This is a genomic window from uncultured Amnibacterium sp., from assembly GCF_964245895.1.
In the GTDB taxonomy this organism is placed as follows: Bacteria; Actinomycetota; Actinomycetes; order Actinomycetales; family Microbacteriaceae; genus Amnibacterium.
This window is the reverse complement of record NZ_CAXTOQ010000008.1, coordinates 1-46,869: the sequence shown is the minus strand read 5'-3', so window position 1 is coordinate 46,869 and position 46,869 is coordinate 1. Positions and strand designations below refer to the sequence as shown.

Annotated in this window: 48 protein-coding genes and 1 pseudogene; 23 read left to right on the top strand and 26 right to left on the bottom strand. The window is 74.4% G+C overall.

The window, feature by feature from the left end:
- On the bottom strand, positions 1-785 hold a 785-nt coding region (gene cysK, locus ACFE60_RS02580; RefSeq protein WP_375387276.1), incomplete at its 3' end, for a cysteine synthase A.
- 178 nt (positions 786-963) lie between these two features.
- On the opposite strand from cysK, the gene ACFE60_RS02575 reads away from it, so the two are divergent.
- From ACFE60_RS02575 to ACFE60_RS02555, 5 genes are all read left to right on the top strand, one after another.
- A complete protein-coding gene (locus ACFE60_RS02575; protein WP_375387275.1) occupies positions 964-2,013 on the top strand; it encodes an outer membrane lipoprotein carrier protein LolA in 1,050 nt (349 codons plus the stop codon).
- Positions 2,010-2,945, top strand: a complete 936-nt coding sequence (locus tag ACFE60_RS02570) for an ABC transporter ATP-binding protein (protein WP_375387274.1) — start codon at positions 2,010-2,012, stop codon at positions 2,943-2,945. The genes ACFE60_RS02575 and ACFE60_RS02570 overlap by 4 nt, the downstream gene beginning before the upstream one ends.
- Complete coding sequence (locus tag ACFE60_RS02565; RefSeq protein ID WP_375387273.1) at positions 2,932-3,780, top strand: ABC transporter permease; 849 nt, start codon at positions 2,932-2,934, stop codon at positions 3,778-3,780. The genes ACFE60_RS02570 and ACFE60_RS02565 overlap by 14 nt, the downstream gene beginning before the upstream one ends.
- Before the next feature lie 98 nt (positions 3,781-3,878).
- Positions 3,879-4,547 (top strand): endonuclease/exonuclease/phosphatase family protein, encoded by a 669-nt coding sequence (locus tag ACFE60_RS02560; protein ID WP_375387272.1) that lies wholly within the window; start codon positions 3,879-3,881, stop codon positions 4,545-4,547.
- Positions 4,548-4,637: 90 nt separating this feature from the next.
- Positions 4,638-6,110 (top strand): MFS transporter, encoded by a 1,473-nt coding sequence (locus tag ACFE60_RS02555; RefSeq protein ID WP_375387271.1) that lies wholly within the window; start codon positions 4,638-4,640, stop codon positions 6,108-6,110.
- A 20-nt stretch (positions 6,111-6,130) separates the two neighbouring features.
- Here ACFE60_RS02555 and ACFE60_RS02550 read toward each other — a convergent pair whose 3' ends face one another.
- Entirely contained in the window at positions 6,131-6,733 is a 603-nt protein-coding gene (locus ACFE60_RS02550) for a DUF5946 family protein (protein WP_375387270.1), read from the bottom strand.
- Between the two features lie 81 nt (positions 6,734-6,814).
- Here ACFE60_RS02550 and ACFE60_RS02545 point away from each other — a divergent pair, with 81 nt between their 5' ends.
- The 3 genes from ACFE60_RS02545 (at position 6,815) to ACFE60_RS02535 (ending at position 8,946) form a co-directional block, all read left to right on the top strand.
- Entirely contained in the window at positions 6,815-8,146 is a 1,332-nt protein-coding gene (locus ACFE60_RS02545) for a PQQ-dependent sugar dehydrogenase (RefSeq protein ID WP_375387269.1), read from the top strand.
- A gap of 61 nt (positions 8,147-8,207) precedes the next feature.
- Positions 8,208-8,630, top strand: a complete 423-nt coding sequence (locus ACFE60_RS02540) for a VOC family protein (protein WP_375387268.1) — start codon at positions 8,208-8,210, stop codon at positions 8,628-8,630.
- Positions 8,631-8,649: 19 nt separating this feature from the next.
- Positions 8,650-8,946, top strand: a complete 297-nt coding sequence (locus tag ACFE60_RS02535; RefSeq protein ID WP_375387267.1) for a hypothetical protein — start codon at positions 8,650-8,652, stop codon at positions 8,944-8,946.
- A gap of 18 nt (positions 8,947-8,964) precedes the next feature.
- Here ACFE60_RS02535 and ACFE60_RS02530 read toward each other — a convergent pair whose 3' ends face one another.
- The 4 genes from ACFE60_RS02530 to ACFE60_RS02515 form a co-directional block, all read right to left on the bottom strand.
- Positions 8,965-9,519 (bottom strand): hypothetical protein, encoded by a 555-nt coding sequence (locus ACFE60_RS02530; RefSeq protein ID WP_375387266.1) that lies wholly within the window; start codon positions 9,517-9,519, stop codon positions 8,965-8,967.
- Positions 9,520-9,685: 166 nt separating this feature from the next.
- Complete coding sequence (locus tag ACFE60_RS02525; RefSeq protein WP_375387265.1) at positions 9,686-10,138, bottom strand: GbsR/MarR family transcriptional regulator; 453 nt, start codon at positions 10,136-10,138, stop codon at positions 9,686-9,688.
- Positions 10,135-11,724: a polyketide antibiotic transporter gene (locus ACFE60_RS02520; RefSeq protein WP_375387264.1), complete on the bottom strand. Its 1,590-nt coding sequence runs from the start codon at positions 11,722-11,724 to the stop codon at positions 10,135-10,137. The genes ACFE60_RS02525 and ACFE60_RS02520 overlap by 4 nt, the downstream gene beginning before the upstream one ends.
- Positions 11,721-12,605, bottom strand: a complete 885-nt coding sequence (locus tag ACFE60_RS02515; RefSeq protein WP_375387263.1) for an ABC transporter ATP-binding protein — start codon at positions 12,603-12,605, stop codon at positions 11,721-11,723. The genes ACFE60_RS02520 and ACFE60_RS02515 overlap by 4 nt, the downstream gene beginning before the upstream one ends.
- A gap of 125 nt (positions 12,606-12,730) precedes the next feature.
- Between ACFE60_RS02515 and ACFE60_RS02510 the strand changes: the two genes are divergently transcribed.
- Positions 12,731-15,268 (top strand): ATP-dependent Clp protease ATP-binding subunit, encoded by a 2,538-nt coding sequence (locus ACFE60_RS02510; protein ID WP_375387262.1) that lies wholly within the window; start codon positions 12,731-12,733, stop codon positions 15,266-15,268.
- Between the two features lie 94 nt (positions 15,269-15,362).
- Here the strand turns inward: ACFE60_RS02510 and ACFE60_RS02505 are convergent, their stop codons facing one another.
- Together ACFE60_RS02505 and ACFE60_RS02500 are read right to left on the bottom strand one after the other, a co-directional pair.
- A complete protein-coding gene (locus ACFE60_RS02505) occupies positions 15,363-16,154 on the bottom strand; it encodes an LLM class flavin-dependent oxidoreductase (protein ID WP_375387261.1) in 792 nt (263 codons plus the stop codon).
- 20 nt (positions 16,155-16,174) lie between these two features.
- On the bottom strand, positions 16,175-18,481 hold the full coding sequence (locus tag ACFE60_RS02500) for a transglycosylase domain-containing protein (protein WP_375387260.1): 2,307 nt from the start codon (positions 18,479-18,481) through the stop codon (positions 16,175-16,177).
- Positions 18,482-18,646: 165 nt separating this feature from the next.
- Between ACFE60_RS02500 and ACFE60_RS02495 the strand changes: the two genes are divergently transcribed.
- Entirely contained in the window at positions 18,647-18,832 is a 186-nt protein-coding gene (locus tag ACFE60_RS02495) for a PspC domain-containing protein (RefSeq protein ID WP_375387259.1), read from the top strand.
- Between the two features lie 60 nt (positions 18,833-18,892).
- On the opposite strand, the gene ACFE60_RS02490 is transcribed toward ACFE60_RS02495, so the two are convergent.
- The 3 genes from ACFE60_RS02490 to ACFE60_RS02480 all read right to left on the bottom strand — a co-directional run bounded on the left by ACFE60_RS02490 (position 18,893) and on the right by ACFE60_RS02480 (position 22,062).
- Positions 18,893-20,188 (bottom strand): NAD(P)/FAD-dependent oxidoreductase, encoded by a 1,296-nt coding sequence (locus ACFE60_RS02490; protein ID WP_375387258.1) that lies wholly within the window; start codon positions 20,186-20,188, stop codon positions 18,893-18,895.
- Positions 20,185-21,288 carry an NAD(P)-binding domain-containing protein gene (locus ACFE60_RS02485; protein WP_375387257.1) on the bottom strand — a complete coding sequence of 368 codons (1,104 nt, stop codon included), beginning with the start codon at positions 21,286-21,288 and terminating at the stop codon, positions 20,185-20,187. The genes ACFE60_RS02490 and ACFE60_RS02485 overlap by 4 nt, the downstream gene beginning before the upstream one ends.
- A 336-nt stretch (positions 21,289-21,624) precedes the next feature.
- Complete coding sequence (locus ACFE60_RS02480; RefSeq protein ID WP_375387256.1) at positions 21,625-22,062, bottom strand: YdeI/OmpD-associated family protein; 438 nt, start codon at positions 22,060-22,062, stop codon at positions 21,625-21,627.
- A 69-nt stretch (positions 22,063-22,131) separates the two neighbouring features.
- Here ACFE60_RS02480 and ACFE60_RS02475 point away from each other — a divergent pair, with 69 nt between their 5' ends.
- Complete coding sequence (locus tag ACFE60_RS02475) at positions 22,132-22,413, top strand: hypothetical protein (protein WP_375387255.1); 282 nt, start codon at positions 22,132-22,134, stop codon at positions 22,411-22,413.
- Positions 22,414-22,420: 7 nt separating this feature from the next.
- Here ACFE60_RS02475 and ACFE60_RS02470 read toward each other — a convergent pair whose 3' ends face one another.
- Positions 22,421-23,554 carry a metallophosphoesterase gene (locus tag ACFE60_RS02470; protein ID WP_375387254.1) on the bottom strand — a complete coding sequence of 378 codons (1,134 nt, stop codon included), beginning with the start codon at positions 23,552-23,554 and terminating at the stop codon, positions 22,421-22,423.
- An 81-nt stretch (positions 23,555-23,635) separates the two neighbouring features.
- On the opposite strand from ACFE60_RS02470, the gene ACFE60_RS02465 reads away from it, so the two are divergent.
- The gene (locus tag ACFE60_RS02465) at positions 23,636-23,770 is read left to right on the top strand and encodes a hypothetical protein (RefSeq protein WP_375387253.1); all 135 of its coding nucleotides are present in this window, start codon (positions 23,636-23,638) and stop codon (positions 23,768-23,770) included.
- A 555-nt stretch (positions 23,771-24,325) separates the two neighbouring features.
- Here the strand turns inward: ACFE60_RS02465 and rlmN are convergent.
- A complete protein-coding gene (gene rlmN, locus ACFE60_RS02460) occupies positions 24,326-25,537 on the bottom strand; it encodes a 23S rRNA (adenine(2503)-C(2))-methyltransferase RlmN (protein WP_375387252.1) in 1,212 nt (403 codons plus the stop codon).
- 56 nt (positions 25,538-25,593) lie between these two features.
- Positions 25,594-26,736, bottom strand: a complete 1,143-nt coding sequence (locus ACFE60_RS02455; protein ID WP_375387277.1) for an MFS transporter — start codon at positions 26,734-26,736, stop codon at positions 25,594-25,596.
- Positions 26,737-26,964: 228 nt separating this feature from the next.
- Here ACFE60_RS02455 and ACFE60_RS02450 point away from each other — a divergent pair, with 228 nt between their 5' ends.
- The 3 genes and pseudogenes from ACFE60_RS02450 (at position 26,965) to ACFE60_RS02440 (ending at position 29,600) form a co-directional block, all read left to right on the top strand.
- Positions 26,965-27,714, top strand: coding sequence for a DarT ssDNA thymidine ADP-ribosyltransferase family protein (locus ACFE60_RS02450; protein WP_375387251.1), 750 nt, complete (start codon positions 26,965-26,967; stop codon positions 27,712-27,714).
- A gap of 130 nt (positions 27,715-27,844) precedes the next feature.
- Positions 27,845-28,310, top strand: a pseudogene (locus ACFE60_RS02445) (RNase H family protein); the annotation flags it as partial.
- Between the two features lie 336 nt (positions 28,311-28,646).
- Complete coding sequence (locus ACFE60_RS02440; RefSeq protein WP_375387250.1) at positions 28,647-29,600, top strand: aldo/keto reductase; 954 nt, start codon at positions 28,647-28,649, stop codon at positions 29,598-29,600.
- 61 nt (positions 29,601-29,661) lie between these two features.
- Here the strand turns inward: ACFE60_RS02440 and ACFE60_RS02435 are convergent, their stop codons facing one another.
- Positions 29,662-30,075, bottom strand: coding sequence for an SIP domain-containing protein (locus ACFE60_RS02435; RefSeq protein ID WP_375387249.1), 414 nt, complete (start codon positions 30,073-30,075; stop codon positions 29,662-29,664).
- Positions 30,076-30,100: 25 nt separating this feature from the next.
- Entirely contained in the window at positions 30,101-30,481 is a 381-nt protein-coding gene (locus ACFE60_RS02430; protein ID WP_375387248.1) for a DUF5997 family protein, read from the bottom strand.
- A 23-nt stretch (positions 30,482-30,504) separates the two neighbouring features.
- Here ACFE60_RS02430 and ACFE60_RS02425 point away from each other — a divergent pair, with 23 nt between their 5' ends.
- Positions 30,505-31,164, top strand: a complete 660-nt coding sequence (locus tag ACFE60_RS02425; RefSeq protein ID WP_375387247.1) for a LysR substrate-binding domain-containing protein — start codon at positions 30,505-30,507, stop codon at positions 31,162-31,164.
- A 4-nt stretch (positions 31,165-31,168) separates the two neighbouring features.
- On the opposite strand, the gene ACFE60_RS02420 is transcribed toward ACFE60_RS02425, so the two are convergent.
- Complete coding sequence (locus ACFE60_RS02420; protein WP_375387246.1) at positions 31,169-31,555, bottom strand: YchJ family protein; 387 nt, start codon at positions 31,553-31,555, stop codon at positions 31,169-31,171.
- A 106-nt stretch (positions 31,556-31,661) separates the two neighbouring features.
- Positions 31,662-33,005: an HNH endonuclease signature motif containing protein gene (locus ACFE60_RS02415; RefSeq protein ID WP_375387245.1), complete on the bottom strand. Its 1,344-nt coding sequence runs from the start codon at positions 33,003-33,005 to the stop codon at positions 31,662-31,664.
- Positions 33,006-33,113: 108 nt separating this feature from the next.
- On the opposite strand from ACFE60_RS02415, the gene ACFE60_RS02410 reads away from it, so the two are divergent.
- The 3 genes from ACFE60_RS02410 (at position 33,114) to ACFE60_RS02400 (ending at position 36,572) form a co-directional block, all read left to right on the top strand.
- On the top strand, positions 33,114-33,596 hold the full coding sequence (locus ACFE60_RS02410) for a class I SAM-dependent methyltransferase (RefSeq protein WP_375387244.1): 483 nt from the start codon (positions 33,114-33,116) through the stop codon (positions 33,594-33,596).
- Positions 33,597-33,669: 73 nt separating this feature from the next.
- A complete protein-coding gene (locus ACFE60_RS02405; RefSeq protein ID WP_375387243.1) occupies positions 33,670-33,861 on the top strand; it encodes a hypothetical protein in 192 nt (63 codons plus the stop codon).
- Between the two features lie 47 nt (positions 33,862-33,908).
- Positions 33,909-36,572 (top strand): phosphoenolpyruvate carboxylase, encoded by a 2,664-nt coding sequence (locus ACFE60_RS02400; RefSeq protein ID WP_375387242.1) that lies wholly within the window; start codon positions 33,909-33,911, stop codon positions 36,570-36,572.
- Between the two features lie 122 nt (positions 36,573-36,694).
- Here the strand turns inward: ACFE60_RS02400 and ACFE60_RS02395 are convergent, their stop codons facing one another.
- On the bottom strand, positions 36,695-37,324 hold the full coding sequence (locus ACFE60_RS02395; RefSeq protein ID WP_375387241.1) for a LysE family translocator: 630 nt from the start codon (positions 37,322-37,324) through the stop codon (positions 36,695-36,697).
- Positions 37,325-37,341: 17 nt separating this feature from the next.
- Entirely contained in the window at positions 37,342-38,586 is a 1,245-nt protein-coding gene (locus ACFE60_RS02390; protein ID WP_375387240.1) for an FAD-binding domain-containing protein, read from the bottom strand.
- A 286-nt stretch (positions 38,587-38,872) separates the two neighbouring features.
- On the opposite strand from ACFE60_RS02390, the gene ACFE60_RS02385 reads away from it, so the two are divergent.
- Complete coding sequence (locus tag ACFE60_RS02385) at positions 38,873-41,383, top strand: DEAD/DEAH box helicase (RefSeq protein ID WP_375387239.1); 2,511 nt, start codon at positions 38,873-38,875, stop codon at positions 41,381-41,383.
- A gap of 3 nt (positions 41,384-41,386) precedes the next feature.
- On the opposite strand, the gene ACFE60_RS02380 is transcribed toward ACFE60_RS02385, so the two are convergent.
- Genes ACFE60_RS02380 through ACFE60_RS02370 form a run of 3 tightly spaced genes read right to left on the bottom strand, consistent with a single transcriptional unit; the run spans position 41,387 to position 43,553 of the window.
- Positions 41,387-42,145: a methyltransferase gene (locus tag ACFE60_RS02380; RefSeq protein ID WP_375387238.1), complete on the bottom strand. Its 759-nt coding sequence runs from the start codon at positions 42,143-42,145 to the stop codon at positions 41,387-41,389.
- 59 nt (positions 42,146-42,204) lie between these two features.
- Positions 42,205-42,867 (bottom strand): DUF1345 domain-containing protein, encoded by a 663-nt coding sequence (locus tag ACFE60_RS02375; protein WP_375387237.1) that lies wholly within the window; start codon positions 42,865-42,867, stop codon positions 42,205-42,207.
- Positions 42,864-43,553: a hypothetical protein gene (locus ACFE60_RS02370; RefSeq protein ID WP_375387236.1), complete on the bottom strand. Its 690-nt coding sequence runs from the start codon at positions 43,551-43,553 to the stop codon at positions 42,864-42,866. The genes ACFE60_RS02375 and ACFE60_RS02370 overlap by 4 nt, the downstream gene beginning before the upstream one ends.
- A 144-nt stretch (positions 43,554-43,697) precedes the next feature.
- On the opposite strand from ACFE60_RS02370, the gene ACFE60_RS02365 reads away from it, so the two are divergent.
- Entirely contained in the window at positions 43,698-44,264 is a 567-nt protein-coding gene (locus tag ACFE60_RS02365) for a dihydrofolate reductase family protein (protein ID WP_375387235.1), read from the top strand.
- Between the two features lie 2 nt (positions 44,265-44,266).
- Complete coding sequence (locus ACFE60_RS02360) at positions 44,267-44,683, top strand: VOC family protein (RefSeq protein ID WP_375387234.1); 417 nt, start codon at positions 44,267-44,269, stop codon at positions 44,681-44,683.
- An 86-nt stretch (positions 44,684-44,769) separates the two neighbouring features.
- Here the strand turns inward: ACFE60_RS02360 and ACFE60_RS02355 are convergent, their stop codons facing one another.
- The gene (locus ACFE60_RS02355; RefSeq protein ID WP_375387233.1) at positions 44,770-44,922 is read right to left on the bottom strand and encodes a hypothetical protein; all 153 of its coding nucleotides are present in this window, start codon (positions 44,920-44,922) and stop codon (positions 44,770-44,772) included.
- Between the two features lie 45 nt (positions 44,923-44,967).
- Positions 44,968-45,981: an AAA family ATPase gene (locus tag ACFE60_RS02350; protein ID WP_375387232.1), complete on the bottom strand. Its 1,014-nt coding sequence runs from the start codon at positions 45,979-45,981 to the stop codon at positions 44,968-44,970.
- A 119-nt stretch (positions 45,982-46,100) separates the two neighbouring features.
- Here ACFE60_RS02350 and ACFE60_RS02345 point away from each other — a divergent pair, with 119 nt between their 5' ends.
- Complete coding sequence (locus ACFE60_RS02345) at positions 46,101-46,517, top strand: DUF6789 family protein (RefSeq protein ID WP_375387231.1); 417 nt, start codon at positions 46,101-46,103, stop codon at positions 46,515-46,517.
- Positions 46,518-46,525: 8 nt separating this feature from the next.
- Here ACFE60_RS02345 and ACFE60_RS02340 read toward each other — a convergent pair.
- Positions 46,526-46,869: hypothetical protein (locus ACFE60_RS02340; protein WP_375387230.1), on the bottom strand; the 344-nt coding region annotated here is incomplete at its 5' end.

Here is a 46,869-nt window from a genome sequence, read left to right as displayed (position 1 = left end):
ATGCCCTCCTCCGTGGCGAGCCGACGCGCGAGATCGACCGACTGCGCGATGTCGACGTCGACGACCTCGTCGATCACGCCGCGGTCGAGGATCGCCGGCACGAAGTTCGGGCCGATGCCCTGGATCTTGTGCGGGCCGGGCGCGCCGCCGTTCAGGATCGGGGACTCCGCGGGCTCGACCGCGACGATCCTGATCTCCGGCTTCCGCTCCTTGAGGTAGCGGCCGGTGCCGGTGATCGTGCCGCCGGTGCCGACGCCGGAGACGAACACGTCGACGGCGCCGTCGGTGTCCTCCCAGACCTCGGGCCCGGTGGTCGCGTAGTGGATGGCGGGGTTCGCCTCGTTCTCGAACTGCTTGGCGAGCACGGCGCCGGGGCGCTCCGCCGCGACCTGCTCGGCGCGCGAGACGGCGCCCTTCATGCCCTCGGACGGCGGGGTGAGGATCAGCTCGGCGCCGTAGGCGCGCAGCAGCTTGCGGCGCTCGATGGACATCGACTCCGGCATCGTCAGCACGACCTTGTAGCCGCGCGCCGCGCCGACGGCGGCCAGGCCGATGCCGGTGTTGCCGCTCGTGCCCTCCACGATCGTGCCGCCGGGCAGCAGCGCGCCCGACCGCTCGGCCGCGTCGACGATCGCGATCGCGAGCCGGTCCTTCACGGAGGAGGAGGGGTTGTAGAACTCGAGCTTCGCGTAGACCGTGGCGTCGATGCCGGCGGTCAGGCGGTTGAGGCGGACGAGCGGCGTGCGGCCGAACGCCTCGGTGATGGATGAGTAGGTGCGTGCCATGACTGCCTTCGACGGTGAGACGGGACGGGACCGAGGCGAAGCCTAGGACGACCCGCCGGGAGCGTCGCGGGGTGTTACGCCGTTCGACACGCCGCAGCCCTCTGCGGACTTTCATCCTGCGGGATGAGATCCCCCGGCCCGCGCACTCCTGCCGACCCGCGGACGTAGCCTCGGGCGCATGCAACGCCGTCTTCTCCGCTGGGTGCCGGCCGTCGTCGCGCCGGTCGTCGTGGCCGGTGCGATCACCGTGCCGCTCGTCGCCGCCGCCGCGCCGCCGGACCTGGCGGCGAAGACCCCGGCGCAGGTCCTGCAGCTGGTCGCGAAGGCGAAGGACGTCGCCGGGTTCAGCGGCACCGTCCGGCAGACCTCGGACCTCGGGCTGCCGTCGATCCCGTCGACCGGTGCGGGCACCGACAGCGACACCGCGTCCGCCCTCGACCTGCTCACCGGCACCCGCACCGCCCGGGTGGAGGTCGCCGGCGACACGAAGGCGCGCATCGCAATCCTCGACGACTCCGCCGAGCGCGACGTGATCGCGAACGGCCGCAGCGTGTGGGTGTGGAGCTCCGACAAGGGCACCGCCCTGCACGTGACCGCCTCCGGCACCGCAGCGGCGCCGGAGCGCGAAGGCGCCCTGCCCACGCCGTCCGAGGCCGCCGAGCAGCTGCTGGCGAAGGTGGACGGCACGACGCGGGTCTCGGTCGACACGTCGCAGCGCGTCGCCGGGCGGGACGCGTACACGCTCGTGCTCACGCCCCGCACGACCGCGACGACCATCGGTTCCGTCCGGATCGCGGTCGACGCGACCACGGGCCTGCCGCTCGACGTGCAGGTCGTCGCGCGGGGCGCCTCCTCCCCCGCGTTCGAGACCGGCTTCACCGCCATCGACTACACGGTGCCCGCCGCCTCCCGGTTCGAGTTCACGCCGCCGTCCGACGCGAAGGTGACCACGAAGACCGTCGCCCCGGGCCGGCACGCGCAGCGCGGCGAGCCGGACGCCGCCGCGCGCCCGGCCGTCTCCGGCTCCGGCTGGGCGTCGGTCGTGACGCTGGGCGCCGACGCGGTGCCGTCCGACCTCGCCTCGAACCCGACGGTCCGCCGCCTCACGACCGAGGTCGCCGACGGCCGCGTGCTGCACTCCTCGCTCGTCAACGTGCTGCTGACCGACGACGGCCGGGTGCTGGCCGGCGCGGTGCCCGTGTCCGGGCTGCAGTCCGCCGCGGGGTGAGCGCCGCCTCCGCGATCGAGACGGAGGGGCTCGGCAAGCGGTTCCGCGGCCACGACGCCGTCCGCGACGTCGACCTCGCGGTCCCGACGGGCAGCGTCTACGGCTTCCTCGGCCCGAACGGGTCGGGCAAGACGACGACCATCCGCATGCTGCTGGGCCTCGTGAACCCGACCGCGGGTCGGGCGGCGCTGCTCGGCGCGCCGATGCCCGACCGCGCCGCCGCGGTGCTGCCGAGGGTCGGCGCGCTGGTGGAGGGGCCCGGGTTCGCCGGGTACCTGTCCGGCGCGGCGAACCTCGCGCGCCTCGACTCCGCCGATCCGCTCGCCGAGCGGCGCACCCGCCGGCGCCGGGTCGCCGACGCCCTCGAGCGGGTCGGGCTGTCCGCCGCGGCGAGCAAGCCCGTGAAGGCGTACTCGCTCGGCATGAAGCAGCGGCTGGGCATCGCGAACGCGCTGCTGCGCCCGCGCGAGCTGCTCGTGCTGGACGAGCCGACGAACGGCCTCGACCCGCAGGGCACGCGCGAGGTCCGCACGCTCGTCCGCAGCCTCGCCGACGAGGGCACCACGGTGTTCGTGTCGAGCCACCTGCTGGCGGAGATCGAGCAGATGTGCACCCACGCGGCCGTCATGCGCTCCGGCCGCCTCGTCGCGCAGGGCACGCTCGACCAGCTGCGCGGCGCCGCAGGGGACGACCGCGTCCACCTCCGCACCCCCGACGACCAGGCCGCGATCGCCGTACTCGCCCGGCTCGGTCTCGAACCGGGCCGCTCGGGGGCGGAGGTCGTCGCGCCGCTCGGCGGCAGGGCCGTGGAGGAGGTCGTCGCCGCGCTCGTCGCGGCCGGCGTGCGGGTGCGCGGCGTCGAGACCGCCAGGGCGAGCCTCGAGGACCGCTTCGTCGCGCTGACCGGGGAGGGCTTCGATGTCGGGTCGTGATCCGGTGCGCACGCGTCCACGCCTCGGCGCCGCGCTGCTGGCCACCGAGCTGACGGTGCTGTTCCGGCGCAAGCGGACCTGGGCGATGCTGCTGGCGCTCGCGGCGGTCCCGCTGCTGATCGGCGTCGCCATCCGGCTGTCGTCCGACGGCGGGTCGGAGCGCGGCCCCTCCTTCCTGACCCAGATCGCAGGCAACGGGGTGTTCCTCGGCGTGGCCGCGCTGGTGCTCGCGATCCCGCTGTTCCTGCCGCTGACGGTCGGGGTCGTCGCCGGCGACACCATCGCCGGGGAGGCGGCGCAGGGCACGCTGCGGTACCTGCTCGTCGCACCGGCGGGCCGGCCCCGCCTGCTCGCCGTCAAGTTCCTCGGCGCGGCCGCGTTCTGCTTCGCCGCGCCGCTCGTCGTCGCGATCGCCGGCTTCGTCGTCGGATCGGTGCTGTTCCCGATCGGTCCCGTCACGCTGCTGTCCGGCGACCAGGTGCCGCTCGCCGACGGGATGCTCCGGCTGCTCGCGATGGCCCTGTACGTGGGAGTCGCGATGCTCGGGCTGACCGCCGTCGGCCTCTTCGTCTCCACCCTGACCGACGTGCCGGTCGGCGCCATGGCGGCGACCGTCGTGCTGGCGGTGACGAGCCAGGTGCTCGACCAGCTGCCGCAGCTCGCCTGGCTGCACCCGTTCCTGCTGTCGGACTCCTGGCTCGGGCTCGTCGACCTGCTGCGGGAGCCGCCGGGGTGGAGCACCTTCGGCGGGAACGCGCTGCTGCAGGTCGCCTACGTCGTCGTGTTCGGCGCGCTCGCCTACGGGCGCTTCACGACCCGGGACGTGCTGGCGTGACCCGCCGGGAGCCGGGAGGGCTCCGAAGCACCTGCGGCGCACGGCGGCGCTAGGTTGATCGCGGGTCCGCGGGGGGCCGGCGGGGAAGGTCGGACACGGTGAAGATCATCAGCTACAACCTCAGGGAGCACACCGCCAGGGGCGAGCTCGAGGCGATGGCGGACCGGCACGACGTCGACGTGCTCGCGCTGCAGGAGTGCGACCACACCGACATGCCGCAGTCGATCGGCCACCTCGAGCTGATCGAGCAGACGCGCACGAACCGGCTGGGCCTGGCGATGTACGCGCGCGCCGACCGGTTCGACATCAAGGCCAAGCAGGTCTTCGCCCTGCGGAAGTCGATGCACGACCGCGTCCTGAAGCCGGCGAACGAGCGGCTGCTGGCCGCCCACCTCCTCGACCGCGAGACGGGGATGGAGGTGCTGGTCGGCGACTTCCACGCCGCCCCGCTCAGCGCGACGAACGCGCTGCGGCGGAAGCAGATCGCGGCGGCGCACGAGGGCATGCGGGCGATGCGGCCCGGCGCCCCGTCGGTGATGGTCGGCGACTTCAACTACCCGTGGTTCGTCCGGGGGCTGGAGCGGCGGCTCGCCGCGACCGGCTACCAGCTGACCCGGATGCCGTCGCCGACGTACGTGAGCCTGCGCTTCAGCGGCTACTTCGACTTCGCGACCTCCAGCGGCTTCGAGATCAGCGACGTCGAGGTGCTGCCGCAGGGCCGCTCCGACCACCTCCCGATCAGCCTGACGGCGCGCATCGCGGCCTGACCGGGCGCCTGCTGTCGCGGCAGCGAACCTGGGTATCCGCTGCGAGAAGCTTGAGCGCTCGTCCAGCGTGCTGGGCTTACGGTGCGGACCATGTCGACGACAGCATCGGCGGAGCGACGGAGCATCCGCAGCCTGATCCCGGCCCGCATGGACCGCCTCCCGTGGACGCGGTTCCACTGGACCGTGGTCGTCGGCCTCGGCGTCTCCTGGATCCTCGACGGGCTCGAGATCCAGCTGGTCTCCGCGAACGGGTACCAGCAGCAGCTGGGGATGGACTCGTTCGAGGTCGGCCTGACCGGCAGCATTTACCTGGTCGGCCAGGTCGTCGGCGCGCTCGTCTTCGGCCGGCTGTCCGACCGCCTCGGCCGGCGGCGCTTCTTCATCCTCACGCTGGCCCTGTACCTGGTCGCGTCGGCCATCGGCGGCCTCGCGTTCGCGCCCTGGTTCCTCTGGATCTTCCGCTTCCTCGCCGGGATGGGGATCGGGGGCGAGTACACCGCGATCAACTCCGCGATCGACGAGATCATCCCGTCCCGCTTCCGCGGCCGGATCGACATCGCGATCAACGGCACCTACTGGGCCGGTGCGGGGCTCGGCGCCGTGGCGAACGTCTTCCTGCTCGCCGACGGCACCGCGCTGACCGAGTCCGGCTGGGGCTGGCGGATCGGGTTCTTCATCGGGCCGGTGCTCGGGCTGCTGATCATCTTCCTGCGGCGCAACATCCCGGAGAGCCCGCGGTGGCAGATCACCCACGGGCGCGAGCAGGAGGCGGAGGCGAACGTCGACCGGATCGAGCAGGAGGTCGCCGCGGAGTCGGGACGCCCCCTCGAGCGGGTGCCGGACGACGAGGCGATCGACATCCCCGTGCACGACCGGGTGCCGTTCCGCGTCGTCTGGTACACGTTCACGCACCTGTACCCGAAGCGGGCGCTGGTGGCCTTCACGATGCTGATCACGCAGTCGTTCCTCTACAACGCGATCTTCTTCAGCTACGCGCTCGTCCTCGTCAACTTCTACGACGTGCCGAAGGGATCGGTCGCCTTCTACTTCCTGCCCTTCGCGCTCGGCAACCTGCTGGGGCCGCTGGTGCTCGGACGCCTGTTCGACACGATCGGCCGCCGCCAGATGATCTTCGCGACCTACGGGATCGCGGCCCTCGTCCTCGGGGTGACCGCCGCGCTGTTCTCCGCGGACATCCTGAGCGCGACCACCCAGAGCGTGCTCTGGACCGCCGCCTTCTTCTTCGCGTCGGCCGGGGCGTCGTCCGCCTACCTCACGGTGAGCGAGACGTTCCCGCTGCAGGTGCGGGGGCAGGCGATCTCCTACGTCTTCGCGGTCGGCCAGCTCGCCGGCGCCGGGGCGAGCGCGCTGTACGGCGCCCTCGTCGGCGACGGCTCCGACCGCGGCCCGCTGACCTTCGGGTACTTCCTCGGCGCCGCGATCATGCTGGTCGGCGGCGTGATGGCCCTCGCCTTCGGCGTCGCCGCCGAGGGCAAGGCGCTCGAGGACATCAGCGACGTCGACTTCATCGACAAGGTCGAGGCGCACCTGTCGAGGTCCTGACGGCGGCGGACGGGCCGCCGCTACGCCTCCAGCAGCCCCAGCAGGCGGTGGATCGCGGCGGCCGGGCCGATCGTGCCGTGGAGCCCCTCGTGGTGGCCGGTCTCCAGGAAGATCGAGCGGAGCATCCCCTCGACGCCGTCGTCGACGCCGGGGGCGCCCTCGAGCCAGGCGGTCCAGACGCTCTCCGACCACTGGCTCGCGGCCCGCGCGTGCCCGCCGTCCGAGTGCTGCCGCACGCCAGCCTCCGCGACGTCGAGCACGGTGAGCCAGCGCCGCGGCGGCGCGGGCGGGTCGAACGCCGGCCAGGCGGGGGTGGGATGCCCCATGCGGCGGTGCACCGCCCGCACGTCCTCGGCGCTGAAGCCGTGCTCGAGCGCGAGCCACAGGCCCGCCAGGCTGTAGGCGACGCGGATCGGCGGGGCGCCGCCGCCGGCGTGCTGCGCGCCGTAGGTGTCGACCGTCAGCTGATGGAAGCGCAGCATCACGGGGTGCTGGAACTCGAAGCCGAGGATCTCGTCCAGCACGGCCTCGCACGCGGGCGTCGCGTGCAGCCGCGCGGGCTCCTCGTGCGCCGCGTCGGGCAGCACGATGCCGCAGCCGGGACACGTGGTGCGGAGGCGCACCCCGCAAGCGTCGCACGTGCCTTCCTCCGCGGATCCTGATCGGCGCGCAGCACCGGCGAGGAGGTCGCTCAGACTGTCGGCATGCACCGACGCACCGCCCTCGGCGTCGCCCTCGCCGCGGCCGCCGCCCTGCTCACCGGGTGCACGTCCTCGACGCCCTCGGCCCCCGCGCCGGCGCCGACCGCCTCCGGACTCGCGAGCACGCGGCTGGCGGTGCCGGAGGCGCTCGCCGACGGCCCCTTCGCGGAGCCGCGGGAGGTGCAGGCGCCGACGGGCTGGACGGTCTCGCTGTGGGCGCGGGTCGACGGCGCCCGGCTGGCGGCGTGGACGCCCGACGGACGGCTGCTGGTCAGCAGGCCCGAGTCCGGCGACGTGCAGCTGCTGACCCCGCGCGCCGACGCCACGGCGCCGCCGCGCATCACGACGCTCGTCGACGGGCTGACCCGCCCGCACGGCCTGGCGTTCGACGGCGACACCCTCTACGTCGCCGAGAGCGGCCGGGTCGACGCCTACGACTACTCCGGCGGCGCCGTGTCGGGGCGCCGGACCCTGGTCGACGGCCTGCCGGACTCCAGCACGCCCGAGCTGCGCGGCGCCTACGGCCACGAGCTGAAGAGCGTCGCGGTCGGGGACGACCACGCGGTGTACGTCTCCGTCGGCAGCACGGGCAACACCTCGGCGGAGGACCGCTCCGCCTCCCCCGAGCGCGCCGCGATCCTGCGGGTGCAGGACGGCCGGACCACCGTGTTCGCGAGCGGCGTGCGGAACGGCACCGGGCTCGCGGTCGCGCCGGACGGCGGGGTGTGGACCGCGGTCAACAACCGGGACCGGATCGCCTACCCCTACGACCGCCCGTTCGGCAGCGGCGGCGGCTTCGCCCTGGGCCAGGTGCTCACCGACTACGTGAACGACCACCCGCTCGAGCCGGTGGCGCGGCTGACCGAGGGGCGCGACCTCGGCTGGCCGTACTGCAACCCGGACCCGGACGTCGAGCCCGGGGTCTCGGGCACCGCCCTCGACTTCAGCGACCGCTCGTTCGTCCGCGACCAGGAGCTGAACGCGGACGGCTCGAAGCTCGACTGCGGCGCCCTGCAGCCCGTCGAGCAGGGGCTGCCCGCGCACTCGGCCCCGCTCGGCATGAGCTTCACGCCCGACCTGCCGCAGCCCTGGGGCGCGGGCGCGCTCGTCGGCGTGCACGGCTCGTGGAACCGGAACCCGCCCCAGGCGCCGTCCGTCCAGTTCCTGCCGTGGCGCGACGGCACGCTGCAGGAGGCGCGCACGCTGCTCGGCGGGTTCCAGGCGGCGGACGGCAGCCGGTGGGGGCGGCCGGTCGCCGCGGTCGCCGGCCCGGACGGCGCGGTCTACGTCACGGACGACGACGCGGGCGCCGTGTACCGGATGGTCCCGGCCTGATCCCCCGCTCGTCCGATGCCGGTGCCAAGGTGGTGGCACCCGGTCCAGCGAAGGAGCTCCCATGACCGCGAACGTCAACCCCTACCTCAACTTCCGCGGGTCGGCCCGCGAGGCGCTGACCTTCTACGGGTCGGTCTTCGGCGGCGAGCCGCGGATCAGCTCGTTCAAGGACTTCGGCATGCCCGTCGGCGAGGGCGAGGAGGACCTCGTCATGCACGGCCAGGTCGATCTCGACGGCGAGCCGCTGCTGATGGGCTCCGACGTGCCGAGCCACATGGGCTACACCGCCGGCGAGAACACCTTCTCCGTGTCGCTGTCCGGCGACGACGAGGGGACGCTGACCGGCTGGTGGACCGCGCTCTCGGCCGGCGCCGACGTCCAGCAGCCTCTGGAGAAGGCGCCGTGGGGCGACAGCTTCGGGATGCTGAAGGACCGCTTCGGAGTCTCCTGGCTGGTCAACATCTCGGGCGGCGCCGCCTCCTGAGTCGGGCAGGATCGATCGGGTGCCCCGCCTGATCGTCCCCCTCCTCACCTCCGCCGGCCTGCTCGGCGGCTTCGGCGTCGCCCGGGCCACCGGCGTCCGGTGGGCGGGCGGCGCCGTGCTCGGCGGGGTCGGCGCGGCGGTGTTCACCGTGGTCCTGCGCCGCGGCGGCGCGGCCAGGGCGACCGCCGTGACGCTCGCCTACCTGGGCGCCTTCGGCGGCTCGCACCCGCTCGCGAAGCGGCTGGGCGCGTGGCCGTCGGTGGTCGCGGTGGCGGCCGCTACAGCGGTCCCTGCCGCGCTCCTCGCCGAGCGGTAGCGGCCGGACCCGTCCGCGCTAGAAGAGGGTCATCGCCGCGAAGTACGCGGCGGTCAGCGCGATCAGGCCGGACAGGACCGAGAAGGTCACCCGGGCGCGCCACCGGCCCGGGAACCCGCCGACCGACTGCGCGACCAGGCCGGTCACGAAGAGCGCGGCGAACACGCCGATGAACGCGCCGGACACGATGAGGGCGGCGGTCGTCGGGTCGCCGGGGCTCTCGAACGTCACGTAGACGAAGAACACGGCCGCGATGTGGACCGGCATCGACAGCAGGGTGAGCACGAAGAACGCGATCACGCCGAGCAGCCGGCGCGGCGCCTGGTTCCGCTTCGGTCGCTGCGCGCTCTGCGGAGGCAGGCGCTGGGGCTGCTGCTGCTGCTGGGGTCGCTGCGGCGACGGGGTCTGCTGGCCGTACGGGTAGCTCGAGCTGCCCGGAGGCAGGGGCTGCTCGTGCGGGAACGGCGACGTCCGCCGCGGTGCCGGGGAGGCACCGTCCGCGTACGGGTAGGTGCTGCTGCTCGGCGGCGCACCCCGGTACATGCGGGGGTCGTGCGATCGGCTGCTGTCCACGTCCCTACGCTCTCATCGACCTGCTCGTGCGGTTCCGCAGGCGCGCCCCGTTGCCGGAACGTGACCTGTGCGGGGGTGATCCTTCCTCGAACGGCGCCCGCCCCGGCGGCGACTGGCCGACCGCGGCGGATCCGATGGTCGCACACGACCCCGACGACGCCCCGGATCAGGCCTCGTCCGCGGGCCGGGAGGCGCGCCACCGCTCCCAGAGCCGCGGCATCTCGCCCTGCAGGAAGCGGAAGAAGTCCGACATCTCCGACAGCCGCTCCCGGGCCGGCCCCGCCTCCACGTCGGCCAGGCCGGCGTCGATCAGCGCCCGGAGCGGGCCGTACCGATCCTGCATGAGCGTGGAGGAGTACCACGGCACGGCGGGCAGCGAGTACGCGTGCCGTCGGGAGCCGGGGACGGTGTCGATGCGGATGAACCCCAGCACGTCGAGGTACTTGATGCCGCCGGAGACCGCCGCTGGGCTGAGCCCCAGCGAGTCCGCGAGCCCTGCGGCGGTCGCCGTGCCGGTCGGCTCGACCATCAGCTGCAGCAGGATCTGCGCCGGCACGCGAGGGAACCCCTCGCGCACCAGCTCGGCCGCGATCGCCCGCGCCAGCGCCTCACCGGTCATGTCAGCTGCCGGCGCCGGATCGCGAGCAGAGCGAGCGCCGCGAGCACGACCGCCGCGGCGCCGACCGCCCAGGTCGGGCCCCAGTCGTCCGTGGGCAGGGCCGGCACGGAGCCGACCGGCGAGAACCGCACGACGTCGTCGGGCAGGTCGAGGACGCCGCCGAACAGACCGATCAGGCCCGCCGCGGAGAGCACGACCCACGACCCGACGGTCGCGAACCTCGGCAGCAGCGCGACGAGCAGGCCGGCGACCGCGGTGAGCGCGAGCGCCGACGGCGCCTGCACGAGGGTCTGCAGGACCCGTTCCCCGACCCGGCCGGCCTGCCCCTGCGCGATCGAGCCGACCGCGACCGCCGCCGCGGCGGCGAGCAGCACGACCAGCACGGTCCCGACGCCGGCGACGCCCCACGAGTCGAGCCACCGCAGCCGGGACAGCGGCGCCGCGAGCAGCACCTCGGCGCGCCCGGCCGCCTCCTCCTCCCGCGCCCGCAGCATCGCCTGCACGCCGGCAGCTGCCGCCAGCAGGCCGACGAGCACGAGGATGCCGGCGGTGAACTGCGTGGCGAGGTCGGCCCGGCTGTGGCCGAGGCTCTCGACCACGCGCCGGATCGGCAGGTCGGTGGAGTCGAACCGCGACGCGGCGGTCACCAGGCTCGGCGTCGCGAGGGCGAGCACGGCGGCGCCGACGGCCCAGGCGATCGCCGACGGCAGCTGCAGCCGCAGCGCGAGCGCCTGCGCGGATCGGACCCGCCCGCGGGCGCTGCCGGTCCGCTCGCGGACGATGCTCGACCCCGGCTCCCGCCGCGCGTGCACGGCGAGGCCGACCGCGATCGTGGTGACCGCGAAGCCCGCGAGCGCGGCGAGGGGCCACGCGGTCGGGCTCGTGAACGGCCGCAGCTGCTCGCCCCAGCCGATCGGGGAGAACGCGCTCGCCGCGGCGGGCCGCAGGGTCAGCGCCGTGCCGTCCGGGGTGCCGAGCGCGTCGCCGACCGCCCGCAGCGCGTAGGCCAGCAGGGCCAGGACGACCGAGACGCCGTTCGCCGCCCTGGACGTCGGCATCGCCTCGCTCGCCAGCAGGCCGACGCCGAAGAACCCGAGCCCGGTGAGCGCGAGCCCCGCCGCGAACAGCACGGCGCCGGAGGCGGGCAGCCCGCCCGCGACCAGGAAGGCTGCGGCGAGGACGCCGAACACCAGGTTCGCGACCAGCGCGAGCGCGAGCGTCGCGGTCGGCGCGGCGAGCCTGCCGACCGGGGCGGCGTCGAGCAGCTCCCGCCGGCCCGCCGCCTCGTCCGCGCGGCCGTGCCGGACGGCGAGGAAGGTGTTCATCAGCGCGACCGCGACCGCGAGCCACGTGTACGACTGGAAGAAGACCGCGGAGCCGAAGGAGCCCCCGTCCACGACGCCGCGGAACGCGAGCAGCACCGGGGTGGCCAGGGCGACCAGCAGCACCTGCCGCCGGGCGTCGGGATCGCCGTACTCGACGTGCGCGGCCTGCACGGTCACGAGCAGCAGCGCCGCCAGGCCCACCACCCAGACCGTGAGCACCACCCGGTCGCGGCGCGCCTGGAGGCGCAGCAGGCGCCTCATCGGACGACCCCGTACTGGCGCAGGAACAGCTCCTCGAGCGATGGCGGCTCGGCGGTGAGCGCGGTGACCTGCGCGGCGGCGAGCGCCGCCAGCACGGCCGGGATGGCCGGGCCGTCGACGTCGAGGACGAGGTGCCCGGTCTCGGCGGTGACGTCGTGCACCCCGTCGAGGCCGGCGAGGCGCTCGGGCGCCAGACCCGTGGCGACGCGGAAGCGGGTGCGGGTCAGCCGGCGCAGGTCGGCGAGCGTGCCGGTCTCGACCGACCGGCCGGCCCGCACGATGGTGACCCGGTCGCACAGCTGCTCGACCTCGTCGAGGATGTGGCTCGACAGCAGGACCGCCGCGCCCTCGTCGCGCACGCGGCGCACCTCCGCGCGGAACACCTCCTCCATCACGGGGTCGAGGCCGGAGGTGGGCTCGTCGAGCACGTAGAGGTCGGCCCGCCGCGCGAACGCCGCGACGAGCGCGACCTTCTGCCGGTTGCCCTTCGAGTAGGCGCGGGCGCGCACGGTCGGGTCGAGCCGGAAGTCGTCGACGAGCCGCGTGCGCAGCGCGGGGTCGGCGCCGCCCCGCAGCCCGGTGAGCAGGTCGACGGTCTCGCCGCCGGAGAGGTTCGGCCACAGCGTCACGTCGCCGGGCACGGAGGCGACGTCGCGGTGGATCGCGACCGCGTCCTTCCACGGGTCCCGACCGAGCACGGTCGCCGTCCCGGTCGCCCGCAGCATGCCGAGCAGCACGCGGATCGTCGTCGACTTGCCCGCGCCGTTCGGCCCGAGGAAGCCGTGCACCTCCCCAGCGGCGACGTCGAGGTCGAGCCCGTCGAGCGCCCGGGTGCGACCGAAGGCCTTGACCAGTCCGACCGCGTGGATGACAGCGTCCATGTCTCCAGTATTCACCGATTCGTGAATGTTGTGAAGGACGGTTCTCGTCGAGCGTGTCGGGAATGCCGCCAGTCCCCCTGCGTTGAGTTGAGTCGAAGGCGCTCAAGTTCCATCAGGAGGATCCTTTGCCCACGAATTTCGGGAACGCAGGCTTCGGCACCGGCGACAACGACTCGTTCGACGAGCTGCTGTCCCGCCTGCTCTCCGGCTCGCGCACGTCGCAGGGCCGCCCCATCGACATCTCCCGCCTGCTCAGCAAGCGGACCCACGAGCTCGTCGCGAGCGCGGTGCGCTTCGCGATCGAGCACGGCCACAGCGAGGTCGACTCGCTGCACCTGCTGCGCGGGCTGGTCCTCACCGAGCAGGGCGAGCGCACGCTGCGCGCTGCCGGCATCGACGTCGACGGCCTCGTGGCCGCGATCGAGGAGCGCATGCCCGCCTCCGGCAGCACGGACGGCACCCCGTCCCTGACCGGCGCAGCGCAGCGCTCGCTGCTCGAGGCGGCGCAGGTCGCGCGGGCCTCCGGCTCCACCTACGTGGACCCCGAGCACCTGTTCTTCGCGTTCGTCGCGAACCAGCAGGGCACCCCGGGCCAGCTGCTCGCGGCGTTCGGCGTCACGCCGGACTCGCTGCAGTCGATAGCGCAGCACGCCGCGGAGGCGCGGGAGGCGGCCGAGTCCGAGACCGGCACCCCGACGCTCGACCGGTACAGCGTCGACCTGACCGCGAAGGCGGCGGCGGGCGACCTGGACCCGGTGATCGGCCGCGCGCTCGAGATCGAGCAGACCGTCGAGATCCTGCTGCGCCGCACCAAGAACAACCCCGTGCTGATCGGCGAGCCCGGCGTCGGCAAGACCGCGATCGTCGACGGCCTCGCCCAGCGCATCGTCGACGGCGACGTGCCGGAGGCGCTGCGCGGCAAGCGCGTCGTCTCCCTCGACCTGCCAGGCATGGTTGCGGGCACCCGCTTCCGCGGCGACTTCGAGGAGCGCATCACGAAGGTCGTCGCCGAGATCGTGGAGCACAAGGACGAGCTGCTCGTCTTCCTCGACGAGTTGCACACCGTCGTCGGGGCGGGCTCCGGCGGCGATGGCGGCATGGACGCGGGCAACGTGCTGAAGCCGCGGCTCGCCCGCGGCGACCTGCACCTGATCGGCGCGACGACGCTGAAGGAGTACCGCCGCATCGAGAAGGACGCCGCGCTCGAGCGCCGCTTCCAGCCGGTGACCGTCGGCGAGCCCTCCGTCGAGGACGCCGTGCGCATCCTCGACGGGCTGCGGCCGCGCTACGAGGAGCACCACGGCGTGCGGTACACGGCGGAGGCGGTCCGCGCGGCCGTCGAGCTGTCGCACCGGTACGTGACCGACCGGTTCCTGCCGGACAAGGCGATCGACCTGATCGACCAGGCCGGCGCCCGCCGCCGGCTGGCGCTCGGCGTCCACGTGGACGTGTCCGCGCTGCAGGCCAAGATCGGCGAGCTGGAGGCGGACAAGAACCACGCCGTCGCCGACGAGCGGTACGAGGAGGCCTCCCGCCTCCGCGACGAGATCGAGGCCGTCGGCGCTCGGATCGCCGCCGCCGCCTCATCCCCGGCGTCCGACGAGGACGCCGTGGTGGACGAAGCGCAGATCGCGGGCGTGATCTCGCGGCTCACCGGCATCCCGGCGGAGCGCCTCACGGAGGCGGACCGATCGCGGCTCGCGCGGCTCGAGTCCGATCTGCACGAGCGCGTCGTCGGTCAGGACGCGGCGGTGTCCGCGATCGCGAAGGCGGTCCGACGCAGCCGCACCGGCATGGGCGACCCGCGTCGCCCGGTCGGCAGCTTCCTGTTCCTCGGCCCGACCGGCGTCGGCAAGACCGAGCTGGCGAAGGCGCTCGCCGCGAGCCTGTTCGGCGACGAGACGGCGATGCACCGGTTCGACATGAGCGAGTTCGGCGAGCGGCACACCGTCTCCCGCCTGGTCGGCGCCCCTCCGGGATACGTCGGCTACGACGAGGCCGGCCAGCTGACCGAGCGCGTCCGCCGGAACCCGTACTCGGTGATCCTGCTCGACGAGATCGAGAAGGCGCACCCGGACGTGTTCAACCTGCTGCTGCAGGTGCTCGACGACGGTCGCCTGACCGACGGCCAGGGGCGCACGGTCGACTTCCGCAACACGGTCGTGATCATGACGTCGAACATCGGCAGCGAGTTCCTCGCCTCCCGCAGCGGCGCCCTCGGCTTCATCGCGCCGAGCGACGACGGGTCGGGCTTCGGCTCGGACAAGGCGCTGCGCGACCGGGTCATGGGCCGGCTGCGCGAGGCGATGCGGCCCGAGTTCCTGAACCGCATCGACGAGGTCGTGCTGTTCCGCAAGCTCGAGCCGCAGCAGATCGGGGCGATCGTGCGCCTGCTGCTGACCGCGACGGCCGCCCGGCTCGCCGCGCGCGGCGTGGCGCTGGACGTGCCGGAGGAGGCGGTCGCCTGGATCGCCGAGCACGGCTACGAGCCGGAGTACGGCGCCCGCCCGCTGCGCCGGCTGATCCAGCGCGAGGTCGAGGACCGCATCGCGGACCTGCTCGTCAAGGCCGACCCGGCCGCCGGCGACACCGTCCGCATCACCGTCGAGGGCGCGGCGCTCGCCGCGTCCCTCGAGGGTGCGGAGGTGCTCGTCGCGGCCTGACCCCCTCTCGCGGATCCGGATGAGATCCGCGACACGCCGTCGCCGGACGTCCGGCGACGGCGTGTCGGCGCGTCCATCCGGATCCGCGAACGGTTCAGGCGAGCAGGGCGGCGGCGCGGTCGACGAAGGCGAGCAGGTCGTCGAGCGAGCCGGTCGGGGTGATCGCCCGCAGCACCAGCTCGTCGACCGCGCCGCGGTAGGCGGCGACGCCCGCCGCGAGGTCCTCGTCGCCGCGCGGCAGCACCGTGTCGAGCGCGTCCACGCCGAGCCGCGCGAAGTGGGCGGCGTAGGCCGGGTAGGAGGCGTACTGGGCGGCCTCCCGCTCCAGCACGGGCCGGGCGGCCTCGTCGACGATCGCGCGGGCGTACAACGAGATCCTCGGTCGCTCGCCCTGCGCCTGCCGGCCCGCCTCCCGCAGCTCGGCGGCCTGCTCGCCCGCGACGTCGGGCGGCAGCCAGCTGAGCAGCACGCCGTCCGCGTGCTCGGCGCCGAGCCGGCGCATGCGGGGCCCGAGCGCGCCGACCACGACCGCAGCCCGGGTCTCCGCGCGCAGGACCGCCACGGCCGCCGCGACCGCGTCGACGGCGCCGGAGCGCAGCTGACCGGATCCGATCCCGAGCGTCAGCCGGGCCTCTCGCACGCCGGTCCGCCGCAGGTCCGCGACGACGCTCTGGGCGGGACGCCGGTCCACCGGGATCACGCCGGCGCCCAGCCGGAGGCGGGTGGTCGCTTCGGCGGCGGCGGCGAGCCCGGTGAGCGAGTCGCCCTGCGTGCTGTCGTTCAGCCAGAGCCCGGCGAACCCGGCCGCCTCGACCCGCGGCGCGAGCGCGCGCACCGCCTCCGGCCCGAGCGCACCCGGGACCCCGATCGACAGCTCAGCGCGCATCGTTCCTCCCGAGGATCGGCCTACTGGCCGTCGTCGCCGCCCTGGTCCCCGCTCTGACCGCCGTTGCCGTTGCCGTCGTCGGGTCCGGAGGTGGGCTGGCCGCCCTTGTCGTCCTTCGGCTTGTCGGTCGGCTTCGGGGGCGCCGCCTTCGGCTGCGCGTCCTGGTGCACGATCGCCTTGCCGCCCGTGACGTACTGGGCCTCGGGGTAGGGCCAGCCAGCGGCCCCGCCGTACTTGTCGTTCATCGTGCGCTGGATCGCCTGCCAGATGCAGTGCCGCATCGCGGAGTACAGCTGTCCCGCGTTGCACCCGTGGGGAGAGCCGACGAAGCGCAGGTTCGTGTGTCCGGTCACGTTGCCGACCCACACGGCCGTGGTGACCTTCGTGGTCGAACCCATCGTCCACGTGTCCTTGGCGTCGTCGGTGGTGCCGGTCTTGCCGAAGATGTAGTGGCCGTCGTAGAAGTTGTCCATCGCCATCGTGCCGTTGCCGATGGTGGGGTTCCGCAGGTCGTACCCGGCGGCGATCATCAGCTGCTTGTCCTGCACCCGGCGGCAGTTCGCCTTCGGGATCGTGACCTTCTTGCCGTCGGAGTCGATCACCCTGTCGATGCCGATCGCGTCGCAGCGCACGCCCTGGTTGGCGATCGTCGAGTACCCCACCGCGTTGTCGAGCGGCGCGACGGTGCCCGCGCCGCCGATCGCCATCGTCGGCTGCAGCTCGATGTGCGGCCGGCCGAAGCCGTCCTTGATGCCCATGGACTCGGAGATCTTCCGCAGCTCGCACAGGTCCTGCTCCTCCGCCAGCGACGCGAACACGCCGTTGATGGACCGCGCGGTGCCCTGCTGCACGGAGAAGTTGCCCTTCTCGTCCTCGTCGTTGTGCAGGTCCCAGTTCGCGCCGCCGAAGTCGCCGCAGCTGGAGGTGAAGGTCGACTGCGGGATGGAGCGCGCGTTCCCGTTCACCGTCTGGTTCATCGAGTGGCCGCTCTTCAGCCAGCCGATGATGGTGAACGCCTTCGCGGTCGAGCCGGGCTGGAAGCCCGCCCCGGCGCCGAGCGTCTGGTTCACGTTGAAGTTGACCGCGGAGTACTTCGTGCGGTTCTTCGCGCCGTTCGGCTTGTACGTCTTGTTCTGCACCATCGTCAGCACGCGGCCGGTGCCGACCTGCAGCGACACGCTCGCGGCGCCCACGTCCGCGACACCGGGCGACTGCGGCACGTAGTAGTCGATCGCCTTCTGGGCCTTCTTCTGCAGGTCCAGGTCCAGCGTGGTGTAGATCTTCCAGCCCTTGGTGTTCAGGTTCGCGAGCCGGGACGAGTAGCTGTCGCCGAACTGCTTGCTGGTCAGGATCGTGTTGACGACGTAGGAGCAGAAGAAGCCCGCGGATCCGGCGGTCTGGCAGCCGGTCGAGGGCTGCGTGATCTTCAGGTCGGCGTCGATCTTCTTGGCCTTGGCCTCGTCGTACTCGGCCTTCGTGATCATCCCGTGCGAGTACTCGCGGTCGAGGATGTAGTCGCGCCGGGTCAGCGCGTCGGCGAGGTTCTGCTTCTCGTCGAGGCGCAGGTACTCCGGGTTGTTCACGATCGCCATCAGCGACGCCGCCTGCGCGACCGAGAGGTCCTTCGCGGACTTGTCGTAGTAGTACTGCGACGCGGCCTCGATGCCGTAGGTCCGGCCGCCGAACCCGGCGATGTTCAGGTAGCCGAGCAGGATCTTGTCCTTGGAGTACTTCTTCTCCAGGCCGATCGCCAGGCGCATCTCGCGGATCTTGCGGTTGTACGACGGGTCGATGCACGCGTCGTACGCGGCCTTCGCCTTCGCCGCCTTCGCCTTCGTGTCGGCCGGCATCGCCTCCGCCTGCTGGATGCAGACGTTCTTGACGTACTGCTGGCTGATCGTGGAGGCGCCGGAGACCTGGCCGCCGCGGGCGTTCGTGACGAGCGCGCGCACGATGCCCGCCGGGTCGATCGGGCCGTGCTGGTAGAAGCGGATGTCCTCGCCGGCGAGGGCCGCGTTCTTGACCGTCGCGGGGATGTCGTCCCACTGGACGATGTCGCGGTTCTGGTTGAAGAACGACGCGAGCAGGACCTGCTTGCCCTTGTCCTTCGCGTAGACCCGGGTCTTCTGGTCGAGCGGCGTGATCGCGAGGCTCGACGGCAGGTTCTGGAACATGTCGATCTGCGACTTCACGCCGCCGCCGGTGATCGCCACGGCGGGGGTGATGAGGCAGGCGACCAGCGTGCCCGCGATGGCGGCGACCGCGAAGAACGCGAGCAGCGCGGAGAGCTTGCCTCCTGCCCTGAGGGCGGCCTGGGTCACGGTCACCGGGGCATCCTAGGCAGGTGTCGCGCGCGCCGCCGTGCCGCCGGACCGACGCGGCGGGGCGCGTTTCCGGATCGTTGCGAATCGACGACGGATGCACCCGGGGTTTCCTGGGCGAAGCGGCCCGACCGCACCCGCCTCCAGTCCGCTCGCGGCAGCATGGCGGCCATGCCCGACCTCATCCGTCCCCGGCGGGGACGCATCATCGCCGGCGTCTGCGCCGGGCTCGCCGTCCGGTTCGGGGCGTCCGCGTGGCTGATCCGCGTGATCTTCGTGCTCTCCATGCTGCTGCCGGGGCCGCAGATCCTGATCTACCTCGCGCTCTGGGTGATCATGCCGAAGCAGCGCGCCTGATCCCCCGCCGTGCTCCGTTCTGCAGGTCTGGCCGACCTGCAGAACGGAACACGGCAGGCGTCACTCGCCGGCCGCGCGGCGGCGGGGCTGATCGGTCGCGACGCCGGCCCCGCGGAGGCGGGCGGCGCGGCTGAGCCCGCCGTCGAGCCCCACGAGCGCTGGGCGCCCCGACGCCGTCGCGGGCGCTGTCGTCGCGTGCCGGCCGCGGGTCGCGCTGTGCCGCACGATGCGGAGCGCGGTGCGGCGCGACGGCACGAACCACAGGAACAGCACGGCGCGCACGACCCAGCCCACCAGCTCCGGCAGCGGCATGCCCCAGAGCATCGCGACCGCCTTGCCCGGCGCGAACGCGGCGACCGTGCCGAGCCCGCGGAACCCGAACCGGCGCGGTCGCGCCCGGCGGGAGGTGCGCGCGATGTTCCGGCCCACCGTCGTCCCGGCGCGGATCGCCCAGAGCGCCTCCTTCGGCACCCGATCGCCGCCGCGCCGTACCGCCGCCGCGTCTCCCGCGCTCCAGATCCCGTCGGCCACCTGCAGGCAGTCGTCGACCGCGAGCAGGCCGTCCGCCTCCTGGAACCGCTCGAGCCCCGGGATGAGCGGCACCGTGTTCCCGAGCGACGAGACGACCGTCGCGGCCTCGATGCGGGAGCCGTCGGCGAGGTCGACGCCGTGCGCGTCGACCGACGCGACGCGCGCCTGCGTGAGCAGCTCGACGCCGGCGTCCGCGAGGTTGCGGTGCAGCTTCCCCTGCAGCCAGGTCTGGTCCTCCCACACCGGCACGACCGTGCGGCTGCCGGAGACGAGCACGATGCGCCGGGCCTCCCCGTAGCGGCGCCCGAGCGCCGCGGCCACCTCGGTGCCGGCGAAGCCCGCGCCGACGACCACGATCGTCGTGCGCCGGCGCGCGTCGTCGGCATCGACCGGAGGCTGCGCGTCGACGTCGGCGAGGTGGTCGAGCAGCGCCTGCACCCGGCCCGGGAACCGCAGCGGCCAGCCGTGCTCGGCGAGCCCGGGCACGTGGTCGGTGCGGTCGTGGGCGCCGGTGGCGACGACCAGCTGGTCGTAGTGCACCGTGCGCGTCTCCCCCTGCCACTCGACGCTGACCGCCTTCGCGACCGGGTCGACGGCGGTCGCCCAGCCGCGCACGCGCTCGGCGTGCGGCACGACCTCCTCCAGCGGGCTGACCTGCATCTCGGGCGTCAGCTCGCCGTCGAGCACCTCGCCCGTGAAGCCGTGGAAGACGTGGTCGGTGAACGGGGCGACCACGGTGATGCGGGCGCCGTCGCCCATCCAGCGGCGGAGGGCGCGGTAGCACCAGATGGACGAGTAGCCCCCGCCCAGGATGACGATCCTCATGCGACGGCTCCGTTCGGGGTGGACCGCTGCGCGGCCGGGCGGTGGGTGGAGCCGGTCCAGCCGGCGACGGCGATCGGCCTCCCGAAGGAGGTGGGGTCGGCCAGGTCGAAGCCGAGGTGCCCGAACCGGGTCGCGAGCCGCCGCATGCGGTCCACCTGGTCGAGCGACGGGCGGCCGATCGTGCCGTGGCCGCGGTGGCCGGCGAGCGCGAGCAGCGACGTCTCGGCGAGGCACGCGAAGGACGCGTCCGGCGCGATGCCGATCGGGTAGCCGCGGCGGATCAGCCCCGGCGTCGACACGATGCCGCCGTCGAGGATCGTGACGTCGGGCCGCTCGGTCGCGAGCGCCGGGCTGCTGTTGCGGGGCTGCGTGTCGTCGAGCACGATCGCGCCCGGCTTCAGGTGGTCGGCGGTCAGCACGGCGCCGGTCGCCGAGGTCATCAGCACGACGACGTCCGCCCGGCGGCACGCGGCCATCTCGGTCGACCACGTGCCGCCCAGGTCGCCGGCGAGCGCCGCGAGCGCCGCGGGGGTGCGGCCGACGAGCACCAGCTCCTCCGCCACCCCGGCGCGCGCCACGGTGCGGGCGACGGCCGTGCCGACGGAGCCGTTCGCCCCGACCAGGGCGACGACCGGGGGGTGGGACAGGCCGCGGGCGATCCGCTCGATCGCGGAGGCGGTCTCGGCGGCGGTGTACGCGTTGCCGTTCGTGACGCCGATGTCGGTGCGCCTGCGCAGCTTGGCGCCGCCCGCCGTCGCCGGCGCGGTCAGCGCACCGAGGCCGAGCACGGTCGCCCCGCGGGACACCGCGAGGTCGATCGCCTGGTCGATGCGCTTCGCGACCAGCGCGCGGTCCTCGCCGAGCAGCAGCGTCGGGGACACCGGCAGCGCGATCACGTCGCCGAGCACCTCCCCCGGCCGGTCGACCGCCTCCACGGTCGCCTGCACCCATGGGCGCAGCGGCAGCCGGCGCATCGCGGACTCGCAGACCCGGGCCGGGATCAGCCCGAGCAGCGGGTGGACCAGGGCGAGGTCCTCCGTCGGGTCCGTGCGCGGGTGGATGAGGAACGCGAACCGGCCGCGTGGTGCTGTCGTGTCCATGGTGGGCTCCGGATGGGCGGTGAGTGGCGTGGTTCGGGGTGCTCACCGGGTGCCGGAGGCGCGCGAGATCGCGCTCGGACGCCCCCCAGTGTCCGGCTGGAACCGCCGCGTTCTGCCCTGCTCGGGTGGCTCCCGAAGAGGGGGCCTCAGCGACGTGGCGTCACCATATCGGGGGGCCGCGGAGGGGCCGCAAGTCCCAGTTGCACATCGATCCGGTGCGCGCAAGCCCTGACGCCGCCGTACGCGGAACCGTTCTGCCTGATCAGCAGCGCAGTCACATGCGTCGCTCCGTGCACATCCGTCTCACGCCGCGCGGCGTGTCGCGCGGCGCGCCCGTCAGGCCCGCAGCGACTCGACCGCCGCGGCGACCCGGCGCGCCCGCGTCTCCGGCGCCTTGGCGCCCTCGACGGCGGTGACGTGCGCCTTGCGGCGGCTCGGCGCGAGCGCGTCGAACGCGTCGCGCACCCCGGCGGCGGCGAGCGCCGCGGCGAGGTCGTCGGGGACGGCCGCCTCCCGGGGGGCCGTGTCGAGCTCGAGCAACACCGCCAGGTCGTCGCCGCCGGCGATCCCGCTCTCGGCTCGACGCTCCGCGGAGAACGGGATCAGCGCCCGGCCGCCCATCGCGCCGACCGTGGAGGTGAAGCGGTAGCCGTTCGCGACCACCGCGACCGCGGGCCGCTTGCCGCCGCCGAGCGCCTCCAGCACCTCCGGCGGCACGGGGATGCCGGTGTTCCGGCCGGTCAGGTGCATGGTGGTGCGGTACTCGACGGTCACGCACCCATCTCTACCATCGCGTCCCTTGTCCACAGGTTTCGAACATGTGTACTACTACAGTGCTGAGCCGTGGTGGACTGGCATCCGCGCCGGCTGGCGGCGCCGCAGGAGTGGGCGATCGTGGTGCCCGGCCAGATCGAGCCCCTCGCCCTGATCCGCCGGCTGCGGTTCCAGGGCCGCCCGGTCTACCGCGCGGTGACCTGGGCACCGACCTCGGCTGGACGGGAGCTGATCGGGTACTACCGCAGCGGTGACGACGCCGCCGTCGCGGTGTGGCGCCGGTACGTCGCCGCGCAGTCGGCACGGCACGAGGCGGCCAGCCGCACGCACGGCGGGCGCGAGCGCGGGTGAGGCCCGGTCAGGGGGCCGGGAGGAAGGGGCGGGGCGGGGCGCTGTGCACCGCGAGCGCCGGCACGGACTCGAGGGTGCGCTCCGGGTAGCGCACCGCGGTGAGCGCGCCGCCGAGCACGCAGCCGGTGTCGACGCAGATCGTCCGGTTCGTCCAGGCGGGTCCGGAGGTCGGGGTGTGCCCGTAGACGACCGCGGCCCGCCCCCGGTAGTCGTCCGCCCAGCGCAGCCGGACGGGCATGCCCTGGGCGTCGGCCTCGCCGTTCGTCGGACCGAACAGGCACAGCGAGCGCACCCGCGCGGACTCGTGCCCGTGGTAGCGCTGCTCCAGCCCCGCGTGCGCGACCACCAGCCGGCCGTGGTCGAGCAGCAGGTGCGCCGGCAGCGCGCCGATCATGTCGGCGACCGCCTGGCGGAACGCCGGGGTCTCCCGGCCCAGCTGCCGCAGGGAGGTCTCCAGGCCGACGTCCATCGGCACGGGGGCGCCGAGCAGCGCTCGGCGCAGCACGTCGTCGTGGTTGCCGACGACGGCGAGGCCGTCGCCGCTCGCGAGCATCCCCATCACGAGGCGGAGCACGCCGGGCACGTCGGGGCCGCGGTCGACCAGGTCGCCGACGAGCACCGCGGTCCGGCCCTCCGGATGGTGCGCGCCGATCGCGCGCCCGACGTCGTCGCGCGCCACGGCGTAGCCGAGCCGGCCGAGCAGCGCGACGAGCTCGTCGAGGCACCCGTGCACGTCGCCCACGACGTCGAACGGGCCGGTCAGGTCGCGGTGGTCGAACGCGCCGGGCACCCGGTCGACGACGAAGGAGGCGGCGTCGGCGACGGTGATCGAGCGGAACCGGCTGCGCGACAGCGTCACGCCCGCGGCGTCGCCGACCAGCACCGCGTCGACGGGCCGGTCGCGCTCCTGCGCGATCGCGACGAGGAGGCGCACGGTCGCGGCGTCGTACCGCTCCACGGTGACCACGGCGACGCGCTCCGCCTCCAGGGCGGGGCCGAGATCGCCGTCGGACTCGACGACCTCCTCCGGCGCGAAGGCCCGCACCGCCGCCCGCTCGGCCCCCGAGCCGATCAGGAGGACGAGGGCGGGCCCTGCGACCCGGACCGGCGCCGCGGACCCGCTCGGAGGGCGGTCGTGCATCCGACCATCCTGCCCCCGATGCCGCGGCTACCCCCAGCACTCGGGGTGTCGGCCGCGGCCGTCCGCGGGCATCATCTGCGCATGACCGGGACCGACATCGCGATGCTCGCGCTGACGCTCGCCGGCTTCCTGCTCGTGGCGATGCTGCCGTACGCGGCGTTCCGCCTGGTCGAGCTGGCGGACGACGCCGTCGACCGCGCCCGCGGGCGCGCCTGACCCGCCTCCCGGCCCGGGCGCTTCGGCAGGCTGCGCGCGCTTCAGCAGGCCGTGCGCACTTCAGCAGGCCGCGCGCACCACGGCAGGCCGTGCGCGCTTCAGCAGGCCGTGCGCACCTCGGCAGGCCGTGCGCGCTTCAGCAGGCCGGATCAGGGCCGCGCAGCCTGCTGGAGTGCGAGCAGCCTGCTCAAGTGCTCATCGCCGGGAGCTTGGAGCGGACGCGCTCGGGCCGGGCGCCTCGGCAGTGCGGCCTGTCCCCGCGGGCGCGCGGGGCTACGCCGCGATCAGCAGGTCGCCGTGGTCGCAGGCGTCGCACGCGGCGTCGCAGGCGCAGGGCGGCGGGCAGTGGTGGGAGTGACGGCAGGAGCACATCGGGGGGCTCCTCCTTCCGTGCGGCGGTGGACGGTGGGAAGCAGCGTGCGCCTCCCCCGGCCGCACCGGCCGGACCGACCCGCCTCCCACTTCGGGGGGCGCGCTGCGGGGGCCGTCCGCGACTGATGGGGCGCGGCGGACGGCCCCCGGGGTCGCGGGAGGCCCCCGCAGCGCAGGGAGGGCTCAGGCGTCGGCCGCGGCGAGCTGGCCGCAGGCGCCGTCGATCTCCTTGCCGCGGGTGTCGCGGATCGTCGTCGGGATGCCCGCGGCCTCCAGCCGGCGGACGAACTCGTGCTGCGCCTCCGGCGTCGACGACGTCCAGACCGAGCCGGGCGTCGGGTTCAGCGGGATCGGGTTGACGTGCACCCAGCCGTGACCGCGCGCGTTCAGCTTCTCGGCGAGCAGGTCGGCGCGCCAGCCGTGGTCGTTCATGTCCTTGATCAGCGCGTACTCGATGGAGACGCGCCGCCCGGTGGCGTCGAAGTAGGCGCGGGCGGCGTCGAGCGCCTCATCGACCTTCCAGCGCGAGTTCACCGGGATCAGCTCGTCGCGCAGGTGGTCGTCGGGGGCGTGGAGGGAGAGCGCGAACGTCACCGGGATCTTCTCGTCCGCGAGCCTGCGGATCGCCGGCACCAGGCCGACGGTCGACACCGTGATGTGGCGAGCGCTCATCGCGAGGCCGTCCGGCGCCGGCGCGACCATCGTCCTGACCGCGGACATCAGGCGGTTGTAGTTCGCGAGGGGCTCCCCCATGCCCATGAACACGATGTTGGACACGCGCTCCTGGGTCGTCGCGCCGGCCTTCCTGCCGCCGAGCTGCCCCTCCGCGATGACACGGTTCGCGCGGACGACCTGGTCGACGATCTCCGCGGCGGACATGTTGCGGGTGAGCCCGGCCTGCCCGGTCGCGCAGAACGGGCAGTTCATGCCGCAGCCGGCCTGCGACGAGACGCAGAGCGTGATGCGGCCCGGGTAGCGCATCAGCACCGACTCGACGAGGGCGCCGTCGTGCAGCCGCCACAGGAACTTGATCGTGTCGCCGCGATCAGTCGCGAACCGGCGGACCTCGGTCATCAGCTCGGGCAGCAGGCCGGCGACGAGCTGCTCCCGGCCGGCGGCCGGCAGGTCCGTCATCTCCGCCGGGTCGGCGGTGTACCGCGTGAAGTAGTGCCGGGCCAGCTGGCCGGCGCGGAACGCCGGCAGCCCCAGCTCGACGAGGCGCGCACGACGCTTGGGGACCGTCAGGTCGGCGAGGTGCACCGGGGGCTTGCCGCGCTTCGGGGAGGCGAACTGCAGCAGCGGGCGGCCGTCGGCGCCCTTCTGCTGCTGCCAGCCCTCGGTCCGCGGCCGGACCTGGATCGTCGCCGCGACGGCGTCAGGGGCGTCGGCAGGCATCCTTCCAGGGTACGGGAACCCGGAGGGGGTACCGCCCCGCGAGGCCCGAGCGGCGCTCACCCCGCGTGGACGTCCGCCTTCGGGACCAGCGGCAGAGCGGCCAGCGGCGCGATCGCCACGAGGGCGAACGCGACCGGGTAGCCGACGAGCGCGACGAGCGCTCCCACGCCGGGGGCGACCGCGGAGGCGGCCAGGAACTGGCCGGTGTTCTGGACGCCCAGCGCGCGGCCCGACCAGGCGGGACCCGCTGCCTCCGCGACCGAGGTGAACGCGAGCCCGTTGTCGGCGACGCTGACCGTCGTCGCGATGACGAGCAGCACCGCGGCGGGCAGCGCCCAGCCGACGGCGCCGGTCGCGGCGACGAGCAGCAGCGCGACGACCCCCGCCACCGCGACCAGCCGCAGCAGCAGCATGCGGCCGAACCGGTCGCTCAGCGAGCCGACGACGATCCGGCCGCCCGCGCCGGCGAGCTGCGCGACCGCGACCACGACGCCCGCCGCGGTCGCGGTCCAGCGGAGGTCCGCGATCAGCCACACCAGGCCGAAGGTCGAGAGCGTGAACTGCGGCACCACGAGCAGCACGGACACCAGGTGCACCCGCAGCAGGAACCGGTCGCGGCGGTACGGGCTGATGCCCGCGACGAGCACGCTGCGCGGCGGCCGGGGCGGGTCGGTGATCCCCGCCGCGCAGGCGAACGCGAGCGCGCCGGTCGCGGCGGCGCCGACGGCGAGCGGCAGGCCGACGCCGCCCGCCTGCGCCAGCGGCGGGACCACGAGCGCTGCGACCGCGACACCGAGCGGCTGCGACATCTGCCGGATCCCCATCGCGAGACCGCGGCGGCGGCTCGGGAACCAGCCGACGACGACCCGGCCGCTCGCGGCGTTGCAGCTGCCGGTCGCGCCGCCCGCGACGAGCAGCAGCAGCCCGGTCGCCACGAGCCCGCCGGCGGCGGCGGCGAGCGCGGTGAGGACGGCCGCGAGGGCCAGGCCGCCCGCGATCACCCACCGCTCCCCCACCCGGTCGGCGAGCGCGCCCCACGCGACGAGGGTGAGCACGAGCCCGACGGTCGGCGCCGCGACGAGCAGCCCGACCTGCGGCAGCGGGACGCCCTGCTGCAGGTGGAGGAGCGGGATCAGGTACGCGGGCGTCGCGACGACCAGCGTGCCGGCCGCCTGGGCGAGCACGCCGAGCGCGAGCATCCGCCAGGCCGCCGCCGGGATCCGCACGTCCTCCGCCACCGCCGTCACGCCTCGATCCTGCCGGGCTCGCCGCACCTCCGACGCCCGCGGAATCCCGCGAGGGTGATGAGCGTTCCTCCCTCCGGTACCCGGGGTTTCCCGGGAGGCCGTAACTTTGAGTCGACGTGACGAGCGATGGACGGGGGCGAGCGCGCGGTGGCGGAGTGCATCCACGGCTTCGATGAGGGGATGTGCGACCTGTGCTTCCCGCGGGTGGTCGCCGAGCCCGCAGCAGCGGTCGTCGGCGGGACCACGAAGACGGTGCCGAGGGCCAGGAAGTCGACCAGGCCGGCCGGAGGCCGGACCCCGACGGTCCGCGGGTCGGGCGCAGCCGCGAAGGTGCCGCCGTTCGCGTCGCGACGGCTGTACCACGTGACGCCGCTGACGAACCTCGAATCGATCCTGCTCGACGGCGCGATCAAGCCCATCGCCTCCGGGATCGATCCCGACATCGACATCGCGGCGCCCCTCGTGCGGCAGCTGCGCGCCCACCGCGACGTCGGCGACGGCCGCCACGTCGACGAGTTCGTGCCGTTCGCGGTCTCGCCCGAGGCCGAGCGCTGGGTCGAGCTGCAGGAGGGCGCCGAGGAGCCGCACTGGTCGCAGGCGGCCCGCGCGCTCGGGCCCTCCGACTACGCGGTGCTCGTCGCGGTCGGCCGGGACCTGGGGACGGACCTGGTCGTCGCGGACGGCGACGCGGGCGCCGCGCCGACGCGGTTCACGGTCGGCGAGACCGCGCCCGCGATCGCCCGCGCGGCGCACTTCGACCCGGAGTTCTCCGCGGTGGAGGTGCTGGTCGCGCAGGAGGTGCCGGTCTCGTCGCTGACCCTGATCGCGGTCGCCAACGAGCCCGCCAGGGCGAAGGTGCGCCGGATGTTCCAGGACGTCGACGGCACGGCGCCGAAGGTCGTCGTCCACCCGCCGTGGTTCGGCGCCTGAGCCCGTCGCTCCCGATCGAGCACCTGAGCAGGCCATCCTCGCTTCGGCAGGCCGGAAGGTGCTCGCGGAGCCTGCCGAAGCGCTGCGAGCCTGCTCAAGTGCTCACGCAGGGCATCCCTACGATGTCGCGGTGACGATCACCGCCGCTGCCGATGGATCCGCGCTCGGGAACCCGGGCCCAGCCGGCTGGGCCTGGTACGTCGACGACGACCGGTGGGCGGCCGGCGGCTGGCCGCACGGCACGAACAACATGGGCGAGCTGAAGGCGGTGCTGGAGCTGTTCCGCGCGACCGCGGGCGTCGACGACGACCTGCTGGTGCTGTGCGACAGCCAGTACGTCATCAACTCGATCGTCAAGTGGATGCCGGGCTGGAAGCGCAAGGGCTGGCGCAAGGCCGACGGCGCCCCGGTGATGAACGTCGAGCTGATGCGGGAGATCGACGCGGTGCTGGAGGGCCGCCGGTACCGGTTCGAGTGGGTCAAGGGCCACGTCGGGCACGAGCTGAACGAGGCGGCCGACGAGCGGGCCCGCGGCGCGGCGACCGCGTACCAGTTGCGCTCGCCGGTCGACGCCGGCCCGGGCTTCACCCCGCTGACCGCGTCGGTCGCGCGACCCGCCACCGTCGCGCCGCTCCGGCGGCTGACCCTCGAGCTGTCGGAGGCGGAGTGGCGGGCGCTCGAGGCGCGCGCGCAGGCGGAGGCGGTCACGCCGGAGGCGCTCCTCCGCGCCCTCGCCGCCGGCGGTCGCTGACGCGCGCCTCCTCCCGCGACGATCGGGGGTTGCGCTCCGCCGCGCGGAGGCGCACCCTGAAGCCCTGATCGATCGCCCGGAGGAGCCGCAGGCAGTGCCGCGCTCACCGGGCGATCGGCATGTCCGGCGGGTGCCCGGCGCTCACGGGCGACGCGGCGGCGCCGTGCCGGAGGATGACCGGATGCGCACCACGACCCTCGGCTCCACCGGCATCACCGTCACGGAGCTGTGCTTCGGCGCGAGCCCGATCGGCTTCATGGGCGACTTCACCGGCGACCCCGACGACCGCGGGGTCGCGACCGTCGAGGCGGTGCTGCGCAGCCCGATCCGCTTCCTCGACACCTCCAACGGGTACGGCCCCGCCGGCGAGAGCGAGCAGCGCATCGCCCTCGCGATCGAGCGCACGGGCCTGCCGGACGACGTCGTGATCGCGACGAAGGTCGACCCGGCCACCGGCAGCAGCGACTTCTCCGGCGACCGCGTGCGCGCCTCCCTCGAGGAGAGCCTGGAGCGGCTCGGCCTCGACCGCGTGCCGCTGCTGCACCTGCACGATCCCGAGCGCATCTCCTTCGAGGAGGGCGTCGCGCCCGGCGGCCCGCTGCGCGCGCTCGTGCAGCTGAAGGAGCGCGGGCTCGTCGACGCGATCGGCGTCGCCGGCGGGCCGGTCGGGCTGCTGCGCCGCTACGTCGACACCGGCGAGCTCGACGTGGTGCTCAGCCACAACCGCTTCACGCTGCTCGACCGCTCCGCCGAGCCGCTGTTCCGCGCGGCCCGCGAGCGCGGCCTCGGCGTGCTGAACGCGGCGCCCTACGGCGGCGGCATCCTGTCCCGCGGCACGGCCGAGGTCCCGCGGTACGCCTACGGGCTCGGCGGCCGGGCGACGGTCGAGGCGGCGCGGGCGATGGAGGCGGTGTGCGCCCGGTACGAGGTGCCGCTCGCCGCGGCCGCGCTGGACTTCTCCCTCCGCAGCGACCTCGTCGACTCGACGGTGGTCGGCATGTCGAGCCCGGAGCGGGTCGCGGCCACGGAGGCGCTGCTCGCGACCGCGGTGCCGGACGACCTGCGGGCCGAGCTGGAGGCGCTGCTGCCCGCTGCGAGCGAGTGGCTCGACGCCGACGAGCAGCTTCCTCGTTGAGGCCGGATCTGCGACGCGCCGCTCGTCGGCGGCTCCGGACGCGCGTGTCGCGAATCGAGCCTCAACCAGGAAGGTCGTCGGTGCCGACGGCCGGGAGGCCCATCGCCGGCGCCGTCATGGAGCGCTCCTGCAGCACGCGGTAGCGCTCGGCGATCCGCGGCGCCGACGAGCAGCCGATCCAGGCGATGCGGCCGTGGTCGCAGCGTCCCGCCGGCATCCACTCCGCGATCCAGCCGTCGATCGCGGCGGCGAGCATCGCGCCCGCCGCGTCCGCCTCGTCGCGCTGCAACCAGGTCACCACCACGCGGGCCGGGGTCGGCAGCGGCACCACCTGCTCGGGCGACGTGACCTCGATGTAGACCTGGCCGTACGCGTCGCCCGGCAGCGTCGAGACGAGCGCGCGCAGGTCGCGCAGGTCAACGGCATCGCCCGCCAGCAGGACGGTCGGTCGGGGTCGACCTCGATGAGCGCGCACGCCTCCATCTTAGGCATGCCTAACCTCAGTGCCCGGCGCGCTCCGTCCGAGCCTTCTCCTTGACGCGGGCGTTCTCGGCCATCACGGCCGCGTGGGTCTCGCGCTCGCGGACGAGCCACTCCGGCTTCTCGGCGAGGAGCCCGCGGATCTCCTCCGTCGTCAGCGGCTCGAGCATCTCGGCTCGGCGCAGCCCCGCGACGGAGACGCCCAGCCGCGCGGCGACGACGGGGCGCGGGTGAGGACCCGAGCGGCGCAGCTCGGTCAGCCACTCCGGCGGCTCCGCCTGCAGCTCGAGCAGGTGCGCGCGGGAGACGGGGGCGTCCTGGAAGGCCGCGGGCGTCGCCTCCAGCAGCACGCCGAGCTTCTTCGCCGCGGTCTCGGGCTTCATCGTCTGGTCCTGCGGCATGTCCGGAACGCTACCCTCGGCGGGTGCCGGACCCGTTCGTGATCGGCGTCGTCGCCGGCGTCACCCCGGACCGCTGGGTCCGGGTCTGGCACGAGCGGCTGCCCGAGGTCCCCCTCCGGATCGAGCCGGTCGACGACCCCGCGGCCGCGCTGCGGGACGGCGTCGCGATGGTGTTCGCCCGCCTGCCGGTCGCCGGGATCGCGGACAACGACCTGCACGTGATCCGGCTGTGGGAGGAGACGCCCGTCGTCGTCGCCGCGAAGGGCCACCCGGCGCAGGTGTTCGACACGGTGACGGAGGCGGACCTGGCCGGCGAGGAGGTGCGTCCGGGCTGGGGCGACGACGTGCTCGACCTCGTCGCGGCCGGCCACGGCATCGCCCGCATGCCGCAGTCCGTGTTCCGCGCGACCGGCAGGCGGGACGTGATCGCCCGCCCGGTCTCGGACGCGGAGCCGACGCGGATCGGCCTCGTCTGGCTGCGGTCGGCGGGCGGCGAGCTGGTCGACGAGTTCATCGGGATCGTCCGCGGCCGGACGGCGAACAGCTCGCGCGGCGACGCGGCGGCGGCCGAGTCCGAGCCGGCCCCGAAGCGGCAGCCGCCGAAGCCCAGGCAGAAGCAGGCGCAGCCGGGCCGCACGAGGGCGCCGCGCCCGGGCACCGTGGGCCGCCCGCGCAAGCGCTGAGGCGTCAGCCGAGCACGTCGCCGTCGAGGTAGACCCAGCGGCCTCCCGATCGGACGAACCGGCTGCGCTCGTGCAGCACGCCGACCCCCTCCGGTCCGCGGAAGGCCGCGCGGAACTCGACGACGCCGGTGTCGTCGCCCGCGCCGCCCCTGGCCGTGTCCACGATCTGCAGCCGGCGCCACGTGATCGTGTCATCGAGCTCGATGCCCTGCGGCCGGGTGGCCGGCGCCCAGGTCGACCGCAGGTGAGGCGCGAGACCGAGCACGAACGCTGAGTAGCGCGAGCGCATGAGCGCCTCCGCGGTCGGCGCGGCGACCCCGGCGTGCAGGGGGCAGCAGCACGACGAGTACGCGCCACCGCCGCACGGACAGCGCTCCGGGACGGGATCCACCCCGTCATCCTGGCCCTCGGTTCTCCGGCTCTTCGACGAATCCGGCCGCGCTGCCCGTCGGGTCCGGCGTCGCCGGCGTCATGATCGCGGCATCGATCGTCGCCGGTCAGGCGGATAGGTCCCAGGGCGCGGGCTCGTCCGTCCCGTCGGTCTGCGGGGTGGGTCGCCGTCGGATCCTCATCCGCGACCTCGTCACGAAGTGACCGCCCCACCGCGTGGTGTTCCAGTGCAGGTCCCCGTCGATCCGCTCGACGTCGACGTAGCCGTCGTCCTTCGTCTGGTGACCGGGACGGCAGAGGGCGGTCAGGTTGATCTCGGTGGTCCGACCGCCGTGCTCGACCCGGATCACGTGATCGATGTCGGCGAGATGCGCCCCGGTGGGGCATCCCGGCTCCTCGCACCGATCGGCGCGGAGGTGGATCAGCCGGCGGAGGGCCTTCGGGATCGCCCGCTCGGCGGAGTCGAAGGCGAGGATCGCGTCGTCCACGGGGTCGGTCTCGACCCGGGTCCAGAACCGGGCGGAGGCGATGAGCCGACGGACCTCGGCTGCGGCGAGCGAGCCCCACCCTGCGATCGTGCCTGGCCGGTTCGAGGCGCCGCACGCGGTCTCCGCGGGCACCATGACGAGGATCTCGGCCTGGATCGCCTTGCGGTGCGGCACCCGCGGGTCGCCGAGACGCTCGAACGGGTCCGCGGGCACGAGCGCACCCTGCGGGCCTCGATCGATCTCGACGGGCGGGTGCTCGAGGCCCCAGAGGCCCACATCGAGGCCGATGTCGTACATGAGGGTCCCGACGGACCGATGCTGCTCGTCCGGAGCGTGCGAGGCGACGGCCGACCGGCGCAGCTTCTCGTACCAGGCTGCGATGTCGGCCTCCGGGCCCGTGAACGTGAGCGACGCCTCGCCTGCGACGCCGGGCCGGGCGCGCACCCGGCGGTCCCGGAACGCCGCGGCCGCGTTCATGGTCGCGGCGTCGTGGTCGAGCGCGTCGTGCAGCCGGGCCAGCTCGGGGTCGACGAGCTGCGGCACCGTCTCGGTCGCGATCGCCGCCGCGCCTTCGTCGTACTGCTCCCGAGCCTCGCCCCGGAGGGCTCCGAGGTGCCGGACGACCGCCTCCACCGACTGCCAGCCGAACTCGCCACCGCGGAACGACCGGTGGGTGCGCGGCAGCCCTCTGATCGCGATCGCGGTGTGCAGCAGCGTGACGGCCGCGTTCCGCGACATCCCGAGCGTGCCCGCGAGGTGGGAGGCGAACGCCCGCTCGGCACGGCTGCCCTGCACGACCTCGATGCCGTCGGCGGCCTCGTCGGCCACCATCGCGTCCCAGAGCGCCAGCACCGCCTCCGCCCGCCGCGCCTCCCCGATCCGGACCCACCGGACCGTGCCGTGCGCGACATCGTTCAACGCCGCGAACATCCGCTCGCCGATGGGCGGCGGCGTGCGTTCCATCGGCTCCTCATCAGGGGTTCCTTGCTGCATGCAGACATCCCATCACGGGCCTCCGACACTGACCTTCGCACACGTGTTCGACGCGACAGCCGTCGCTACGCTGCCGGGATGGTGCTGCTCGAGTGGGACGCAACGACCTACGACTCCCTGCCGCTCCCCCACGCCCGCTGGGGCGACGGCGTGATCGCGCGACTCGGGCCGGCGCCCGATGCGACGGTCGTCGACCTCGGCTGCGGCACCGGCAGGGACACCGAGCGGTTGCTCGACGGCGTGCCGGAGGGCCGGGTCGTCGCCGTCGACGCCTCCACGCGGATGCTCGAGCGGCTCCGCGAGCGGCTGGGTGACCGCCTCGATCGAGTCGACGTGGTCCGTGCCGATCTCACGCAGGACTTCCCGGCGGCGATCCGCGGCGACAGCGTGATGAGCGTCGCCGCGTTCCACTGGATCCCGGACCACCCGGCCCTGTTCCGGCGCATCGCCGGCGCGCTCCCCTCCGGCGGCCGGCGGGAGGCGGAGTTCGGCGGCGAGGGCGACATCGTCGCCGTGAACCGGGCGCTGGAGGCGGGCCGGCGGGCCGGCGGACCCGGGTGACTGGGAGTTCGCGAGCGCGGCGGACACGGCGGCGGCGCTCGAGGCGGCCGGCTTCCGCGACGTGGACGTCCGCGTGGTGCCCGACCCCGTCGCGCTGCAGCGGGGCGAGCAGCTCGAGGCGTTCCTGGCGACCGTCATCATGGGCGCGATCCTGCGCGACCTGCCGCAGGACGACGCGCTCGCGCTGGTGCGCCGGGTCGCCGCGCAGCTGCCCGACGGCGTCATCGACTCCGTGCGGATGCAGGTGTCGGCGACGAGGGCCTGAGCGGCCACGTGCGCTCCGCGAAACATGCGCCCCCTAGCGTTGAGCCCATGCGTTCGTCCGCGGAGCCCGAGCAGATCGACGTCGTCGGACGGTTCGACGCGGAGCACGGGATCCCGGAGCGGATGCGCGGCGACGTGCGTCTGCTCGGCGAGCTGCTCGGCCGGGTGCTGCGGGAGAGCGGCTCCCCCGGCGTCTTCGAGGACGTCGAGCGCCTGCGCGTCGCTACGATCCACGCCTACACGGACGAGACCGACGAGGCGTTCTCCGACGCTGCGACGATCGCCGACGGCCTGACGGTCGCGCGGGCCGACGAGGTCGCCCGCGCGTTCACCGCCTACTTCCACCTCGTGAACCTGGCGGAGGAGCACCAGCGCGTCCGCGCCCTGCGCGACCGCGACACGGCTCCTCGCGAGGGCACCGACTCGGTCGGCGGCGCCTTCGCGCAGCTGTCGAGCGAGGTCGGCGCGGACGCCGCGCTCGACCGGCTGCAGTCGCTGCGGTTCCACCCCGTGTTCACCGCGCACCCGACGGAGGCGCGCCGGCGCGCGGTGTCCGGCAGCATCCGGCGGCTGGCGCAGCTGCTCGACGAGCACGACGACGCCCCGGGCGGCAGCCGGCTCGCCCGGATCGAGCGGAGCATGCTCGAGGAGATCGACACCCTGTGGCGCACGGCGCCCCTCCGGGCGGAGAAGCCGTCGCCGGTCGACGAGGTGCGCTCGATCATGGCCGTCTTCGACGAGACCCTCTACACCGCGGTGCCCGCGGTGTACCGGCGCATCGACGACCTGCTGACCGGCGAGGACGCGGGCGACCGCGCGCCGCTGGTCCGCCCGTTCGTGCGGGTCGGCACCTGGGTCGGCGGCGACCGCGACGGCAACCCGTTCGTCACCGCCTCCGTGACCAAGCAGGCGGCGGCGATCGCGAGCGAGCACGTGCTGCTGGGCCTCGAGCGCACCGCCGCCCGCGTCGGGCGCACGCTCACGCTCGACGCGACGACCACCCCGCCGTCCGATGCGCTGCTCGCGCTCTGGCGGCGCCTGCGCGCCGGCGACGAGGACGTGGCGGCGGAGGTCGCGAAGCGCTCCCCCAACGAGCCGCACCGCCGCGTGGTCCTGCTGCTCGCCCGCCGGATCGCGGCGACCAGGACCCGGGACGCGGACCTGGCGTACCGCGAGCCGGCGGAGCTGCTGGCCGACCTCGCGGTCGTGCAGCAGTCGCTCGTCGCGGCCGGGGCGCCCCGGCAGGCGTACGGGCAGCTGCAGAGCCTGATCTGGCAGGTCGAGACGTTCGGGTTCCACCTCGCCGAGCTGGAGGTGCGGCAGCACTCCGCGGTGCATGCGAAGGTGCTCGCGGAGATCGAGGCGGGCGGCCCGCTCGGCGAGCAGGCCGAGGAGGCGCTGCAGGTCGTGCGGACCGTGGCGCAGATCCAGCAGCGCTACGGCCCGAGCGCCGCGGGCCGGTACATCGTGTCGTTCACCCGGTCCGCCGACGACCTCGCGGCCGTGCACCGCCTCGCCCGCGCGGCGGTCGGACCGGACGGCACGCCTCCGGTGCTCGACGTCATCCCGCTGTTCGAGACCTTCGCCGACCTGCAGGCCGCGCCGCGGATCCTCGCCGAGATCGTGGAGCACCCGGAGTTCGCCGCCCGGCTCGACGCGACCGGCCGCCGCCTCGAGGTGATGCTCGGCTACTCCGACTCGTCGAAGGACGTCGGACCGGTGGCCGCGACGCTCGCGCTGTACGAGGCGCAGCGGCGGATCGCGATCTGGGCGCGGGAGAACGGCATCGTCCTCACGCTCTTCCACGGCCGCGGCGGCGCGCTGGGCCGCGGCGGCGGGCCCGCGAACTCCGCGATCCTCGCGCAGCCGCCGCACTCGGTGGACGGCCGGTTCAAGCTGACCGAGCAGGGCGAGGTGATCTTCGCGCGGTACGGCGGCAGCGACATCGCGATGCGGCACATCGACCAGGTCGCCGCGGCGGTGCTGCTCGCCTCCGCCCCCTCCATCGAGCACCGCAACGAGGCGGCGGCGACCCGCTTCGCGCAGGTGGCCGCGACGATGGACTCGACCTCGCGCGAGCGCTTCTTCGCGCTCGTGAAGGCGCCGGGCTTCGCGCCGTGGTTCGCGACGGTGACGCCGATGGAGGAGATCGGGCTGCTCGCGCTCGGCTCGCGCCCCGCCCGCCGCGGCCTGTCGGTGGAGTCGCTGGAGGACCTCCGCGCGATCCCGTGGGTGTTCTCGTGGACGCAGGCGCGCATCAACCTGACCGGCTGGTTCGGGCTCGGCAGCGCCCTGGAGGCGGTCGGCGACGAGGCCCTGCTGGCCGAGGCCTACCGCGACTGGCCGCTCTTCCACACGATGATCGACAACGTCGCGATGAGCCTCGCGAAGGCGGACGGCCGGATCGCCCGCCACTACCTCGCGCTCGGCGACCGCGAGGACCTGGCCGCGATGGTGCTGGCGGAGATGGACCTGACCAGGGACTGGGTCGTGCGCCTCACTGGCGGCGACCAGCTGCTGGCGAACAAGCCCGTGCTGCAGCGCGCCGTGAAGATGCGCAGCCCCTACGTCGACGCGCTGTCGCTGCTGCAGCTGCGGGCCCTCCGCGCGCTGCGGGAGACGCCGGAGGAGCAGCCCGCCGACCCCGAGCTGCAGCGCCTGCTGCTGCTGTCCGTCAGCGGCGTCGCCGCGGGACTCCAGAACACCGGCTGACCCCCTTCGCGGATCCGGATTCCTTTCGCGGATCCGGATAGGGGCGGCGACACGCCGGTGCGGAGGCGCGCGGGGCGGCGTGTCGCTCGATCCATCCGGATCCGCGAACGCTCGCGCCAGGGTCAGTGCGGCTCGAGCGCCAGCCGCGCGCCGAAGCCGATCAGCACGACGCCCGTGACCCGGTCGATGATCCGCAGCGCCCGCGCCGAGCGCAGCACGCGGGACGCGACGGAGCCGCCGGCGATCAGCGCGGCGAACCAGACCGCCGTCAGCACGACGTGCACGGCGGCCAGCGACAGCCCCATCAGCACCGGCACGGTGTGCGCCGGGATGAACTGCGGGATGGTCGCGACGTAGAACACCCCGACCTTCGGGTTCAGCAGGTTGGTGATGAGCCCGGTCAGGTACGCGCGGGAGGCGGAGGCGGGCGGCGCGGAGGCGAGCGGCCCCACCTCCGCGCGCCGGAAGGTGCGGACGAGCATCGAGACGCCGAGGACGACCATGTACGCCGCGCCGGCGAGCACCAGCAGCCGGTACGCGAGCGCGGACGCGGCCAGCAGCGCGGAGGCGCCGACCGCGGCCGCCGCACCCCAGACGAACGCCCCGGTCACGATCCCGAGCCCGGTGCGGACGGCCGCAGGGCGGCCCCTGGTCAGCACCGAGCGCAGCACGAGGGCGGTGTCGATCCCCGGCGTGATCGTGAGCAGCAGCGCGATCACCGCGAACGACAGCAGCGCCTGGGTCACCGTCATGCGACGACGGTAGCGAGTCAGCGGCGCCGGGCCGCGGGGCTGCCGCCGTGGCGATCGATCCACGCCGTGAACGACCGCGCCGAGCCGCCGGCCGGGCGGCGCAGCCACGGCCAGGGGTGCCGCTCCACCACGTCGAGCCGCGCCGACCGCGTCCGGAACCCCGGCACCGGCGCCCACGTCACGGCGACGGGCCCGCCCGCGAGCTGCTCCCCCACCGTGCCGCGGCGCACCTCCACCGGACGCCGCGCGGCGAGGTCGGCGAGGCACTCCGCGAGGAACACGAGCCGCTTCCCGGAGAGCCGCAGCCCGCGCAGCAGCGGCTCGTCGAACACGAAGACGGCCGGGAGGTCCGGGTGCACGGCGAGCGCCGGGTCCGCGTCGCCGAGCGACTCCGCGGTCAGCCACACCGCCTCCGGCTCGGCGGTGATCTCCACCGTGAGCGGCCCCGCGGTCGTCTGCGGGTCGGGATCGGCGGCGAGCCCGGGCGCGGCCGGCACCTGCGCGCCGGTCTGCGCCGGCGGGAAGTCCTGCACCGGGCACGCGCGGCGCAGCGGGCAGGAGGCGCAGAGGCCTGGCGCCCGCCGCTCGACCTGCCACCGGCTGAACCCGTACGGCTTGCCGGTGCCCGCGCCGACCGCCCACTGCCAGCCCACCCCGTTGGCCGCCGGGGAGCCGTCGACGAGGTGCCGGTAGAGCGCCCGCTCCCCCTCCCTCCAGTCGCGTCCCGCTCGGACCGTCCACTGCGACGCCGCCCAGAGCCGCGTCTGGTTCACCAGCCAGCCGTCGTCGACCAGCTCGTGCCGAACGGCCGACATGCACGCCATGTCCTCGCGGTAGGGCTCGCCCTCCCAGCCCTGCCCGACGGCGGGCTCCCGGCGCAGCGGCTGCGCGATGCGCCGGCCGACCCGCGCGTAGACGTGGCGCGCGTACTCCTGCCAGAGCAGCTCGTCGCGGAACTTCGCGACGTCGCGGGCCGGGCCGCCCTGCACCGCGTCCCAGACCCGCGGCAGCGGCAGCAGCCCGTGCCGGATGAAGGGCGACAGCCCGCTCGCCCCGCGGTCCTCGACCGGCAGGACCTCGCTGCGGCGACTCGCGTAGCCGCGGACGTCGAACGCGGCAGCCGCTTCGTCCGCGGCTGCCTGCCCGCCGGTGAACCGCCGGGACGCGGCGACCCCCTCCGGCCCCTCGAGCGCGAGGTCGCCGAGGTGCGCCGCGACCCACGCCACCGCGTCGTCGAGGTCCGGAGCGGGGAGGCGGGGCACCAGCGCAGCGTACGGAGCGGCCGAGGAACCGCGACCGGCGCCGCTCGACCTCGCAGCCGGAGGGGGCGCGCCCGCCTCGGCCGGGGCGCGGCCGGCGCCGAGGGCTTGAGCAGGACGAAACGCTTCGAGCAGGACGAAATCGCGCGTTTCGTCCTGCTGAAGGCGTTCTGTCCTGCTGAAGCCCTCGAACCTCAAGCCCTCTGTCCTGCTGAAGCCCTCCGTCCTGCTGAAGCACTCGAGGGGCGGCTGGGAGGATCGGAGCATCGACTCCTCGCTGCTCGACCTCATGCCGCCGCCGCTGCCCGACGGGACGCTCGACGAGGACGCGGCGTACTCCGCGTTCGCCGGCTGGGCGGAGGAGCGCGGCCTGCCGCTCTACCCGGCGCAGGAGGAGGCGATGATCGAGATCGTCTCCGGCGCCAACCTGATCCTCTCCACGCCGACCGGCACCGGGAAGTCGCTCGTGGCGATCGGCGCGCATGCCGCCGCGCTCGCGCAGGGGAAGCGCAGCTACTACACGGCGCCGATCAAAGCCCTGGTCAGCGAGAAGTTCTTCGCCCTCGTCGAGGTGTTCGGGGCCGGGAACGTCGGGATGGTCACGGGCGACTCGTCGGTGAACGCGGACGCGCCCCTGATCTGCTGCACCGCGGAGATCCTCGCCAACCTCGCGCTGCGCCACGGGCCGGAGACGCCGGTCGACCAGGTCGTGATGGACGAGTTCCACTTCTACGCCGACCCGGCGCGCGGCTGGGCGTGGCAGGTGCCCCTGCTGACCCTGCGCCGGGTGCAGTTCGTCCTCATGTCGGCCACGCTCGGCGACGTGACCGCCCTCGCCGAGGACCTCACCCGCCGCACCGGCCGGCCCACGGCGAGCGTGACGGGGGTGGAGCGGCCCGTGCCGCTGCACTACTTCTACGAGCTCGAGCCGATCCACGACTCCATCGACCAGCTGCTGCACTCCGACCAGGCGCCGATCTACATCGTGCACTTCGCCCAGCTCGCCGCCCTCGAGCGCGCGCAGGCGCTCGCGAGCGCGCAGGTCGCGACCCGCGAGCAGCGCGACCGGATCGCGGAGGTGATCGGCGGCTTCCGCTTCACCACCGCGTTCGGCCGCACCCTGAGCCGCCTCCTGCGGCTCGGCATCGGCGTGCACCACGCCGGGATGCTGCCGAAGTACCGGCGGCTCGTGGAGCAGCTCGCGCAGCAGGGCCTCCTCCGCGTGATCTGCGGCACCGACACCCTCGGCGTCGGGATCAACGTGCCGATCCGCACCGTGCTGCTCAGCGCGCTGACGAAGTTCGACGGCACCCGTACCCGGCACCTGACCGCCCGCGAGTTCCACCAGATCGCCGGCCGCGCGGGCCGCGCCGGGTACGACACCGCGGGCACCGTCGTCGCGCAGGCGCCCGAGCACGAGTCGGAGAACCGCAAGGCGCTCGCGAAGATGGGCGACGACCCGAAGAAGAAGCGGAAGTGGGTGTCGAAGAAGGCGCCGGCGGGCTTCGTGTCGTGGGGCGAGCCGAGCTTCCGCAAGCTGATCGCGGCGGAGCCCGAGACGCTGACCTCGCACCTGCAGATCACGAGCGCGATGCTGCTGAACGTCATCGGCCGCGGCGGCGACGTGTTCGCGAACGTGCACGCGCTGGTGTTCGACAACCACGAGCCGTGGCGCCGGCAGCTGGAGCTCGCCCGTCGCGCGCTCGGCATATACCGGACCCTGCGCGCCGCCGAGGTCGTCGAGCAGGTGGCGCAGCCGGACGGGTCGGTCGTGATCCGGCTCACCATCGAGCTGCAGCCGAACTTCGCGCTGAACCAGCCGCTGTCGCCGTTCGCGCTCGCCGCGTTCGAGCTGCTCGACCCCGACTCCCCCACCTTCGCGCTCGACGTGCTGTCGGTGCTCGAGTCGACGCTGGACGACCCGCGCCCGATCCTCAGCCAGCAGCAGTTCCAGGCCCGCGGCGAGGCCGTGAACGCGATGAAGGCGGAGGGCATCGAGTACGAGGAGCGGATGGAGCTGCTCGAGGACGTCACCCATCCGCAGCCCCTGAAGGAGCTGCTGGACGCCGCCTTCGAGACCTATGCCGCGTCGCAGCCCTGGGTGCGGGACTTCGCGCTGTCGCCGAAGTCCGTCGTGCGCGACATGGTCGAGCGGGCGATGTCGTTCGGCGAGTACTGCGCCCTCTACAAGCTCTCCCGGTCGGAGGGGCTGGTGCTCCGCTACCTGTCCGACGCGTTCCGCGCGGCGCGGCAGACGATCCCGGACGAGATCAAGGACGAGGAGCTGCAGGACCTGATCGAGTGGCTCGGCGAGCTGGTGCGCCAGGTCGACTCCTCCCTCGTCGACGAGTGGGAGGAGCTGAGCAACCCGACCCGCCACGACGAGGAGCAGGCAATCGTCCCGCCGGCGCCGCGTCGCCTCACCGCGAACGTGCGCGCGTTCCGGGTGATGGTCCGGAACGAGCTGTTCCGGCGGGTCCAGCTCGCGGCGCGGTCGGACTGGGCCGCGCTCGGCGACCTGGACTCGGCCGCCGGCTTCGGCGCCGACGACTGGGCCGACGCGATGGACGCGTACTGGGACGAGCACGAGCGGCTCGGCATCGGCCCCGACGCCCGCGGCCCGGCGATGCTGCTCATCACCGAGACGCCGACCGAGTGGCGCGTCCGGCAGATCTTCGACGACCCGGCGGGCGACCACGACTTCGGCATCAGCGCCGTCATCGACCTGGCGGCCTCCGACGAGGCGGGCGATGCCGTCGTGCGGGTCACCGCGGTCGGGATGGTTGACGGGGTCGTCTAGCGCTCACCGCCTCCGCGCGAGGTGCAGCACGACGTCCGAGACGACCTCGGCCCGGTCGGGCAGCACCGCACGGATGCGCGCCAGCACCTCCCGCCGCGCCGCCTCCGGCAGCACGACGTACGCGGACACGGTCGACAGGTACCCGACCCACTCGTCCGGCGAGCGCATCGACCTGCGGGGCAGGACCGACTGCTCGACGTCGGTGAGCAGCGGGGAGGCGAGCATCTCGGTCCCGGGCCACCGCAGCGCGGCGTCCTCGGCGGTGCCGTCGGGCGACGGGAGCTCGTCGTCGTCCAGGAAGCCCGCGCGGGCAGCACGGACGGCCGCCTCCACCCCGGGGTCGGCGAGTCGGACCGGTCCGCCGCAGGACGCGAACACCCCGCCCTCGGTCAGCAGGGCGGCGACCCGCTCCCAGCGACCCTCAGGTCGCGTCCAGTGCAGGGACGCGGCCGCCAGCACGAGGTCGTACCGGCGATCGAGCGACAGCTCCTCGAACGCGGCCCGGACGGTGCGGACGGAGTCGGGCACGCGCCGCCGCAGCTCGTCGAGCATCGCGGCGTCGGGCTCCGTCGCCGTGACCTCGACCCCGCGCGCCGCGAGCAGCCGGGTCGCCTTGCCCGTGCCGGCGCCGATCTCGAGCGCCGTCCGGACGGGACGGCCGGCGTAGCCCATGATGCGGTCGGCGAGACCTTCCGGGTAGCCGGGACGGAAGCGCTCGTAGCCGGCCGCGATCGCGCCGAAGCTGCGCGCCCGCTCGACCACGGCCCCATCCTGGCAGCCGCACGAGCGCCCCCTCCGCGACAGCGGGCCGGCGGCGTGGGCTACGCGGTCGTCAATCGCTGCAGCACGTCGAACGCCACGGCGACGACCAGCGCGTTGTAGAAGAACCCGAGCACGCTGTGCAGCAGGACCGTGCGGCGCATCCGGCCGACGGTGACCTGCGTGTCGGACGTCGCGAACGCCGCGCCGATCGCGAACGAGAAGTAGAGGAAGTCGAGCAGGCGCGGCTCGGGGGTGTCCGGGAAGCGCAGCCCCGGCTGGTCGGGGTGCCCGTCGAAGGACTCCTGGTAGATCTGCGCGAACCCGACGTGGAGCAGCAGCCAGGACACGATGATGCCCGCCGTCGCGGCGAGCGTCACCGTCGTGGCCTGGTCCATCGGGCCGCCCGAGGCGCGCGGCACGTCCGCGAGCGCGAGCACGGCGGAGTAGATGCCCGCGACGCTCGCCGTCACCGGCAGCAGCCACGACATGACGCCGAGCGGCCCACGACGGCCCGCGATCGCCACCCGCCGGCCGTCGAGGACGGCGTACGCGGCGCCGACGAGCAGGTAGAGCACGGCGAGCACCTCCCACGTCACGAGCGCCGCGGTGGTGCCGACCACCGCGTACAGCACCGCCGACAGCACCACGACCAGCTCGACCGCGGTCGCGAGGTAGCCGCCCGCCGTCGTGCGGCGCGCCTGCTCCTCCGCCCGCCCGGTCATCGCCCGTCCTGGCGCGGGACGGCCGCCCGCGGACTGCCGCTCCCCCTGCGGACGACCGCGCCGGCGAACGGCAGCTCGCCCCGCGTGGTGATGACGACCTCCACCCGCCCGACGCCGCGCTCGAGCGCCAGCGGCACCGTCGTCTGCGGTCCGCAGGTGCCTGTCCACGGACCGCCGAAGCGCTCGCCCGTCTCGGTCAGCACGACGCGGAAGCGCCCGTCCTCCACCGGGCATCGGACGACGAGGAGGAACTCGCCGCCGGTGACCGACCGGTTGATCGTCAGGCTCGAGCCGCTCGCCATCGCGTCGTCGCGCCGCACGAGCGACGACAGCCGCCAGCCGACGGGGACGTCCCTGAGGTGCAGCGCGGTGGGCGACTCGCTCCTCGTCGCCGAGGCGGCAGGGGACGACGCGGTCGCGCCGTGCTGCAGGCCGACCGCGAGCACCGCGGCGCCCAGGACCAGGAGGACCCCGACGACGCCGGACGTCGTCCGCCGACGCGATCGCGGGCGGGCGGGCGGCTGCTCGGCCGCAGCGGGGAGACCCGCGGCGGGCTCGGTCGGCTGCTGGGCCGGCACCGCGACCAGAGCGGCGTAGCGGTCACGATCGGCGTCGGTGACGTCCGGCCGGTAGAGGCGGGCGCGCGCGGCCTCGATCGCCTCGCGCGACGCCGGCTGACGGACCACGGCAGCAGGCTCCCCTGTCCCGCTGACACCGAGCCGGGCTCGGCCCCTCGAGCGGCTCCCCAGCGACAGGGCGGCTCGGATGGGACAGACTGCGGATCAGGATGTGGACACCGATCACATCCGGTGGACGAAGGAGCCCTCGACATGCGAGACGTGGTCGCGCTGGTGTTCAACTACTCCCTGAACGGCCTGCTCGCCGATCCGGACACCGACTTCTGGACCTTCGCGTTCGAGCTGCTCGACGAGCACGGCGGGCCGGACCACGACGCGGCGACGATGGCGTTCCTCGGCGGCGCCTCCGCGCACCTGATGGGCAGGAGGACCTACGAGCAGTTCTCCGAGGGGTTCGCGAAGTCCACCACCAACCCGTGGACGCCGATCATGAACGCCGGGAACAAGGTCGTGCTCTCCACGACGCTGCAGACCGCGGACTGGGAGCACACGACCATCGCGTCCGGCGACACCGCGGAGGAGATCGACCGCCTGCGGCAGGGCGACGGGTACGTCGTCGTCTGGGGCGGCGTCGGCCTGTGGCGGTCGCTGATGCGGCTCGACCTGATCGACGAGTTCCGGATCAGCCTCTACCCGTTCATCGCGAACTCGGGCACCCGACTGTTCGACGAGGTGCCGGGGAACTACGGGTTCACGCTCGTCTCGAGCCCCGCCGACGAGGAGGGGGTCATCGAGCTGCGGTACCGCCGGCGGCGCTGAGGATGCGTACCCTCCATCCCGGCCTCCGGGTCTCGGACCCCCAGGCGTCGCTGCGCTTCTACCGCGCGCTCGGCTACACCGTGGTCGGCACCGTCCCGGGCACCGAGCTCGGCGACCTCACGCTGCTGCGGCTGCCGGACGACGAGTTCGCCGCGCTCGAGCTGGTGCACGACCCGAGCGGTCGGGCGTTCGAGGTAGGCCGGGGTCTGACCCACCTCGCGGTGCAGGTCGACTCGATCGACGCCGCGGTCGCGGCGCTGAGCGCAGCCGGCGCCTCCCCGTCCGCCGTCCAGCGGCCGGGCGGCCCCGACGGTCCCCGCACGTCGTGGGCAGCCGATCCGGACGGCCACCGGATCGAGCTGACCGAGTGGCCCGCCGGCCACGCAGCGGGCCTCGGGCCCAGCGACTTCCCCGGCTGATCCGCACCCGACGCCGTACCGCACGGGCCACGCGCTCCACGCCGCAGGTCGCCGCGGGCGCGCGGCCCGCGCGTAGCGCCCGGCCGTCACCCCTCGGCCCGGTGCTCCTGCTCGACGGGCTGCGGGCGGCCGCAGGCGAGGCAGACCGTCGCCTCGGGGTCGCCGTGCCCGGGCAGCAGCACGGCGACCAGCCGCGCCTCGCCGCACCAGCGGCACCGGGATGGAGGGGTCGAGGTCATGCCCCAAGCAGTACGCGACGCCACCGACACGGCCCCCGCGAGCGGTCAGCCGAGCCACCACCGCCGGCGAGGCGGCTCGGGGTCGGCGCCGAGCGCGCGGGCGGCCTGGACGACGTCCTCGGCGGTCAGCGTCGCGACCTCCGCGCGATCCAGCGCATCCACCGCGCCGTGGTCGCCGCGGGTCAGCCGCAGCGCCTGCCGGCCCAGCGCCTGCTCGAACAGGGTGCGGACGAAGCGAGCGTTGCCGAAGCCGTCGTCCCGGCGGGAGCCGGTCAGCACGCGGCGCAGCGCCTCCTCCGCGCCAGGCTCCAGCACGTAGCCCTGCTGGGCGACCGTGGTCGTGAAGATCGTCTCGAGCTCGTCGGCCGAGTAGTCCGGGAACCGGATCTCCCGGGCGAAGCGCGACCGGAGGCCCGGGTTGGACAGCAGGAACGCCTCCATCAGCCGCGGGTAGCCGGCGACGATCACCACGAGGCGGTGGCGGTGGTCCTCCATCCGCTTCAGCAGGACCTCGATCGCCTCCGGACCGAAGTCGACCCGGCCGTCCCCCTCGGGGGACAGCGCGTACGCCTCGTCGATGAACAGCACGCCGTCGAGGGCCCGCCGGATCACCCGGTCGGTCTTGATCGCGGTGGCGCCGACGTACTGCCCGACCAGGCCGGCGCGGTCCACCTCCACGAGGTGGCCCTTCTGCAGCAGGCCGACCGCGCGGTACATCTCGGCCAGCAGCCGCGCGACCGTCGTCTTGCCCGTGCCCGGGTTGCCCAGGAACACGAGGTGCTGGGAGGTCGCGACCTCGGGCAGGCCGTGCGCCTTCCGCCTCGCCTGCACCTGCAGGAACGCGACGAGCGCGCGCACCTGCTCCTTCACCGTGTCGAGCCCGACCAGGGCATCGAGGTCCGCCTCGATCGCGGCCAGCGGACGCGCGGGCGCCGGCCGCGTCAGCAGGTCGCCGACCAGGCTCTCCACGCCCTCCAGGCCGGGCCGCCGCACCTGGTCGACCAGGCGGCGGGCGACCGCGTCGCGCAGGTGCTTGATCGGGTCGGGGCGTCGCGGCACCCCGGGAGCGTAGGCGGCCGCGGTGGGGGTCCGCCCGGCGGCCGTGCTCCCAGCCGACGGGGGCGTGCACGGCGTACGGTCGCCGCTCGGCGCGGACGCGCCCCGACGGGAGGAGCGCCGTGCGCGACCTCCTCCGCGGCGCCCTGGCCGGCGCCGTCGCGACGGCGGCGATGTCGGTGCCGATGGTCGCGTCCGAGCGCTGCGGCGGGATGCCCGGCCAGCCGCCTCGCCGCATCGTCGACCACCTCGCGCCCGCGCTCGACGACCCCGCCGCTCATCGGGCCGCGGTCGTCGTGCACCTGGCGATCGGCGTCGTCGCCGGCGCGGTGCTCGCGGGCCTGCCCGGCCCGCGCGGACCGGCGCCCCGCCTCGGCGTCGCCTACGCGCTCGCGGTGTGGGCGCTCGGCTACGAGGGCTGGATCCCCGCGCTCGGCGCGCTGCCGCCGGCCCATCGGGACCGGGGCGGCCGGGTGGCGACGATGCTCACCGCGCACGTCGTCTTCGGGCTCGTGCTGGGCGGGCTCGCGCGGCGCTGAGCCCGTGGTCAGTCGGAGGCGGCGCCGCCGGTGACGCGCAGGCCGCCGTCCGCGGGCGGCACCGCAGCCGGCGCCCGGCCGCTCGGGTGCCGGCGGGCGCCCTCCACCGCGGAGCGGAACCCCGCCACCACGACCGGCACGGTCGCGAGGCAGGTGGTGAGCAGCGGCCCCTCCTGCACGCCCTCGACGAGCACGCGCATCGGCGGCTCGCCCGCGAGCTCGACGACCCAGGAGCCGGGCTGCTCCTGCAGGCGCAGCAGCGCGTGCGACTCGAGCCGCCGGTCGTCCGTCGCGTCGAGCGCGGCCCGCTGCGCCGCCTGCACGACCCGCGGCAGGCTCGCCCTGCCGCGGA

What these genes read in the sequence shown, in the direction of transcription:
- ACFE60_RS02375 (WP_375387237.1), bottom strand. Translation starts at nt 42,867, where the DNA reads ATGACCGGGCGGGCGGAGGAGCAGGCGCGCCGCACGACGGCGGGCGGC.
- rlmN (WP_375387252.1), bottom strand. Translation starts at nt 25,537, where the DNA reads ATGCCTGCCGACGCCCCTGACGCCGTCGCGGCGACGATCCAGGTCCGG.
- ACFE60_RS02355 (WP_375387233.1), bottom strand. Translation starts at nt 44,922, where the DNA reads ATGACCTCGACCCCTCCATCCCGGTGCCGCTGGTGCGGCGAGGCGCGG.
- ACFE60_RS02430 (WP_375387248.1), bottom strand. Translation starts at nt 30,481, where the DNA reads ATGCCGCAGGACCAGACGATGAAGCCCGAGACCGCGGCGAAGAAGCTC.
- ACFE60_RS02515 (WP_375387263.1), bottom strand. Translation starts at nt 12,605, where the DNA reads ATGGACGCTGTCATCCACGCGGTCGGACTGGTCAAGGCCTTCGGTCGC.
- ACFE60_RS02520 (WP_375387264.1), bottom strand. Translation starts at nt 11,724, where the DNA reads ATGAGGCGCCTGCTGCGCCTCCAGGCGCGCCGCGACCGGGTGGTGCTC.
- ACFE60_RS02410 (WP_375387244.1), top strand. Translation starts at nt 33,114, where the DNA reads ATGGTGCTGCTCGAGTGGGACGCAACGACCTACGACTCCCTGCCGCTC.
- ACFE60_RS02455 (WP_375387277.1), bottom strand. Translation starts at nt 26,736, where the DNA reads ATGCTCGCGCTCGGCGTGCTCGCCCAGGCGGCCGGCACGCTGGTCGTC.
- ACFE60_RS02360 (WP_375387234.1), top strand. Translation starts at nt 44,267, where the DNA reads ATGCGTACCCTCCATCCCGGCCTCCGGGTCTCGGACCCCCAGGCGTCG.
- ACFE60_RS02490 (WP_375387258.1), bottom strand. Translation starts at nt 20,188, where the DNA reads ATGAGGATCGTCATCCTGGGCGGGGGCTACTCGTCCATCTGGTGCTAC.
- ACFE60_RS02505 (WP_375387261.1), bottom strand. Translation starts at nt 16,154, where the DNA reads ATGCGCGCTGAGCTGTCGATCGGGGTCCCGGGTGCGCTCGGGCCGGAG.
- ACFE60_RS02495 (WP_375387259.1), top strand. Translation starts at nt 18,647, where the DNA reads ATGCCCGACCTCATCCGTCCCCGGCGGGGACGCATCATCGCCGGCGTC.
- ACFE60_RS02450 (WP_375387251.1), top strand. Translation starts at nt 26,965, where the DNA reads ATGTGCGACCTGTGCTTCCCGCGGGTGGTCGCCGAGCCCGCAGCAGCG.
- ACFE60_RS02465 (WP_375387253.1), top strand. Translation starts at nt 23,636, where the DNA reads ATGACCGGGACCGACATCGCGATGCTCGCGCTGACGCTCGCCGGCTTC.
- ACFE60_RS02440 (WP_375387250.1), top strand. Translation starts at nt 28,647, where the DNA reads ATGCGCACCACGACCCTCGGCTCCACCGGCATCACCGTCACGGAGCTG.
- ACFE60_RS02485 (WP_375387257.1), bottom strand. Translation starts at nt 21,288, where the DNA reads ATGGACACGACAGCACCACGCGGCCGGTTCGCGTTCCTCATCCACCCG.
- ACFE60_RS02395 (WP_375387241.1), bottom strand. Translation starts at nt 37,324, where the DNA reads ATGACGGTGACCCAGGCGCTGCTGTCGTTCGCGGTGATCGCGCTGCTG.
- ACFE60_RS02365 (WP_375387235.1), top strand. Translation starts at nt 43,698, where the DNA reads ATGCGAGACGTGGTCGCGCTGGTGTTCAACTACTCCCTGAACGGCCTG.
- ACFE60_RS02545 (WP_375387269.1), top strand. Translation starts at nt 6,815, where the DNA reads ATGCACCGACGCACCGCCCTCGGCGTCGCCCTCGCCGCGGCCGCCGCC.
- ACFE60_RS02565 (WP_375387273.1), top strand. Translation starts at nt 2,932, where the DNA reads ATGTCGGGTCGTGATCCGGTGCGCACGCGTCCACGCCTCGGCGCCGCG.
- ACFE60_RS02385 (WP_375387239.1), top strand. Translation starts at nt 38,873, where the DNA reads ATGCCGCCGCCGCTGCCCGACGGGACGCTCGACGAGGACGCGGCGTAC.
- ACFE60_RS02555 (WP_375387271.1), top strand. Translation starts at nt 4,638, where the DNA reads ATGTCGACGACAGCATCGGCGGAGCGACGGAGCATCCGCAGCCTGATC.
- ACFE60_RS02415 (WP_375387245.1), bottom strand. Translation starts at nt 33,005, where the DNA reads ATGGAACGCACGCCGCCGCCCATCGGCGAGCGGATGTTCGCGGCGTTG.
- ACFE60_RS02525 (WP_375387265.1), bottom strand. Translation starts at nt 10,138, where the DNA reads ATGACCGGTGAGGCGCTGGCGCGGGCGATCGCGGCCGAGCTGGTGCGC.
- ACFE60_RS02400 (WP_375387242.1), top strand. Translation starts at nt 33,909, where the DNA reads ATGCGTTCGTCCGCGGAGCCCGAGCAGATCGACGTCGTCGGACGGTTC.
- ACFE60_RS02575 (WP_375387275.1), top strand. Translation starts at nt 964, where the DNA reads ATGCAACGCCGTCTTCTCCGCTGGGTGCCGGCCGTCGTCGCGCCGGTC.
- ACFE60_RS02540 (WP_375387268.1), top strand. Translation starts at nt 8,208, where the DNA reads ATGACCGCGAACGTCAACCCCTACCTCAACTTCCGCGGGTCGGCCCGC.
- ACFE60_RS02470 (WP_375387254.1), bottom strand. Translation starts at nt 23,554, where the DNA reads ATGCACGACCGCCCTCCGAGCGGGTCCGCGGCGCCGGTCCGGGTCGCA.